Source organism: Microvirga sp. CF3062, assembly GCF_036314045.1.
In the GTDB taxonomy this organism is placed as follows: Bacteria; Pseudomonadota; Alphaproteobacteria; order Rhizobiales; family Beijerinckiaceae; genus Microvirga.
On the sequence record NZ_JAYGGN010000005.1, the window covers coordinates 224,346 to 280,655 of the forward strand.

52 protein-coding genes and 1 tRNA gene (2 of these 53 running past the window's edge) are annotated in these 56,310 nt (G+C 64.5%); 32 read left to right on the forward strand and 21 right to left on the reverse strand.

Going from position 1 to position 56,310, the window contains the following annotated elements:
• The 4 genes from VB618_RS11270 to VB618_RS11285 form a co-directional block, all read left to right on the forward strand.
• Positions 1-112 carry the 3' end of a 2-oxoglutarate dehydrogenase E1 component gene (locus VB618_RS11270; protein WP_329796738.1) on the forward strand. It extends 2,849 nt beyond the left edge of the window, so the window shows 112 of its 2,961 coding nt (coding positions 2,850-2,961); its start codon lies beyond the left edge, outside the window; it ends in the stop codon at positions 110-112.
• 69 nt (positions 113-181) lie between these two features.
• Entirely contained in the window at positions 182-1,411 is a 1,230-nt protein-coding gene (odhB, locus tag VB618_RS11275; protein ID WP_329796739.1) for a 2-oxoglutarate dehydrogenase complex dihydrolipoyllysine-residue succinyltransferase, read from the forward strand.
• Positions 1,412-1,531: 120 nt separating this feature from the next.
• The gene (lpdA, locus tag VB618_RS11280) at positions 1,532-2,929 is read left to right on the forward strand and encodes a dihydrolipoyl dehydrogenase (RefSeq protein ID WP_329796740.1); all 1,398 of its coding nucleotides are present in this window, start codon (positions 1,532-1,534) and stop codon (positions 2,927-2,929) included.
• A 9-nt stretch (positions 2,930-2,938) separates the two neighbouring features.
• A complete protein-coding gene (locus tag VB618_RS11285) occupies positions 2,939-3,562 on the forward strand; it encodes a thymidine kinase (protein ID WP_329796741.1) in 624 nt (207 codons plus the stop codon).
• Positions 3,563-3,684: 122 nt separating this feature from the next.
• On the opposite strand, the gene VB618_RS11290 is transcribed toward VB618_RS11285, so the two are convergent.
• A complete protein-coding gene (locus VB618_RS11290; RefSeq protein ID WP_329796742.1) occupies positions 3,685-4,671 on the reverse strand; it encodes a tyrosine recombinase XerC in 987 nt (328 codons plus the stop codon).
• Positions 4,672-4,718: 47 nt separating this feature from the next.
• On the opposite strand from VB618_RS11290, the gene VB618_RS11295 reads away from it, so the two are divergent.
• The 8 genes from VB618_RS11295 to VB618_RS11330 all read left to right on the forward strand — a co-directional run bounded on the left by VB618_RS11295 (position 4,719) and on the right by VB618_RS11330 (position 13,259).
• Positions 4,719-6,881, forward strand: coding sequence for a primosomal protein N' (locus VB618_RS11295; RefSeq protein ID WP_329796743.1), 2,163 nt, complete (start codon positions 4,719-4,721; stop codon positions 6,879-6,881).
• A gap of 31 nt (positions 6,882-6,912) precedes the next feature.
• On the forward strand, positions 6,913-7,473 hold the full coding sequence (locus VB618_RS11300; RefSeq protein WP_329796744.1) for a histidine phosphatase family protein: 561 nt from the start codon (positions 6,913-6,915) through the stop codon (positions 7,471-7,473).
• A 210-nt stretch (positions 7,474-7,683) separates the two neighbouring features.
• A complete protein-coding gene (locus tag VB618_RS11305; RefSeq protein ID WP_329796745.1) occupies positions 7,684-8,256 on the forward strand; it encodes a F0F1 ATP synthase subunit delta in 573 nt (190 codons plus the stop codon).
• Entirely contained in the window at positions 8,256-9,785 is a 1,530-nt protein-coding gene (gene atpA, locus VB618_RS11310; protein ID WP_329796746.1) for a F0F1 ATP synthase subunit alpha, read from the forward strand. The genes VB618_RS11305 and atpA overlap by 1 nt, the downstream gene beginning before the upstream one ends.
• Positions 9,786-9,855: 70 nt before the next feature.
• Positions 9,856-10,728 carry a F0F1 ATP synthase subunit gamma gene (locus VB618_RS11315; RefSeq protein WP_329796747.1) on the forward strand — a complete coding sequence of 291 codons (873 nt, stop codon included), beginning with the start codon at positions 9,856-9,858 and terminating at the stop codon, positions 10,726-10,728.
• A gap of 23 nt (positions 10,729-10,751) precedes the next feature.
• A complete protein-coding gene (gene atpD / locus VB618_RS11320) occupies positions 10,752-12,194 on the forward strand; it encodes a F0F1 ATP synthase subunit beta (RefSeq protein ID WP_329796748.1) in 1,443 nt (480 codons plus the stop codon).
• A gap of 111 nt (positions 12,195-12,305) precedes the next feature.
• On the forward strand, positions 12,306-12,707 hold the full coding sequence (locus VB618_RS11325; RefSeq protein ID WP_329796749.1) for a F0F1 ATP synthase subunit epsilon: 402 nt from the start codon (positions 12,306-12,308) through the stop codon (positions 12,705-12,707).
• A 39-nt stretch (positions 12,708-12,746) separates the two neighbouring features.
• Complete coding sequence (locus VB618_RS11330) at positions 12,747-13,259, forward strand: 2'-5' RNA ligase family protein (protein WP_329796750.1); 513 nt, start codon at positions 12,747-12,749, stop codon at positions 13,257-13,259.
• 128 nt (positions 13,260-13,387) lie between these two features.
• Here the strand turns inward: VB618_RS11330 and putA are convergent, their stop codons facing one another.
• On the reverse strand, positions 13,388-16,486 hold the full coding sequence (gene putA, locus VB618_RS11335) for a bifunctional proline dehydrogenase/L-glutamate gamma-semialdehyde dehydrogenase PutA (protein ID WP_329796751.1): 3,099 nt from the start codon (positions 16,484-16,486) through the stop codon (positions 13,388-13,390).
• Positions 16,487-16,600: 114 nt separating this feature from the next.
• Between putA and VB618_RS11340 the strand changes: the two genes are divergently transcribed.
• Positions 16,601-17,062 carry an Lrp/AsnC ligand binding domain-containing protein gene (locus tag VB618_RS11340; RefSeq protein ID WP_329796752.1) on the forward strand — a complete coding sequence of 154 codons (462 nt, stop codon included), beginning with the start codon at positions 16,601-16,603 and terminating at the stop codon, positions 17,060-17,062.
• 212 nt (positions 17,063-17,274) lie between these two features.
• Here the strand turns inward: VB618_RS11340 and VB618_RS11345 are convergent, their stop codons facing one another.
• Positions 17,275-18,282, reverse strand: coding sequence for a TerC family protein (locus tag VB618_RS11345; protein WP_329796753.1), 1,008 nt, complete (start codon positions 18,280-18,282; stop codon positions 17,275-17,277).
• Between the two features lie 316 nt (positions 18,283-18,598).
• Between VB618_RS11345 and VB618_RS11350 the strand changes: the two genes are divergently transcribed.
• The 3 genes from VB618_RS11350 (at position 18,599) to VB618_RS11360 (ending at position 21,246) form a co-directional block, all read left to right on the forward strand.
• Entirely contained in the window at positions 18,599-19,618 is a 1,020-nt protein-coding gene (locus tag VB618_RS11350) for an ABC transporter substrate-binding protein (RefSeq protein WP_329796754.1), read from the forward strand.
• 61 nt (positions 19,619-19,679) lie between these two features.
• Positions 19,680-20,471, forward strand: a complete 792-nt coding sequence (locus VB618_RS11355; RefSeq protein WP_329796755.1) for an ABC transporter ATP-binding protein — start codon at positions 19,680-19,682, stop codon at positions 20,469-20,471.
• A gap of 7 nt (positions 20,472-20,478) precedes the next feature.
• Positions 20,479-21,246, forward strand: a complete 768-nt coding sequence (locus VB618_RS11360; RefSeq protein WP_329796756.1) for an ABC transporter permease — start codon at positions 20,479-20,481, stop codon at positions 21,244-21,246.
• Here the strand turns inward: VB618_RS11360 and VB618_RS11365 are convergent.
• The 3 genes from VB618_RS11365 to VB618_RS11375 all read right to left on the reverse strand — a co-directional run bounded on the left by VB618_RS11365 (position 21,243) and on the right by VB618_RS11375 (position 24,821).
• Positions 21,243-22,388, reverse strand: coding sequence for a CobW family GTP-binding protein (locus VB618_RS11365; protein WP_329796757.1), 1,146 nt, complete (start codon positions 22,386-22,388; stop codon positions 21,243-21,245). The two genes, VB618_RS11360 and VB618_RS11365, sit on opposite strands and share 4 nt — an antisense overlap.
• Positions 22,389-22,393: 5 nt before the next feature.
• Positions 22,394-23,299: a DMT family transporter gene (locus tag VB618_RS11370; protein WP_329796758.1), complete on the reverse strand. Its 906-nt coding sequence runs from the start codon at positions 23,297-23,299 to the stop codon at positions 22,394-22,396.
• Positions 23,300-23,420: 121 nt separating this feature from the next.
• Positions 23,421-24,821, reverse strand: coding sequence for a D-alanyl-D-alanine carboxypeptidase family protein (locus VB618_RS11375; protein ID WP_329796759.1), 1,401 nt, complete (start codon positions 24,819-24,821; stop codon positions 23,421-23,423).
• A gap of 188 nt (positions 24,822-25,009) precedes the next feature.
• On the opposite strand from VB618_RS11375, the gene VB618_RS11380 reads away from it, so the two are divergent.
• The gene (locus tag VB618_RS11380; RefSeq protein WP_329796761.1) at positions 25,010-25,912 is read left to right on the forward strand and encodes a DMT family transporter; all 903 of its coding nucleotides are present in this window, start codon (positions 25,010-25,012) and stop codon (positions 25,910-25,912) included.
• 68 nt (positions 25,913-25,980) lie between these two features.
• Complete coding sequence (locus VB618_RS11385) at positions 25,981-27,135, forward strand: 2OG-Fe(II) oxygenase (RefSeq protein ID WP_329796762.1); 1,155 nt, start codon at positions 25,981-25,983, stop codon at positions 27,133-27,135.
• Positions 27,136-27,141: 6 nt separating this feature from the next.
• Here VB618_RS11385 and VB618_RS11390 read toward each other — a convergent pair whose 3' ends face one another.
• Entirely contained in the window at positions 27,142-27,720 is a 579-nt protein-coding gene (locus VB618_RS11390) for a TIGR00730 family Rossman fold protein (RefSeq protein ID WP_329796763.1), read from the reverse strand.
• 138 nt (positions 27,721-27,858) lie between these two features.
• On the opposite strand from VB618_RS11390, the gene VB618_RS11395 reads away from it, so the two are divergent.
• Positions 27,859-29,025 carry an acetyl-CoA acetyltransferase gene (locus tag VB618_RS11395; protein WP_329796764.1) on the forward strand — a complete coding sequence of 389 codons (1,167 nt, stop codon included), beginning with the start codon at positions 27,859-27,861 and terminating at the stop codon, positions 29,023-29,025.
• 36 nt (positions 29,026-29,061) lie between these two features.
• On the opposite strand, the gene VB618_RS11400 is transcribed toward VB618_RS11395, so the two are convergent.
• Positions 29,062-29,328, reverse strand: a complete 267-nt coding sequence (locus tag VB618_RS11400; protein WP_329796765.1) for a BolA family protein — start codon at positions 29,326-29,328, stop codon at positions 29,062-29,064.
• Between the two features lie 90 nt (positions 29,329-29,418).
• On the opposite strand from VB618_RS11400, the gene VB618_RS11405 reads away from it, so the two are divergent.
• From VB618_RS11405 to VB618_RS11420, 4 genes are all read left to right on the forward strand, one after another.
• A complete protein-coding gene (locus VB618_RS11405; RefSeq protein ID WP_329796766.1) occupies positions 29,419-30,048 on the forward strand; it encodes a J domain-containing protein in 630 nt (209 codons plus the stop codon).
• Positions 30,049-30,164: 116 nt separating this feature from the next.
• Entirely contained in the window at positions 30,165-31,154 is a 990-nt protein-coding gene (gene cobS, locus VB618_RS11410) for a cobaltochelatase subunit CobS (RefSeq protein WP_329796767.1), read from the forward strand.
• A 203-nt stretch (positions 31,155-31,357) separates the two neighbouring features.
• Entirely contained in the window at positions 31,358-33,256 is a 1,899-nt protein-coding gene (gene cobT, locus VB618_RS11415) for a cobaltochelatase subunit CobT (protein WP_329796768.1), read from the forward strand.
• The gene (locus VB618_RS11420; protein ID WP_329796770.1) at positions 33,253-34,257 is read left to right on the forward strand and encodes an esterase-like activity of phytase family protein; all 1,005 of its coding nucleotides are present in this window, start codon (positions 33,253-33,255) and stop codon (positions 34,255-34,257) included. The genes cobT and VB618_RS11420 overlap by 4 nt, the downstream gene beginning before the upstream one ends.
• A 1-nt stretch (position 34,258) precedes the next feature.
• Here VB618_RS11420 and VB618_RS11425 read toward each other — a convergent pair whose 3' ends face one another.
• Positions 34,259-34,882 (reverse strand): queuosine precursor transporter, encoded by a 624-nt coding sequence (locus VB618_RS11425; protein ID WP_329796771.1) that lies wholly within the window; start codon positions 34,880-34,882, stop codon positions 34,259-34,261.
• A 93-nt stretch (positions 34,883-34,975) separates the two neighbouring features.
• The gene (gene rpmB, locus VB618_RS11430) at positions 34,976-35,266 is read right to left on the reverse strand and encodes a 50S ribosomal protein L28 (RefSeq protein ID WP_036358230.1); all 291 of its coding nucleotides are present in this window, start codon (positions 35,264-35,266) and stop codon (positions 34,976-34,978) included.
• Between the two features lie 233 nt (positions 35,267-35,499).
• Between rpmB and VB618_RS11435 the strand changes: the two genes are divergently transcribed.
• From VB618_RS11435 to VB618_RS11460, 6 genes are all read left to right on the forward strand, one after another.
• The gene (locus VB618_RS11435; protein WP_329796772.1) at positions 35,500-36,357 is read left to right on the forward strand and encodes a DUF3108 domain-containing protein; all 858 of its coding nucleotides are present in this window, start codon (positions 35,500-35,502) and stop codon (positions 36,355-36,357) included.
• 203 nt (positions 36,358-36,560) lie between these two features.
• Entirely contained in the window at positions 36,561-39,761 is a 3,201-nt protein-coding gene (locus VB618_RS11440; RefSeq protein WP_329796773.1) for a helicase-related protein, read from the forward strand.
• Positions 39,762-39,773: 12 nt separating this feature from the next.
• Positions 39,774-40,076 (forward strand): RNA-binding S4 domain-containing protein, encoded by a 303-nt coding sequence (locus VB618_RS11445; RefSeq protein WP_329796774.1) that lies wholly within the window; start codon positions 39,774-39,776, stop codon positions 40,074-40,076.
• A 158-nt stretch (positions 40,077-40,234) separates the two neighbouring features.
• Entirely contained in the window at positions 40,235-40,573 is a 339-nt protein-coding gene (fdxA, locus tag VB618_RS11450) for a ferredoxin FdxA (protein ID WP_329796775.1), read from the forward strand.
• 360 nt (positions 40,574-40,933) lie between these two features.
• The gene (locus tag VB618_RS11455; RefSeq protein ID WP_329796776.1) at positions 40,934-41,518 is read left to right on the forward strand and encodes a CarD family transcriptional regulator; all 585 of its coding nucleotides are present in this window, start codon (positions 40,934-40,936) and stop codon (positions 41,516-41,518) included.
• 164 nt (positions 41,519-41,682) lie between these two features.
• Complete coding sequence (locus VB618_RS11460) at positions 41,683-42,555, forward strand: RNA polymerase factor sigma-32 (protein WP_329796777.1); 873 nt, start codon at positions 41,683-41,685, stop codon at positions 42,553-42,555.
• An 87-nt stretch (positions 42,556-42,642) separates the two neighbouring features.
• Here the strand turns inward: VB618_RS11460 and VB618_RS11465 are convergent, their stop codons facing one another.
• The 5 genes from VB618_RS11465 to VB618_RS11485 all read right to left on the reverse strand — a co-directional run bounded on the left by VB618_RS11465 (position 42,643) and on the right by VB618_RS11485 (position 45,670).
• Positions 42,643-44,067 carry a M48 family metalloprotease gene (locus VB618_RS11465; RefSeq protein WP_329796778.1) on the reverse strand — a complete coding sequence of 475 codons (1,425 nt, stop codon included), beginning with the start codon at positions 44,065-44,067 and terminating at the stop codon, positions 42,643-42,645.
• A gap of 6 nt (positions 44,068-44,073) precedes the next feature.
• On the reverse strand, positions 44,074-44,901 hold the full coding sequence (locus tag VB618_RS11470; protein WP_329796779.1) for a thermonuclease family protein: 828 nt from the start codon (positions 44,899-44,901) through the stop codon (positions 44,074-44,076).
• Positions 44,902-44,954: 53 nt separating this feature from the next.
• Positions 44,955-45,170 (reverse strand): hypothetical protein, encoded by a 216-nt coding sequence (locus tag VB618_RS11475; protein ID WP_329796780.1) that lies wholly within the window; start codon positions 45,168-45,170, stop codon positions 44,955-44,957.
• On the reverse strand, positions 45,167-45,313 hold the full coding sequence (locus VB618_RS11480) for a hypothetical protein (RefSeq protein WP_329796781.1): 147 nt from the start codon (positions 45,311-45,313) through the stop codon (positions 45,167-45,169). The genes VB618_RS11475 and VB618_RS11480 overlap by 4 nt, the downstream gene beginning before the upstream one ends.
• A 144-nt stretch (positions 45,314-45,457) precedes the next feature.
• Complete coding sequence (locus VB618_RS11485) at positions 45,458-45,670, reverse strand: sugar phosphorylase (RefSeq protein ID WP_329796782.1); 213 nt, start codon at positions 45,668-45,670, stop codon at positions 45,458-45,460.
• A 154-nt stretch (positions 45,671-45,824) separates the two neighbouring features.
• Between VB618_RS11485 and VB618_RS11490 the strand changes: the two genes are divergently transcribed.
• Positions 45,825-45,901 (forward strand) — tRNA-Arg (locus VB618_RS11490).
• A gap of 20 nt (positions 45,902-45,921) precedes the next feature.
• Here VB618_RS11490 and VB618_RS11495 read toward each other — a convergent pair.
• Both VB618_RS11495 and bglX read right to left on the reverse strand, forming a co-directional pair.
• On the reverse strand, positions 45,922-46,764 hold the full coding sequence (locus tag VB618_RS11495; protein WP_329796783.1) for a DUF1206 domain-containing protein: 843 nt from the start codon (positions 46,762-46,764) through the stop codon (positions 45,922-45,924).
• A 137-nt stretch (positions 46,765-46,901) separates the two neighbouring features.
• Positions 46,902-49,157: a beta-glucosidase BglX gene (bglX, locus tag VB618_RS11500; protein ID WP_329796784.1), complete on the reverse strand. Its 2,256-nt coding sequence runs from the start codon at positions 49,155-49,157 to the stop codon at positions 46,902-46,904.
• 135 nt (positions 49,158-49,292) lie between these two features.
• Between bglX and VB618_RS11505 the strand changes: the two genes are divergently transcribed.
• A complete protein-coding gene (locus VB618_RS11505) occupies positions 49,293-50,807 on the forward strand; it encodes a response regulator (RefSeq protein ID WP_329796785.1) in 1,515 nt (504 codons plus the stop codon).
• A gap of 1 nt (position 50,808) precedes the next feature.
• On the opposite strand, the gene VB618_RS11510 is transcribed toward VB618_RS11505, so the two are convergent.
• Together VB618_RS11510 and VB618_RS11515 are read right to left on the reverse strand one after the other, a co-directional pair.
• Positions 50,809-51,510, reverse strand: coding sequence for a gamma-glutamyl-gamma-aminobutyrate hydrolase family protein (locus tag VB618_RS11510; RefSeq protein WP_329796786.1), 702 nt, complete (start codon positions 51,508-51,510; stop codon positions 50,809-50,811).
• Complete coding sequence (locus VB618_RS11515; protein ID WP_329796787.1) at positions 51,507-52,484, reverse strand: amidoligase family protein; 978 nt, start codon at positions 52,482-52,484, stop codon at positions 51,507-51,509. Before VB618_RS11515 ends, VB618_RS11510 begins: the two co-directional genes overlap by 4 nt.
• A 132-nt stretch (positions 52,485-52,616) precedes the next feature.
• Here VB618_RS11515 and VB618_RS11520 point away from each other — a divergent pair, with 132 nt between their 5' ends.
• Entirely contained in the window at positions 52,617-54,038 is a 1,422-nt protein-coding gene (locus tag VB618_RS11520; RefSeq protein WP_329796788.1) for an MATE family efflux transporter, read from the forward strand.
• A gap of 52 nt (positions 54,039-54,090) precedes the next feature.
• Here the strand turns inward: VB618_RS11520 and ispH are convergent, their stop codons facing one another.
• Both ispH and VB618_RS11530 read right to left on the reverse strand, forming a co-directional pair.
• Positions 54,091-55,098 (reverse strand): 4-hydroxy-3-methylbut-2-enyl diphosphate reductase, encoded by a 1,008-nt coding sequence (ispH, locus tag VB618_RS11525; RefSeq protein ID WP_329796789.1) that lies wholly within the window; start codon positions 55,096-55,098, stop codon positions 54,091-54,093.
• A protein-coding gene (locus VB618_RS11530; protein ID WP_329796790.1) for a hydroxysqualene dehydroxylase crosses the window boundary here: on the reverse strand, positions 55,095-56,310 show its 3' portion. 71 nt of this gene lie beyond the right edge of the window; 1,216 of the gene's 1,287 nt are visible here — the last part of the coding sequence; its start codon lies off the right edge, out of view — the gene reads right to left on this strand; it ends in the stop codon at positions 55,095-55,097. Before VB618_RS11530 ends, ispH begins: the two co-directional genes overlap by 4 nt.

A 56,310-nucleotide genomic window follows, 5' to 3' on the forward strand; every position in this document is an offset into this window, starting at 1 on the left:
GGATCGTCCGCGTTACGTGGGCCGTCCTGCCTCCGCCGCCACCGCCACCGGCCTCATGTCCAAGCATCAGGCCCAGCTGCAGGCCTTCCTCGACGAGGCTTTCGCGGCGTAAAACCCGCGGGAGCTCTCACCCGATTCCGAGGGGCTGGGAAACCAGCCCCGCAAAGACCAAAAGACGATCATGGCAACCGAAATCCGCGTACCCACCCTTGGCGAATCCGTGTCAGAGGCCACCATCGGCCGCTGGTTCAAGAAGCCCGGCGATCCCGTGAAGGCCGATGAGCCCGTGCTTGAGCTCGAGACCGACAAGGTCACCCTCGAGGTCAACGCGCCTGCCAGCGGCACGCTGGGCGACATTATCGCCAAGGATGGCGAGACGGTGAGCCCCGGCGCGGTGCTCGGCTCCATCGTCGACGGCGGCGCGGCGGCTCCGGCCGCAGCCCCGAAGGCTGAAGCTCCGAAGGCCGCACCTGCTCCCGCTGCAGCGCCTGCTCCCGCGGCCGCGACTCCCGGGGCAGCCCAGGATCATGGCCCGGCCGTTGCCCGTCTTGCCGCCGAGAGCGGCGTGAGCCCGGCGAACGTCGGCGGCAGTGGCAAGGATGGCCGCGTGACGAAGGGCGACATGCTCGCGGCGATTGCGACCGGCGGCGCCCAGGCTGCCGCTCCCGCTGCCCCGGTTCAGGTGCGCGCGCCTTCCGCGCCGAGCGATGCCGAGCGCGAAGAGCGCGTGAAGATGACGAAGCTGCGCCAGACCATCGCGCGCCGCCTGAAGGAGGCCCAGAACACCGCCGCAATGCTCACCACGTTCAACGACGTGGACATGGGCGCGGTGATGCAGCTGCGCAGCCAGTACAAGGACGTGTTCGAGAAAAAGCACGGCACCAAGCTCGGCTTCATGGGCTTCTTCACCAAGGCGGTGATCCAAGCGCTCAAGGACGTGCCGGCGGTGAACGCCGAGATCGACGGCCAGGACCTTGTCTACAAGAACTACTACCATATCGGCATTGCGGTCGGCACTGAGAAGGGCCTCGTTGTGCCTGTCGTGCGCGACGCGGACGACCTGTCGGTCGCTGGCATCGAGAAGACAATCGCCGATTTCGGCAAGCGGGCGCGTGACGGCAAGCTCTCCATCGACGAGATGCAAGGCGGCACCTTCACCATCACGAACGGCGGCATCTACGGCTCGCTCATGTCGACGCCGATCCTCAACGCGCCGCAATCGGGCATTCTCGGCATGCACCGCATCGAGGACCGCCCTGTGGTGCGCAACGGTCAGGTGGTCGTGCGCCCGATGATGTATCTCGCGCTCTCCTACGATCACCGCATCGTCGACGGCAAGGAAGCCGTGACCTTCCTGGTACGGGTCAAGGAGGCCCTGGAAGATCCGGCGCGCCTCGTGCTCGATCTGTAAGTTTTCAACATTCCTGTCATGGCCGGCCTTGTGCCGGCCATCTCGATCGGAGAGGCACTGCGCTTCACCGTATCGGGATCACCGGCACGAGGCCGGTGATGACGAAGCGAGGGTAAATCAATGTCCTACGATCTCATCGTCATCGGCACCGGCCCCGGCGGTTATGTGTGCGCCATCCGGGCAGCCCAGCTCGGGCTGAAGACCGCCGTGGTGGAAAAGCGCAAGACCCATGGCGGCACCTGCCTGAACATCGGCTGCATTCCATCGAAGGCGCTGCTCCATGCCTCGCACATGTTCCATGATGCGCAGCACTTCGCCGACATGGGCATCGGCGTGAGCGCGCCGACCCTCGATCTCAAGAAGATGCTCGAATTCAAGCAGGAGGGCGTCGACGGCAACACCAAGGGCGTCGAGTTCCTGCTCAAGAAGAACAAGATCGATGCCTTCATCGGCACCGCGCGTATCGCTGCTGCGGGTCAGGTCGAGGTGACAGCCGAGGACGGCTCGAACCAGATGCTCGAGACGAAGAACATCGTCATCGCCACAGGCTCAGACGTCACCCGCCTGCCGGGTATCGAGATCGATGAGACGGTGGTGGTGTCCTCCACCGGAGCGCTCGACCTCGAGAGCGTGCCGAAGCGCCTCGTGGTGATCGGCGCGGGCGTGATCGGCCTGGAGCTCGGCTCCGTGTGGCGCCGCCTGGGCTCCGAGGTGACGGTGGTGGAATATCTCGACCGCATCCTGCCCGGCATGGACGGCGAGGTCGCCAAGAACTTCCAGCGCATCCTCGGCAAGCAGGGTTTTGCGTTCAAGCTCGGCGCCAAGGTCACCAAGGTCGAGAGGACCGGCAACAGCGCGACGCTCACCGTTGAGCCCGCCGCCGGCGGCTCGCCTGAGACCATCGAGGCCGATGTGGTGCTCGTGGCGGTCGGTCGCGTGCCCTACACGCAGGGTCTGGGCCTCGACAAGGTGGGCGTTCAGCTCGACAATCGCGGCCGCATCCAGACGGATGCGCATTTCTCCACCAACGTCACGGGCATCTATGCCATCGGCGACGTGATCGCCGGCCCCATGCTCGCCCACAAGGCCGAGGACGAGGGCGTTGCCGTGGCAGAGATCCTGGCCGGCAAGGCGGGCCACGTGAACTACGACGTGATCCCGAGCGTGGTCTACACGTTCCCCGAGGTCGCCTCCGTGGGCAAGACCGAGGAGGAGTTGAAGGCGGCAGGCATCGCCTACAACGCAGGCAAGTTCCCCTTCACGGCCAATGGCCGCGCCAAGGTCAATCGCACCACGGACGGCTTCGTGAAGATCCTGGCCGATGCCTCCACCGACAAGGTGCTCGGCGTTCATATTGTCGGCGCGGAAGCGGGCAACCTCATCCACGAGGCGGCGATCGCCATGGAGTTCGGCGCCTCGTCCGAAGACATGGCCCGCACCTGCCACGCGCACCCGACACTTGCGGAAGCTGTGAAGGAAGCAGCCCTCGCGGTGGAGAAGCGTGCCATTCACATGTAATATGGATTCATGGCAAAGCTCCACTTCATCTACTCGGTGATGAATGCAGGCAAGACGACCCATCTCCTGCAAGTTCGCTACAATTACATCGAGAACGGCGGCAACGTGCTGCTGTTCACCAGCCTGATCGACGACCGGTTCGGCGTCGGCAAGGTGAAATCGCGCATCGGCCTCGAGGCCGATGCGATCCCCTTGCGAAAGATCGACGACATCGGCGCCATCGTGTCGGCCGAGCATGCCAAGAAGCCGGTCACCGTGGTCCTGGTCGATGAAGTCCAGTTCATGACCGCCGATCAGGTCCGCCAGCTCGCCTGGATCGTCGACGAGCTGAACGTGCCCGTCATGGCCTATGGGCTGAAGAACAACGTCTACGGCACGCTGTTCAGCGACGCGATCATCGCCATGATGGCGCTGGCGCAGGATTTCCAGGAGATCAAGCAGCTCTGCCATTGCGGCCGCAAGGCCACGATGATCCTGAAATACGACCGCAACGGCGAGGCTGTCCGTTCCGGCGAGGTCGTCGAGGTCGGCGGCGAAGGGCGCTACGTCTCCGTCTGCCGCCCGCACTGGACGGCCGGAGACATCGGGCCTGCCGCACGGCAATTGCTCGCTCAGCCGGTCGCGGCGGAATAGTTTATGGCGTCATCCCGGACGGTGAAGCCGATCCCGGGTCGTTGGACAAGAATAGCGCCTTTTCCTGATAGCGATCCCGGATCCTCGCTGCGCTTCGTCCGGGATGACAATCCATCAAATGTCTACTTCACTCTTGCCCTGGGATGCGCGGCGTTGAACGCATCCATCAGCCTAGCCGCATCCACCTTCGTGTAGAGCTGCGTGGTCGAGAGCGAGGCGTGGCCCAGGAGTTCCTGAATGCCGCGCAGGTCGCCTCCCTTGGCGAGCAGATGCGTCGCGAAGGAATGGCGGAGCGCATGGGGCGTGGCGCTGTCGGGGAGGCCGAGCGCGCCGCGCAGCTCCTCCACGGCAAGCTGGATGATCCGGGGCGAGAGCGGTCCGCCGCGGGCTCCGACGAAGAGCGGTCCCTCCGGCGGGATCGCATAGGGGCAGAGCGCCAGATACTCCTCAACCGCGCGCTGGATGGCTGAGATCACCGGCACGCTGCGCATCTTAGCCCCCTTGCCGGTGACGGTGATGGCGTCGATGCCGTTCACGGGCGCATCCCGGCGCTGCAGGCCCAGCGCTTCGGAAATGCGCAGGCCCGCCCCATAGAGCAGTGACAGCACGGCGGCATCCCGTGCCAGGATCCAGGGCTTGCGGTTCTCGGAGACCCTTGTCTCCGCATTCGTCACGGCTACAGCCGAGGAGGCGGAGAGGGGGCGCGGCAGGTTCTTCTCCACCTTCGGGGTGCGAATCGCCGCAAAGGCCGAGGCCGTGCCATGGCCCCCCCGCTCCATGTGGCGGGCGAAGGAGCGCAGCGCCGCGAGCTGGCGCATCAGCGAGCGGCTTCCCACCGAATTCATGCGCCGGGCAGCCAGGAACGCGCGGATGTCGAGGGGCTTCAGGCCGAGGATGGCTTTGACGCTGGGCGGCTCTCCGAGATGATTCGTCAGGAATGCCAGGAACTGCCTCAGATCCCGCGCATAGGCCTCGACGGTCTTTGCCGAGAGCCGCCGCTCTTTGGCCAGCGAGGCGAGCCAGACAAACGCTTCCTGGCGGGTGTCGTCCGCACCGGGGAGGACCAGATCAAGAACATTTTGTGTGGCGCTGCTTGACATGAGTCCCATTTATGCAAGGGCAGAACCCTAACAGTCACAGGTTAACCTCTTATCCCATGACAAGCCGCATCGCCGATGTCCTCATCCCGCTGGCGCTGGACACGGCCTATTCCTATGCCGTGCCGGACGGCCTCGGCCTTGAGGAGGGCGACGTGGTGCAGGTGCCGCTCGCCAACCGCGAGGTGGTGGGCGTCGTCTGGGGTTTGCGGAAGGGTCAGGGCGGCAACCTGAAGAAGGTGACGGGCGTCATCGAGGCGCCGAATCTGTCGGCGAAGATGCGCAAGTTTCTCGACTGGATCGCCTGGTACACGCTCGCGCCTAAGGGCTCGGCGCTGGCCATGGGGCTTAAAGTGCCTGATGCCGACCGGCAGGAGGTGGCGCGCGTCGGCGTGAGGCTGGCGGGCACTCTGCCTAAGCGCATGACGCCTGCGCGGCAGAAGGTGATCGAGATTGCCCAGGACGGGGTCGTGCGCCTCAAGAGCGAGCTCGCCCAAGCGGCGGGGGTCAGTGCCGGGGTCATCAACGGACTGATCGACGAAGGGGCCATGGAGACAGTGGCCTTGCTCGCCGAGCCGGTGGCCGAGATGCCCGACCCCGCCTTCGGCGACACCGCACTCTCGGACGGCCAGGGCGAGGCGGCGGAGAAGCTCGTGGCCGCCATGGGCGAGGCGCATCCGCCCGTGATCCTGCTGGAGGGCGTCACGGGCTCCGGCAAGACGGAGGTGTATTTCGAGGCGGTGGCCGAGGCCGTGCGCAAAGGCCGGCAGGCCCTGATCCTCATGCCGGAAATTGCGCTCACCGCCCAGTTCCTCGACCGCTTCGCTGCCCGTTTCGGCGTGAAGCCCGCCACTTGGCATTCCGGCGTCACGGGCCGCAGGCGCGAGCGGCTCTATTCCGCTATCGCCTCGGGCGAGGTGAAGGTCGTGGCCGGCGCCCGCTCGGCCCTGTTCCTTCCTTACGCGGATCTCGGCCTGATCGTAGTCGATGAGGAGCACGAGACGGCCTACAAGCAGGATGACGGGGTGCATTATCATGCCCGTGACATGGCAGTGGTGCGCGGCAAGATCGAGAACGCCTCTGTGATTTTGGCCTCGGCCACCCCGTCCATCGAGAGCCGGGTCAATGTGGAGCGCGGGCGCTACCGCCATGTGCGCCTGCCTGAGCGATTCGGCGGTCGCTCCATGCCGCAGATCCGGGCCGTGGACCTGCGCAAGGAAGCCATTCCTAGAGGGCGCTGGCTCTCGCCGACGCTTGTAATGTCCGTGGAGGATACGGTCGGGCGTGGTGAGCAGGCGCTGCTCTTCCTCAATCGGCGCGGCTATGCCCCGCTCACCCTGTGCCGCGCCTGCGCCCATCGCTACGAATGCCCGAACTGCTCCTCCTGGCTGGTGGAGCACCGGTTCCGGCGCTCCCTCGTCTGCCACCATTGCGGCCATGTGGAGCGCACGCCCCAGGCTTGCGTCGAATGCGGCAGCGTCGATTCGCTGGTGCCCTGCGGTCCCGGCGTCGAGCGCATTGCCGAGGAGGCCGCGGAGCTGTTCCCGGACAAGCGCTGCATCGTGCTCTCCAGCGATTTTCCCGGCGGGACCGAGCGGCTGCGGACGGAGCTTGCCGCCATCGCGGCGGGCGAGTTCGACATCGTCATCGGTACCCAGCTCGTGGCCAAGGGGCACAACTTCCCGCTCATGACCCTGGTGGGCGTGCTCGACGCCGATATCGGACTCACCTCGGGCGATCCGCGTGCTGCCGAGCGCACCTTCCAGATGCTCCAGCAGGTGACGGGCCGTGCCGGGCGCGGCGAAAAGCCCGGACGCGCCCTGGTCCAGACCTGGCAGCCGGACCATCCGGTGATCGCCGCCCTGATCTCTGGCGATGCGGAGCGGTTCTACGAGGAGGAGACCCGGGTGCGGGAAATGGCCGGTCTGCCGCCCTTCGGCCGTCTGGCCTCCCTCATCGTCTCTGCCGCCGAGCGCGAGGCGGCGGAAGCCCATGCCCGCGCCATGGCCCTCGTGGCCGAGCCCTCGCCTGGGGTCACAGTGCTCGGACCGGCCGAAGCCCCGCTCGCTCTGATCCGCGGCCGCTATCGCTTCCGCCTTCTGGTCAAGACCGAGCGGGAGGTGGATCTCCAGGCTTACCTGCGTGGCTGGATGACCCGCTGTCCGAAGATCCGTGGGAACACCCGCGTGTCCATCGATGTGGACCCGCAGAGCTTTTTGTGATCAGCACACGTTCATCATCAAGACAGGTACCATGCCCAAGATCGTCCATTGCATCCGCCACGGCCAGTCCACCTTCAACGCCCATTGGGTCGAGCACGGCGAGGACCCGGGACATTTCGATGCGCCCCTGACCGAGCTCGGTCGGCAACAGGTGGCCGAGCGGGCGCCGGAACTGCGCCAGCACCCCTATGAGCTCGTCGTGACCTCGCCGCTGACCCGGGCGATCCAGACCACCATGGGTCTGTTCGGGGATCATCCGGCCGCGCCGACGATTCTGGTGGAATGCCTTCACCGGGAGCATCTGGAGAGCAGCTGCGATGTAGGCCGTGCCGTCTCTCATCTGGCCCAGGATTTCCCCCACCTGCACTTCGGCCATCTGGAGGAGGTCTGGTGGCACAACGAGGGTGAGATGAACGAGCGCGGCTTCGTCTACGAGCCGGCCCATGTCTTCGAGGAGCGGCTCGAGCGGTTCCGCGGCTGGCTTGCCGAGCGGCCGGAATCCACGATTGCCGTGGTGGGCCACGGCACCTTCTTCAGCAGGCTTACCGGCCGCTTCCTCGCGAACTGCGAAGTCGCGGCGCTGGAACTTTAGGCCCTGCCTCGGCAGGCGCCCGGTTTTTCCCGGCCCAACAGGGCTCAGCTCGCCTTGCGCCTCGGAAAAACCCATGCTAGTGCACCCTCGCCTGACGGGCGGAGAAGGCTCCCGTCCCAGGCTCATTTCCATACCTGACGGGTCTCCCGGATGCCGCGTTCGCAGGCCTTTCCGGTCCGAGGCCCGTTATGACACGAGAGAGATGGTTACGTGGCGCAAAGCGGTTCGCATGAAGGACCCCTCCTGTCGGGCGTAGCGTTGCGCTATGCTTCGGCGCTGTTCGAAGTCGCTCGCGAAGCGAATGCCGTGGACATCGTGGCCGGCGACCTCGCCCGCTTCGACCAGCTGATCCGCGGCAGCGCCGACTTGCAGCGCCTGATCACCAATCCCATCTTCACGGCTGAAGAGCAGTCGAACGCGATCGGTGCGATCCTCGACAAGGCCGGCATTTCCGGCCTTGCTGGCAATTTCGTCCGTCTCGTGGCGTCCAAGCGCCGGCTCTTCGTCCTGCCGGACATGATCCGCGCCTACCAGAACCTGGTGTCCGACGCCAAGGGCATCGTCCGGGCGCAGGTCACCCTGGCGGAAGCGCCGTCCGACACCGTGCTGAACGAAATCAAGGCGGCGCTGCGCGACGTCGCCAAGGCTGACGTCTCCGTCGACGTCAAAATTGACCCGAGCCTCATCGGCGGTCTCATCGTGAAGATGGGCTCCCGCATGGTGGATGCCTCGGTGCGCACCAAACTCAATTCCATTCGTCTAGCGATGAAAGAGGTCCACTGATGGACATTCGAGCCGCTGAGATCTCCGCGATCCTCAAAGAGCAGATCAAGAACTTCGGTACCGAAGCTGAAGTCACCGAAGTCGGGCAGGTTCTGTCCGTCGGTGACGGTATCGCCCGTTGCTACGGCCTCGACAATGTCCAGGCCGGCGAAATGGTGCAGTTCGAGTCGGGCGTGCAGGGCATGGCCCTCAACCTCGAGACCGACAACGTCGGTATCGTGGTGTTCGGCTCCGACCGCGAGATCGCCGAAGGCCAGACCGTGAAGCGCACGGGCGCCATCGTGGACGTGCCGGTCGGCAAGGGCCTTCTCGGCCGCGTCGTCGACGCGCTCGGCAATCCTATCGACGGCAAGGGCCCGATCGTGGCCACCGAGCGCCGCCGCGTGGACGTGAAGGCTCCCGGCATCATTCCGCGCAAGTCTGTGCACGAGCCGATGGCGACTGGCCTCAAGTCCATCGACGCCCTCATCCCGGTCGGTCGCGGCCAGCGCGAGCTGATCATCGGTGATCGCCAGACCGGCAAGACCGCCATCGCCCTCGACACGATCCTCAACCAGAAGCCGCTGAACCAGGGCAACGACGAGTCGCAGAAGCTCTACTGCGTCTATGTCGCCATCGGCCAGAAGCGCTCCACGGTTGCCCAGTTCGTGAAGGTTCTCGAAGAGAACGGCGCGCTGGAATATTCCATCATCGTTGCGGCCACCGCCTCCGATCCGGCCCCGATGCAGTTCCTGGCGCCCTTCGCCGGCTGCGCCATGGGCGAGTTCTTCCGCGACAACGGCATGCATGCCGTGATCACCTATGACGATCTGTCCAAGCAGGCCGTCGCCTACCGCCAGATGTCCTTGCTGCTCCGCCGTCCGCCGGGCCGCGAGGCTTATCCGGGCGACGTGTTCTACCTGCACTCCCGCCTGCTGGAGCGTGCAGCGAAGCTCAACGAGGACAACGGCTCGGGTTCGCTCACCGCTCTGCCGGTCATCGAGACGCAGGCCAACGACGTGTCGGCCTACATCCCGACCAATGTGATCTCGATCACCGACGGCCAGATCTTCCTTGAGACGGACCTGTTCTACCAGGGCATCCGCCCGGCCGTGAACGTCGGTCTCTCGGTGTCGCGCGTGGGCTCCTCTGCCCAGACGAAGGCGATGAAGAAGGTCGCGGGCAAGATCAAGGGCGAGCTGGCCCAGTACCGCGAGATGGCGGCTTTCGCCCAGTTCGGCTCCGACCTCGACGCCACGACGCAGCGTTTGCTGAACCGCGGCTCGCGTCTCACCGAGCTCCTGAAGCAGCCGCAGTTCTCGCCGCTGAAGATGGAAGAGCAGGTCGCCGTGATCTACGCCGGCGTGAACGGCTATCTCGACGCCTTGCCCCTGAACCGGGTGCGTGCGTTCGAGGACGGGCTGCTCTCGCTCCTGCGTGGCAAGCACACCGATCTCCTCGAAGCCATTCGCGCTTCGAAGGACCTGTCGAGCGACTCGGAAGCGAAGCTCAAGGGCGTCGTCCAGAACTTCGCAAAGTCTTTCTCGTAAAGGTCTTTCTCGTAAAGACTTGCGTTCTCGTAAGATCCAGCCGGATTTCCGGAGAGGGTAGGACCGCTCGATGCCGAGCTTAAAAGACCTTCGAAACCGCATCGCCTCGGTCAAGGCGACGCAGAAGATCACCAAGGCCATGCAGATGGTGGCCGCCGCGAAGCTGCGCCGTGCGCAGAATGCGGCGGAAGCCGCGCGTCCCTACGCGGAGCGCATGGCCGTGGTGCTCGGCAATATTGCGTCCGGCATCGTTGTCGGACCCGAGACGCCGCGTCTGCTCGCCGGCACCGGTTCCGACCGCGTTCACCTGCTGATCGTCTGCACCGCAGAGCGTGGTCTCTGCGGTGCCTTCAACTCCTCGATCGCACGTCTCGCCCGCGACCATGCCAACCGCCTGATGGCGGAGGGTAAGACGGTCAAGATCATCTGCGTTGGCAAGAAGGGCTACGACATCCTGCGTCGCCAGTTCGCCGAACAGATCATCGAGCTCATCGACCTGCGCTCCGTGCGCCAGCTCGGCTTCGAGCAGGGCGACATGATTGCCCAGAAGGTGCTTGCCCGCTTCGAGGCCGGCGAGTTCGACGTAGCGACGTTGTTCTACTCGCGCTTCCGCTCGGTGATCGCCCAGATCCCCACGGCGCAGCAGATCATCCCGGCGCAGATCGAGGCCAGTGCCGGTGCGACCGACGCGGTCTATGACTACGAGCCCGAGGAAGGCGAGATTCTGACGACGCTCCTGCCGCGGAACCTCACCGTCCAGATCTTCCGCGCGCTGCTTGAGAACGCCGCCTCCGAACAGGGCGCCCGCATGAGCGCCATGGATAATGCGACCCGCAATGCGGGCGAAATGATCAAGAAGCAGACGATGACCTACAACCGGTCGCGTCAGGCGATGATCACCAAGGAACTGATCGAAATCATTTCGGGCGCCGAGGCGCTCTGACAAGCATCCGAGAGGAGCCAATCATGGCCAACACCGCCACTACCCCGCGCAAAGCGACCGGTCACATCACTCAGGTCATCGGCGCCGTCGTCGACGTGCAGTTCGAAGGTCACCTGCCGGAGATCCTCAACGCCCTCGAGACCACCAATGGCGGCAACCGCCTGGTGCTCGAAGTGGCGCAGCAGCTCGGCGAGAGCACGGTGCGCTGCATCGCCATGGACACCTCCGAGGGTCTCGTGCGTGGCCAGCCCGTCACCGACACCGGCGCACCAATCTCGGTGCCGGTCGGCGCCGGAACGCTCGGCCGCATCATGAACGTCATCGGAGAGCCGGTTGACGAAGCCGGCCCGATCCCGTCGGAAGGCGTCCGCGCCATCCACCAGCCGGCTCCTTCTTACGCCGAGCAGGCCACCGAGGCTCAGATCCTCGTCACCGGCATCAAGGTCGTCGACCTGCTCGCTCCCTACGCCAAGGGCGGCAAGATCGGCCTGTTCGGCGGCGCAGGCGTCGGCAAGACCGTGCTGATCATGGAACTCATCAACAACGTCGCGAAGGCGCACGGCGGCTATTCCGTGTTCGCCGGCGTCGGCGAGCGGACTCGCGAGGGCAACGACCTCTATCACGAGATGATTGAGTCGGGCGTGAACAAGCATGGCGGCGGCGAGGGCTCCAAGTGCGCGCTCGTGTATGGCCAGATGAACGAGCCCCCGGGTGCCCGCGCCCGCGTCGCGCTCACCGGCCTGACGGTCGCCGAGAACTTCCGCGACCAGGGCCAGGACGTGCTGTTCTTCGTGGACAATATCTTCCGCTTCACGCAAGCCGGCTCCGAAGTGTCGGCGCTTCTCGGCCGTATTCCTTCGGCGGTGGGCTACCAGCCGACGCTGGCTACCGACATGGGCATGCTGCAGGAACGCATCACCACCACCAACAAGGGCTCGATCACCTCGGTGCAGGCCATCTACGTGCCCGCCGACGATCTGACCGACCCGGCTCCGGCCGCCTCGTTCGCCCACCTCGACGCCACGACCGTGCTCTCTCGCTCGATCGCTGAGAAGGGCATCTACCCGGCCGTGGATCCGCTCGACTCGACCTCGCGCATGCTCTCTGCCGCCATCCTCGGCGAAGAGCACTACAACGTGGCGCGTCAAGTCCAGCAGATCCTGCAGCGCTACAAGTCGCTTCAGGACATCATCGCGATCCTGGGCATGGACGAGCTGTCGGAAGAGGACAAGATGACCGTTGCCCGCGCCCGCAAGATCGAGCGCTTCCTGTCGCAGCCCTTCTTCGTGGCCGAAGTCTTCACCGGTTCGCCGGGCAAGCTCGTCGCGCTCGAAGACACCATCAAGGGCTTCAAGGGGCTCGTGGACGGCCAGTACGATCACCTGCCCGAGGCTGCCTTCTACATGGTCGGCAGCATCGAAGAGGCAATCGAGAAGGCTCAGCGCCTCGCGGCCGAAGCGGCTTAATTCAACTCTCGTGCATCCCGGAGCGTGTGATTCACACGCTCCGGGATCACTTTGTTCAAGCGTATCTCCCAAACTACGTCCGATCACTGATCGGGATGACGCGGAGCTCAGATGGCTACCTTCAATTTCGAACTCGTCTCTCCTGAGCGCGTGCTGTTCTCCGGCGACGTCGACGCCGTCGTGCTCCCGGCCACCGAAGGCGACATGACGGTTCTGGCCGGCCACACGCCAGTGATGACGGCTCTCAAGACCGGGTTCCTCGTGATCACCAGCAATCCCGGCAATGGACGCCGGATCCTGGTGCGCGGCGGCTTCGCCGACGTGAGCCAGAATGGCCTCACGGTTCTGGCCGAGCGTGCTTTGCCTGAGGAAGAGTTGACCCAGGACATCCTGGATAAGGAGATCCTGACCGCAGAGATGCATTACGACGCCACCAACGACCCGGCCGCCAAGCACGCGGCGGAATCGGCCGTTGCGCAATTGCGCGAAGCCAAGGCGGCGCTGAACTTTTGAACCTGAAACAACCCGGCCCCGAGCCGGGTTTTTCTTTTGATGGACCAGATCGCACCGCTCATCCTCACGCTCCGGTTCGACGAGCGCTCCTTCGCCTTTTTCGATGAACAACGGCGTCGCTACTTTCCGCCCGAGCGGAACTTCATTCCGGCGCATCTCACGCTGTTCCACCATCTGCCCGGCGAGCATTTTGCGACTATCCAGCGGGACATCGAGATCTGCGCGTCAGATCGAAAACCTTTCAACCTCGACGTAACCGGATTGCGCCCGCTCGGGCGCGGCGTCGCCTATGCGCTTGCGTCCCAAGACCTCACAGCGATGCGCCGACACCTCGCACTGACATGGAACGACTGGCTCAAGCCTCAGGACCGGCAGAACCACAATCCGCACGTGACGGTGCAGAACAAAGTTCATCCCAGCGCCGCGAGAGCCCTTCTGGAAGAGCTGGAGGACAGCTTTCGGCCGTTTCAAGTCACGGGCGCGGCGCTGGACCTGTGGTGGTATCGCGGCGGACCTTGGGAGAAGGCCAGAACCTTCGAATTCAAACTATAGCCTTGCCTGTCATGGCCGGGCTTGTCCCGGCCATCCCGATGCGGAGAAGCGAACTGCTCTCCCAATCGAGATCACCGGTACGAGGCCGGTGATGACAAGCGAGAGGCCAATGGCCCGGTGCAACTCTTCTACTCCCCCATCGCGATCAGGTTCGCATTGCCGCCGGCGGCGGCCGTGTTGATCGTCACCGTCTGCTCGGTGGCAAAACGCAGGAGGTAGTGCGGACCGCCGGCCTTCGGCCCGGTGCCGGACAGCCCATGACCGCCGAAGGGCTGCACGCCGACCACGGCGCCGATCATGTTGCGGTTCACATAGACGTTGCCCACCGACAGGGCCTCGACCACGCGCTCGACCGTGGAGTCGATGCGGGAATGCACGCCGAGCGTCAGACCATAGCCCGTTCCCTCGATTGAACGGAGCACATCCTCCAGGCGATCAGCCTTGTAGCGCACCACGTGGAGCACCGGTCCGAACACCTCCTGGGCGAGGTCGTGCGGCCGGTTGAGCTCGAAGATATGCGGCGCCACATAGGTGCCGTTGGCTGGTGCTTCGCCCGCATAATGCACCTTCGCTTGACCCTTCATGTCGGCGATATGCGCGTCAAGCTTGTCCTTCGCCTCGCGGTCGATCACCGGGCCAACATGGGTCGAGATTTCGCGCGGATCGGCGATCTTCAGCTCGCGGGCGTTGCCTGCAATCATCTCGATCATCCGGTCGGCCACATCCTCCTGCACGCAAAGCAGACGAAGCGCCGAGCAGCGCTGGCCGGCGGAGCGGAACGCCGAAGTCACCACGTCATCGGCGACCTGCTCAGGGAGAGCCGTCGCATCGACGATCATGGCATTGATGCCACCGGTCTCGGCAATCAGCGGCACAATGGCCGCGTCCTTGTTCGCTAGCGTGCGGTTGATGATGCGCGCCACCTCGGTCGAGCCGGTGAACACCACGCCGGCCACATCCTTGTGCTCGACGAGACGGGCACCGACGCGTCCGTCGCCCGGCATGAGGTGAAGGGCTGTTTTCGGCACGCCTGCCTCGTGCAGGATGCGCACGGCGAGATCCGCGATCAGCGGCGTCTGCTCGGCGGGCTTCGCCATCACCGCATTGCCGGCCATCAGCGCGGCGCTCACCTGGCCGAGGAAGATCGCAAGCGGGAAGTTCCAGGGCGAGATTGCCACGAACACGCCGCGGCCGCGCAGGCGCAGCACGTTGCTCTCGCCGGTCGGCCCCGGCATGAGGTCTCCTTCATCGAAGAGGCTGCGTCCTTGAACGGCGTAGTAGCGCAGGAAATCGACAGCCTCGCGCACCTCCGAGAGAGCGTCGTCGAGGGTTTTACCGGCTTCCACCTGCAGCAGGTGAAGCAGCTCCCCGCGGCGCTCTTCCAAGAGATCAGCGGCGCGCTGCAGCGCCTTGGCCCGCGTACTCGCATCCATGCGGCTCCACTTCGCGAAGCCGGCCTGCGCAGCCGCCATGGCGCGGTCCGCCACCTCAGGCGAGGCTTCCGTCACCTGGCCCGCAACCGTGCTGCCATCGATGGGGCTGACGACCGGGCGGGACGTGCCGGACGCTGCCTTGCCGTCGATCAGAGGCTCGGCTTTGAAGCTCTGCTGCCCGCTCTTCTCGATCTCCGCCAGAAGCGCCTCAAGTGAAGCGCGGTGCCCGAACTCCACGCCTCGGGAATTGGCACGCTCCAGCCCATAAAGATCGCGCGGCAGGGGCACCTTGGGATGACGTGCCTTGTCGGCGGACAGGATGATGTCGGCCGGACGCTTCAAGAGTTCCTGCACCGGCACGTTCGGATCCGCCGCCACCGACACAAAAGAGGAGTTCGCACCGTTCTCGAGAAGACGGCGCACGAGATACGCCAAGAGATCGCGGTGGCCGCCGACCGGCGCATAGGCGCGGCAGGCCAGCCCCGGATTGTCTTCGAGCAGACGTGCATAGAGTGCCTCGCCCATGCCGTGCAGGCGCTGGAACTCGTAGCCTTCCGTGCCGCCGGCCCGCTCGATGATGGACGCGACGGTGAGCGCGTTGTGGGTGGCAAATTGCGGGTAGATGCGCGGGCGCAAGGACAGCATCTTCTCGGCGCAGGCTAGGTAATGGAGGTCCGTCATCGCCTTGCGCGTGAAGACCGGGTAATCGTCGAGCCCGCGCTCCTGGGCGCGCTTCACCTCCGTGTCCCAATAGGCGCCCTTCACGAGGCGCACCATGAGCTGCCGGTCATGGCGCTCCGCCATGGCCGCGATGGCATCAATCACCGAGCCGGCGCGCTTCTGGTAGGACTGAATGGCGAGTCCGAACCCCTTCCAGTCGGCGAGCGACGAGTCGGCCAGCACGGCCTCGATCACCTCGAGCGAGAGTTCGAGCCTATCGGCTTCCTCCGCGTCGACGGTGAAGTTGAGATCGTAGAACTTCGCCTTTTGCGCCAGCTCGATCACAAGCGGCACCAATTCACGCAAGACGCGCTCGCGACTCGTGGCCTCGTAGCGTGGATGCAGGGCCGAGAGCTTCACCGATATGCCAGGCCTGTTCGGCAGGGGCTCGTTGCCGGCAGACCGACCGATGGCGTCGATGGCTGAGGCATAGGAATCGAAATAGCGGCGAGCGTCATCGGCCGTGCGGGCTCCTTCGCCCAGCATGTCGAAGGAATAGCGGTACACACGGCCCTTTGAGGTGCCCGCCCGCTTCAACGCTTCCTCGATGGTCTGGCCGAGCACGAAATGATTGCCCATCACCCGCATGGCCTGGCGAGTCGCTGTGCGCACGGCGGGAAGGCCAAGGCGCTTGGTGAGCTGGCCCAAAATGCTTTCCGGCGTTTCGCCCGGTTGAATGACCCGCGCCGTGATGCCGAGCGCCCAGGCCGAAGCCGAGACGAGGAAGGCATCGGACTTGGATTCATGGCCGGCGAAATCGGCCTGTCCCAGCTTGTCCTCGATGAGTCGGTCGGTAGTGGCTGCATCCGGCACCCGCAAAAGCGCCTCGGCTAGAACCATGAGGGCCAGCCCCTCCTTGGTGGAGAGCGCGTATTCCCGCAGCATCTCCTCGACGCCGCCCAGCCCGCTACCCTTGGCGCGGATCGCCTCGATCAGGCGGGTAGCCTGCTCGTCCACGCGCTTCTCCCGCTCCGGCGACAGGCGGGAGCTGGCGAGAAGCCGAGCCGCAAGAGCCTTGTCGTCTTCCGCAAAGGGAGGGTTGAAGGGCAGGGCGGCGCTGGGGGCGGGGGTCATCGGGCTGTCCTCTGGGTGATTCCCGGAATATAGGTGGGCGGCGACCGTGCTTCGATGGCAAAATCACCTGATCTACCTTAGTAAAAGCGGGCATCATCCTGAAAGACCGTGAAAATGCCGGATCTGGACCGTACTGATCGCAAGATCCTCAATGCTCTCCAGACCGATGGCCGCATCGCCACCGTGGACCTCGCGGAAAAGGTTGGCCTGTCGCCCACCTCGACCAGCGACCGCGTGAAGCGCCTACAGCGGGAGGGCTTCATCGCCGGCTATGGGGCGAGGCTCGACCCGCATCAGCTCGGGCTTGGCCTCCTGGTCTTCGTCGAGGTCTCCCTCGACAAGACGACGCCCGATGTCTTCGAGAAATTCGCCGAGGCTGTGAAGCGGGCACCCGAGGTTCTGGAATGCCACATGGTGGCCGGCGGGTTCGATTATCTGGTGAAGACCCGCGTGGCCGACATGGCCGCCTACCGCCGCTTCCTCGGCGATATTCTTCTCGCCCTGCCGGGCGTGAAGGAAACCCGCACCTATGCGGTGATGGAGGAGGTCAAAAGCGACGGGATGCTGCCGGTGTGAGGCAAACCATTAGATATCTCGCTGTCATTCCGGGGCGCCGCAGGCGAGCCCGGAATCCATAGCCGCTAACATTGCAGAAAGAGGCTGAGCGCTGCTCGCCCATTCCTGAGCTGTCGTGTTTATGGATTCCGGGCTCGGCTCTGACGAGCCGCCCCGGAATGACAGTGGCAGACGGGTAGAAAGAGGGAGAGCGTTGGCCCTCCCTCTGAGCTTTAGCTGGAAATCGCCGCCTGCTCGTTCTTCGTCTTCCACAGGGAGAAGACGACGCCACCCGCGATCAGGGCGAGAGTCACGCCGAGCGAGATGGTGGGGTCGAGCTTGCCCACGAGCTGGTTCCAGAAGATCTTGCCGCCGATGAACACGAGCACCAGCGCCAGGGCGTATTTCAGGTAGTGGAACCGGTGCACCATGGCGGCCAGGGCGAAGTAGAGGGCGCGCAAGCCCAGGATCGCCATGATGTTGGCCGTGTAGACCACGAAGGTATCGGTCGTGATGGCGAAGATCGCCGGCACCGAATCCACCGCGAAGATCAGATCGGCGACGTTGATCACCACGAGAGCCAGGAAGAGCGGCGTCGCCCAGGTGACGATCTTGCCCGTCTTCGGATCAGGTTCACGCACGAAGAAGTGCTGATCGTGAAGCCGGTTCGTCACCCGCATGTGCTTGCGCAGGAAGCGGACCAGCGGGTTCTTCTCGATGTTAGGCTCGCTCTCGGGAACGAGCAGCATCTTGATGCCGGTCGCGATCAGGAAAGCGCCGAAGAGATAAAGCATCCAGGCGTATTCCTGCACAAGCGCAGCGCCCACGGCGATCATGATGCCGCGCAGGACGATGACGCCGACGATGCCCCACACGAGGGCTCGGTACTGGTACTTCCGAGGGATCGCGAAGTAGCTGAAGATCAGCGAGATCACAAAGACGTTGTCGATGGACAGGGACTTCTCGATGAAGAAGCCTGTGAAGTAGGAGATGCCCGCGTGAGTGCCGTCTTCGGTTACCAGGAGGCCGGTTTCGAATGACCACCAGATATAGGCGCCGAAAGCGGCCGCGATACCGATGTAGAAGGCGGACAGGAGAAGGCTCTCCTTCACGCCGAGTTCTTTGTCCTTCCTGTTCAGGACACCGAGATCGAAGGCGAGGAGAAGAACGACAAGACTCAGGAAAGCCGTCCACATCCAGACGGGCTTCCCCAGCCATTCCATGAGCAGGAATTCTGGCATAACCGGACCTTTGTTTGCTTCTGTTCAAGCATCGGCTCCGACATCGCAGGCGTTTGCACACGTCCTGCCAGAGGGGCCCGGTCACCGATGGGACCAAGGTGGGGAGCGCTCTCAAGCCCGTCAAGAGTCTTCACGTTGAGAATTTCTGCTCAATTTTCTGCCAAATGCCCGTCCCGGAGGCAGGAATGCCCTGGCAAGAGACTTGACCCGAAGCACCGATCTGATTGCATGGTCAAGAACAAGGCAGCTGGCCAGATGGGAGCCATAAGGCTCCCGACCATAAAAAGAGGTGACGGTAATGTTTGCGGATCGTTCGATGAAGGCAAGGTGGATCAGAGGCATGCTGGCGGGCGCTGCCGTGCTTATCGGATCTGCTGGTGCCCAGGCCCAGACCCCGGTGCGGTTCTCCCTGGACTGGCGCTGGGAGGGCCCTGCGGCTCCCTTCGCCGTTGCGCTCGACAAGGGCTACTTCAAGGCCGAGGGCCTCGACGTCACGATCGACCCGGCGGCGGGATCCCGCGAGCCGATCTCCCGCGTGGCGTCGGGCACCTATGACGTGGGCTTCGGCGACGTGAACTCCCTCGTGCGCTTCCGCGACGAGAACCCCGGCACCGATATCAAGGCCGTGATGGTGATCTACGACCGGCCGCCCTTCGCGCTCATCGGACGCAAGAGCCGCGGCATCAGCAAGGAGGTGTCGAGCCTCGCGGCTAAGAAGTTCGGCGCGCCGGCCGCCGATGGCGCCTACGCGCAATGGCCGATCTTCAAGGCCGTCAACAAGATCGACGATTCCACCATGAAGTTCGAGAACGTGGGCTTCCCGGTCCGCGAGCCCATGCTGGCTCAAGGCGAGGTCGATGCGGTGTTCGGCTTCTCCATGTCGTCCTTCATCAACCTGAAGTCCCGCGGCGTGCCGGCGGACGACATCGTCGTGCTGCTCATGAGCGATTACGGCGTGGACCTCTACGGCAACACCATCATCGTCTCGCAGAAATTCGCCCAGGAGAAGCCCGAGGCCGTGAAGGGTCTGCTGCGCGCCATCATGAAGGGCGTGCAGGACACGGTGAAGGACCCGTCGAGCGCTGTCGATTCCGTGATCAAGCGCAACGACGTGGCCAAGAAAGATGTGGAGCTCGAGCGCCTTAAGATGGTGCTGGAGCAGAACATGATCACCCCGTGGGTGAAGGAGAACGGCTTCGGGGGCATTGACAAGGCCCGCTTCGCCAAGGCCCTCGACCAGATCGGCCTGACCTTCACCTACAAGGCCAAGCCCAATGTGGAGGACGTGTTCACGGAGCAGTTCCTCCCTGCCGCCGATCAGCGCAAAGTGAACTGATTTTCTCCAGCCCGGCTATCGATTCAGCCGGGCTTTTCTTTTGGCTCAACGGCTTCGTTTCATGAAACCCTTTGTCGATATCCACGACGTGACCCACGTCTATGCGCGGGCCGAGGATGGCCTGCCGGCCGTCCAGAACCTGAATCTGAAAGTGAACGAAGGTGAGTTTGCCGCCATCGTCGGCCCCTCGGGCTGCGGCAAGTCCACCCTGATGAAGCTCGCTACTGGCCTGCAGTTTCCCGTCGAGGGAACCGTGATCGTGGACGGCAAGCAGGTTGGCGCGCCGGTGAAGCTCGCCGGCATGGCATTTCAGAACCCTACCATGCTGCCCTGGCGCACCACCCTCGACAACATCCTGCTGCCGCTCGAGATCGTGGAGCCGCACCGCTCGCGCCTGCGCCGGCACAAGGCGGAGTATGTGGCCAAGGCCGAGAGCCTGCTGGCCCAGGTCGGCCTGAAGGGGCAGGGGGATAAGTTTCCCTGGCAATTATCGGGCGGCATGCAGCAGCGCGTGTCTCTCTGCCGGGCGCTCATCCACGAGCCCAAGCTCCTGATGCTCGACGAGCCCTTCGGTGCCCTCGACAGCTTCACCCGCGAGGAATTGTGGTGCGTGATGCGCGACCTGCACGCGGCGCAGAAGGTCACGATCATCCTGGTGACGCACGACCTGCGTGAGGCGGCGTTCCTGGCGGACCGCATCTTCTGCATGAGCGCGCGGCCCGGCCGTATCGTGGCCGAGCGGGAGGTGGAGTTTCCGCGGCCGCGCGATCTCGAGATCACCTACACGCCGGAATTCTCCGCCCTCGTTCACGAGTTGCGCGGCCACATCGCGCAGGCGCGCCAAGCGGCGTGAGGGACCCATGAAAGCCAAGAACAAGCTTGCCCTCGCGCCGTGGGTCTTCACCGTCGGGTTCTTCGCCCTGTGGGAGATTCTCTGCCATACCTTGAGGATCTCGAGCTTCATCCTGCCGGCGCCCTCCACCATCCTCTGGGCCGTTTGGGAATACCGCAACCAGCTCACCTACCACGCCATGCATACCCTCTGGATGACGCTGGCGGGGTTCGGTCTTGCGGTCGGTTTCGGTCTCCTGCTCGGGATGGTGCTCGGATCTTCGCGGCTCATCAATGCGGGCACCTATCCGCTTCTGGTGGGCTTCAACTCGATCCCGAAAGTGGCCGTGGTGCCGATCCTGGTGTTCTGGTTCGGCGTCGGCTGGGTGCCGCCGGTGATGACCGCCTTTCTGATCTCGTTCTTCCCCATTGTGGTGAATGTCGCGACAGGCATCGCCACGGTGGAGCCCGAGATGGAGGACGTGCTGCGGGCGCTCGGCGCCTCGAAGCGCGACATCGTGTTCAAGGTCGGCGTACCGCGCGCGATGCCGTATTTCTTCGGCTCGTTGAAGGTCGCGATTACGCTCGCCTATGTGGGCTCCGTGATCGGCGAGCAGAACGCGTCGAATGTGGGCATCGGCAATCTGCTCACGCGGGCTTCGGCCGCCTTCGAGGTGCCCCTCGTCTGGGCCGCTCTCGTGGTGCTCGCGGTGCTCGGCGTGATCATGTACGCGATCACGGCCTATGCCGAGCGCTCCATGACCGGCTGGGCGCAGCGGTCGCAGATGGCGGCTTAGCGTCGGAGAGAGAGCGGATTATCCGACAAAGCCGCCGCATCGGCCTGATCGACGGCGGGTTTGCCGAGGAAGGCGTTCCACAGCTTCTCAACCGTCTCGCGTTCGAGATCGTCGACGATGAACACGATGCGGCTGCGCCTGTCATCGCTCGGCCAGCGCGGCAGCACGGCCGGTACGTGGATCACGTGCTGCACGCCGTGGATGACGACCGGATGCTCCGGATCCTCGGCCAGCGCCACGAGGCCCTTCACGCGCAGCAGTTTCGCGCCTTGCGACGAACGCAGGAGGTCGAGGAACATGTCGAGCGTGCCCTGACGGATCGGCTGGTCGCTCGTGAGGCAGAAGGCACGGATCTTTTCATCGTGCCGGTTCACGTCATGATGATGGTGCGAATGATCATGTCCATGATGGTGATGATGTCCGTGCTGGTGCACGTGGCTTTCGCGCTCGGCCGCTTCGACTGCCTCCGTCTTCAGCCACTGGGCCACATCGGCGATCTTGCCGTCGAGATCGAAGAGGCCGCCGGCAATGACAGCCTCCGCAGGCGCATCCGCCTCCAGGAGCGCTGCGCCGGGATTGAGCTGATGCAGCCTCTCCCTCAGCTCCGAGAGTCTTGACTCATCGGTCATGAGGTCGGCTTTCGAGAGGACGATGCGCTCGGCAACGGCCGCCTGTTTCACGGCCTCACGATGGTTGTCGAGGGTCGCGGCGCCGTTGACTGCATCCACCACCGTCACCACGCCTTCCACGGCGTAGCGCATGGACAGATACGGATGGTAGAGCACCGCGTGCAGGATCGGCGCCGGATCGGCAAGACCCGTGGTCTCGATGATCACCCGCTTGAACGGCGTGATGCGGCCGTTGTCGCGCTTGCGTAAGAGATCCTCCAGCGTCGCGATGAGGTCGCCGCGCACGGTGCAGCAGAGGCAGCCTGCGGAGAGCAGCACCATGCCCTCGTCGACCTTTTCCACTAGCAGATGGTCGAGGCCGATTTCGCCGAACTCGTTGATGATCACCACGCTGTCCTGCAGCGCAGGATCTTTCAGCAGCCGGTTGAGCAGGGTGGTTTTGCCCGAGCCGAGAAAGCCCGTGAGAATGGTGAGCGGGAGGGGAGCGGGTGGGGTCATCGGGCTGTTCGTCATCGTGTTCAATCCGCAATCGGCACCAAGGGTGCATCCTTCAGACGGCGCTGCTCCAGCACTACGTTGGCCATGATGGCTCCCAGCACAAGGGCGCCGCCGGCAATCTGCAGGGGCGACAGGACCTCGTCGAGAATGAGAGCCGACGAGATGGCGGCCACCACGGGCTCGGTGCAGTAGATGATTCCGGCTGCGACCGCCGTGATGCGCCCGAGCGCCAGGAACTGCAGCACGAAGCCGAAAAGATATCCGCCGATCGTCATGGCAACCGCGAAAGGGGCGGCTGCCAGAGAGGAAGGTGGCGCAAGCTGCCCGGACGCCAGGCTGATGAGCGCCGCGGTGGGCAGGACGAGCACATGGATCCAGAAGGTCTTGGCCATGACGCCGGTCCTGCGGCAGCGCGCGGCGGCGAAGAACTGGATCGCCGTTGCGATGCTCGCCCCGAAGGCAAGGGCAAGGCCCCGCCAGTCGAGATCGCCGAAGGCCGGACCGACGACCAGAGCCACGCCGAGAGTGGCCACGGCCACGACGCCGAGCAACGTCGGCGTGAGCCTCGTGCCCTCCACGAAGGGGCTCGCAAGCACGATCAGGATCGGGAAGGTGTAGAACACCACGGCCGCCACGGTGACCGGGATATAGGCGACGGACGAGAGATAGCAGATGCCCACGAAGGCCGTGGAGACCCCGAGCAGGAGCAGGGTGCTGCGCTCCTCTCTTGCCGCCTTCAGTGATTTCCCCATGATCGCAGCCACGATGCCCACCAGGACGAGCATCAGGAACACTCGGTACACCACGATCGCCGAGCCGCTCGCCCCTGCGAAAGAGGCCATGCGGGCATAGACGATGTTGAAGCCGTAAAGGCTCGCCGAGATGAGAGCGAAGAGCATGCCGCTGGCGGGGGAGGTGTGATTCATGTCGGGGACTTGCTGGCGAGGCCCGAAGCGTTCGCCCGGAAGCGCCGGAATTGCAAGCCTTAAGAAAAACGCCCGATCGATGACCGGGCGTTGCGAGAACGAGTCTCTGATTCCTGTCGGATCAATTCGCGACGGATTTCGGCTTTCCGGCCGCATCCGCCTTTTGCGGCGTCTTGGCCTTGGTGTCCGTTGAAGGCTTGGCTGCCGGCTTCGCGCCTGTCACCGGCTTGACGGTGACGCTGACCCGCGGCTGGGTCTTGCCTTTATCTGTGCTCTTGGCCGTGGCCTTTGCAGGCTCCTTCTCGGCAGCCTTAGTGTCATCCTGAGCAGGGGCATCATCCTGCTTGGCCGCCGCTTTGTCTTTTTTAGGAGTCGCCGCCTTCTTGGTCTTGGCTCTGCGAGCCTGCTCGGCTGCAGCTTCGGCCGCCGCCTGTGCGGCGATCTCGGCCTCAGAGGGAGGATTCAACCCCACCCAGACCCGCTCCGGCTGCACAGCGGTACGGGGTCCGAGCACGGTGCGCACCGGCTTGTCGGCGGCAGTGCCGGCGAAAGCCATAATCTCGGTGGAGAAGAGGTTCGGAATGTTGCTGTCGGTCTCGGCAACAGCCGGGGTGTCTTCTTCCTGCGGCATCGGTCCGCGGCGGTCGCAGATGACCGGGCGCATGTCCGGCGGGGTGACGTTGGCCGAGGCCGGCAGCGCCGCAAGCTCCGGATTGGTGAAGTTCACCTTGCTGTTGAAGCCGCGGTCGAACAGCTCGGCGGCCTTGATGGTGCGCTCGTTGGACGAGGGGGCGCCGAGCACAACCGTGATCAGGTGGCGGCCGTCGCGGTGGGCGCTCGCCACCACGTTGAAGCCGGACGAGCAGATGAAGCCAGTCTTCATGCCGTCCGCGCCCGGATAGCGGCCAATGAGACTGTTGGTGTTGCGCATGATGCGGCGCCCGAACTGAACGGCGCCGATGTCGAAGAAGTCCCGGTGATCCGGGAACTCCGTCAGCAGCGCACGGGCGAGCAACGCCATGTCGCGGGCCGTGGTCTGGTTGCGCTCATCGGGCAGGCCATGGGGATTGGCGAAGCGGCTGCTCACCATGCCAAGGCGTCGGGCATGGGCGTTCATCAGGTCCGAGAAGCCGTCGATCGAGCCGCCGATGTTCTCCGCAATGGTAGCGGCGACGTCGTTTGCCGACTTCACCATCATGATCTTGAGGGCATTGTCGAGCCGGATCTCCGTGCCTGGCTTGAACCCCATCTTCGACGGGGGCAGGGCGGCGGCGCCCTCTGACACGAGGAGAAGCGTATCCATGCTCATCTGGCCAGAGCGGATCTTGTCGAGGGCCACATAGGCCGTCATCAGCTTGGTGATGGAGGCCGGAAACCAGGGATCGGTCGCTCGCTCGGCGTGGAGAACGCGGCCGGATTCGAGTTCAACGACAAGCGCAGGGCCGCCGGAGGCCAGAGCCGAACCGCTCGTCAGGGCGGCAAGGGCAAAGGCTGTCACGCGGAGGGCTCGGCTAACGTTCATGCGGAACGACTCCTTGGCTTCGTTCGACGATAGGAGAGGATCAATCAGCCCCGCCTGTCAGCTGGGCTATTTCTAGTGCCAAACCTTGGCCTTGGCTAGGTCGGACCGTTTGTTGATTGCTTAAACTCCCCTTCTTAACGAATTCCATGGCAAGAGAGTGGCAAGAGCCGCGCAGATTGAAGATCGATATGAGCGCATCCCTTCTCTGGATTCCCGTGACCTTGGCGGCCGCAGCCGCCCAGACGGGCCGCAACGCCACCCAGCGTCGCCTCACCGAGACCATCGGAACCGTGGGGGCGACCCAGGTCCGGTTCCTTTACGGTTTTCCCTTCGCGCTCCTTGCCTTGACGGCGATGTGGCTCGCCACCGGTGAAACGCCGCCTGCGCCCCATGCCACCTTCTTAGGCTATGCGCTTATGGGTGCCTTGACCCAGATTTTCGCCACCGCGCTGATGCTCTCGGCCATGCGGGAGCGGGCTTTTTCCGTGGTCACGGCCTATACCAAGACCGAGCCGGTGCAGGTGGCCCTCTTTGGATTGGTGCTTTTAGGCGACCCGCTCACCCCGGCCATGGCTCTGGCCATCGCGGTTGCCACGGGCGGCGTGCTGCTCATGTCGGTGAAACCGGGCACGAGCCTGACCTCGTCCGGCCTCAGGCCCATTCTCTTCGGCCTCGCCTCGGGAGCCTTCTTCGCTTTGGCCGCTATCGGCTTTCGCGGCGCGATCCTGTCCCTCGACGGAGGCTCCCCGCTCATCCGGGCTTCCACGACCCTGGTCTGGGGGCTCGGCCTGCAGACCGCCGTTCTGCTCGTCTGGCTCGGTCTCTATGATCGCAAGGCGCTGGTGGCGAGCTTCGCGGCGTGGCGTCCATCCCTGGGAGCAGGCTTTCTCGGGGCGCTGGCATCCCAGTTCTGGTTCATCGGCTTTGCGCTCACGTCAGCTGCCAATGTGCGCACCCTCGCCCTGGTGGAGGTGCTGATGGCGCAGGCCGTGTCCCATCACTTCCTGGCGCAGGCGACCACGAGGCGTGAGCTGGCCGGGATGCTGCTGATTCTCGGAGGGGTTGCCCTGCTCCTCATGTCCCAAGGTTAGCTTGTCGCTGCGGCAGTCGCATGATAACGAACAACGTTACATAACCTTGAACGTATTTCGGATCATTGATGATAGACGCTGCTGCTCCTGAAACCCTGCAACCCGCCTACCGCGTGCTCCAAGTGGGCGATCCTGTTCCGTGGTTCAAACAGAATTCGACCAGCAACCCAAACTTTAGCTTTGACACGGTGGCCGGCCGCTACATCGTTCTGTGCTTCTACGGCATGGGCTCGGACGAGGTCGGGCGCGCGACCCTGGCGTCATTTCAGGACCAGCACCGCTCCCTATTCGACGACGACAAGATCGCCCTCTTCGGCGTGAGCGTCGATCCGTCGGATCAGTCCGAGGATCGCGCCAGGCAGATCGTTCCGGGCATCCGCCACTTCTGGGATTTCGACGGAACGGTCGGGCGCCTCTATGGCGCCTTGCCGCGCAACGTCCAGCCGGGGCAGGGGGCTGTTCCGATCCGCCGCTTCTGGATGGTGCTCAACCCGTCCTTACGCGTCCGCGCCATCTTTCCCTTCGAGGAGGATGGCAGCGACCGGGAGAAGGTGATGGCCTACCTGCGCGATCTGCCGCCAGTCAGCCATTATGCCGGTTTCGAGCTGCCGGCGCCCGTCCTGGTGATTCCGGACGTGTTCGAGCCCGAGTTCTGCCAGCACCTGATTGGTCTTTACGAGGAACATGGTGGTGAGGAATCGGGCTTCATGCGCGAGGTCAACGGCAAGACCGTTGCGGCTCATGACCCAAACCACAAGCGGCGCAAGGATTACACCATTGCCGATCCCAACCTGATCCGGCAGGTGCAGCACCGTATCATCCGCCGCATCAACCCCGAGATCGAGCGCGTGCATTTCTTCAAGCCTTCACGCATGGAGCGCTACATCGTCTCGTGCTATGCGGCAGAGGACGGAGGGCATTTCCGTGCCCACCGGGATAATACCACGAGCGGCACGGCTCATCGCCGCTTCGCGGTCTCGATCAACCTCAATCACGAGTTCGAGGGTGGCGAGGTGAGCTTCCCGGAATACGGGCCGCGCAGCTACAAGGCACCGCCGGGCGGTGCCGTGGTGTTCTCGTGCCCACTTCTCCACGCTGTATCCAAAGTCACGAAAGGCCGCCGGTTCGCCTTCCTGCCTTTCCTCTATGACGAGGAAGCGGCGAAGGTGCGCGAAGCCAACAACGCCAAACTCGGCGAGGGTGTGGGCGCTTACAGAGCGTAACCTGGACTATCGCTCGCCGGCCTTGATCCACTTGTCGACCTTCGGCGGTTCATAGGCGCGGATCGCTTGGATTAGGGCGGCGGGCTCGTTCTCGACGATCAGCATGGCGCGGTGGATAGGCTTCACGAAGCCGCGTTCCACCACGTCGTCCAGGAAATCGGTCAGCTTGTCGTAGAAGCCGCCGGCATTCAGGAGCGCGCAGGGCTTGCGGTGATAGCCGAGCTGCGCCCAAGTCCATACCTCGAACAACTCCTCAAAGGTGCCCAGGCCTCCAGGGAGCGCGATGAAGCCGTCCGCGAGCTCCGCCATAAGCGCTTTGCGCTCGTGCATGGAGCCCACGACCCGAAGGTCAGTCAGGCCCTTGTGGGCGATTTCCTTGTCGACTAGCGCCTGCGGCATCACCCCGATCACATGACCGCCCTTGGCCAAGTTTGAATCGGCGACCGCGCCCATGAGGCCGACGGAAGCGCCGCCATAAACCAGTTCGATCCCGTTGACGGCCAGAGCCTCTCCTAGCGCTTGCGCGGTTTTGAGATAGACGGGATCCTGCCCAGCATTGGAGCCGCAGAAGACGCACAGGCGCATGGGGCTGTCCTTCGTGATTCGCTTCGCTCAACGATCAACGACAGCTTGGCGGCAATCTCAAGATGGCATCTGACTTGCTGAACGCCACAAAGAGCGCCACTTTGTGCATCAACAGCGAAAATCCTTGAGGAGACCTCCATGACCGCCTGCATCGTCGGCTGGGCCCATACCCCCTTCGGCAAGCTCGACGCCGAGACTGTCGAGAGCCTGATCGTCCGCGTCGCCACCGAGGCGCTGGAGCATGCCGGACTCGCCGCCGAGGATGTGGACGAGGTGGTGCTCGGCCATTTCAACGGCGGTTTCTCTGCCCAGGACTTCACGGCCTCCCTGGTGTTCCAGGCCAATGACCGGTTCCGCTTCAAGCCGGCGACCCGCGTCGAGAATGCCTGCGCCACGGGCTCGGCCGCCGTGCACCAGGCGATCAAGACCATCGAGGCCAAGCGCGCCAAGACCGTGCTCGTGGTCGGCGTCGAGCAGATGACCCGCATGCCGGGGCCGGAAATCGGCAACATCCTGCTGCGCTGCTCTTATGTGTCGGAGGATGGCGAGACGCCCGGCGGCTTTGCCGGCGTTTTCGGCAAGATCGCGGGGACCTATTTCCAGCGCTACGGCGACCAGTCCGATGCGCTCGCGATGATCGCCGCCAAAAATCACAAGAACGGCGTCGACAATCCCTATGCCCAGATGCGCAAGGATCTAGGCTTCGACTTCTGCCGGGCCGAGAGCGAGAAGAACCCGTTCGTGGCGGGTCCCTTGAAGCGCACCGATTGCTCGCTGGTTTCCGATGGCGCCGCAGCCCTGGTGCTTGCCGATACGGAGACGGCGCTGCGGATGAAGCGCGCGGTCGCCTTCCGGGCCACGGCCCATGCGCAGGATTTTCTGCCCATGTCGAAGCGCGACATCGTCCAGTTCGAGGGATGCACCGAAGCCTGGCGGCGGGCCCTGTCCCAGGCCGGCATCCAGCTCTCCGACCTGTCCTTCGTGGAAACCCACGACTGCTTCACCATCGCCGAACTCATCGAGTACGAGGCCATGGGCCTGACCCCAGCCGGCCAAGGCGCAATCGCCATCAAGGAAGGCTGGACAAACCGTGACGGCAAGCTGCCCGTGAATCCGTCCGGCGGCCTCAAGGCCAAGGGCCACCCGATCGGGGCTACGGGCGTGTCCATGCATGCGCTCTCCGCCATGCAGCTCTGCGAGGAGGCCGGCGGCATCCAGGTCAAGAACCCGGTGCTCGGCGGCATCTTCAACATGGGCGGCGCGGCGGTGGCGAACTACGTCAGCGTGCTTGAACGGATCAAGTAACCAAGCCCTAGAGCCTGGTCATCCACGGCGAGCGGCCTACTCCCCTGGCGCCTTGGCCTGAATGGCCAAGGCGTGCAGCCCCCTGTCGAAGGCGCCTTTCAACGTGCCGTTCACGAGGCGGTGACGCTCCACCCGGCTCTTGCCGGAGAAGGCCTCAGACACGATATAAACGTGGAAGTGAGTTTCACCGCCCTCCCGCCATCCCGCATGGCCGTTATGCTTCTCTGATTCGTCGGTGACGGTCAGTTCGGTCGGCTGCAGGTTCTCCTGCAAAACCTGTGTGATCCAGTGGGTGAGGGTCATGCTGATAGATCAATCCTTTTTGAACGGGTGTGCGGCCAAAAGCGCTCAGGCCTTGGCTCAGGGCCTGAACACACTCATAATCGCTGAATCATGGATCTCAACTCGCCTCTATTCGACCGCATCCGCATCAAGTCTTCCGGTGACGAACCGCAGGAGACCAAGGGGCCTGTCTGCGAGCATCCCGCCTGCAAGGCCGCGGGCGAATACCGCGCGCCCAAGGGGCGTGACCGGGAGGGCCAGTACTGGCGCTTCTGCCTCCAGCATGTGCGCGAGTACAACGCGTCGTACAACTATTTCTCCGGCATGTCCGACACTGCGGTGGCCGCATTCCAGAAGGATGCCATAATCGGTCACCGGCCGACCTGGGCCATGGGGGTGAACGCCTCTGGGCAGGCCGAGGGGCAAGGCGGCAAGGCCGAGCCCCGCGAGTGGGAATATGTCGATCCGCTGGGGGTTCTCCGAGGAGAAGACTTCACCCAGGCTCGATCCCGCCGGGCGGCTCCTGAGCCGAAGCGCCCGCGTTATACGGGGGCGGTGCGCCGAGCTCTCGATATCCTCGGCCTCGACGAGACCGCCGACGGACCGGCCATCAAGGCCCAGTACAAGTCCCTGGTGAAGCGCTTCCACCCGGATGCCAATGGCGGTGACCGCTCCTTCGAGGAGCGCCTGCGCGATATCATCAAGGCGCACGACACCCTCAAAAGTGCCGGCCTCTGCTAAAAACAATATCCTTTCAGGCAGTCCCAGTAGGCTTATTAGGAAATTGCACCATCCGGTTATGGGGTTTAAGAAACCCATAACACCTTCACGACATCTATCCGAACAAGAGGCCCCTTATGACGGCACAAACCGAGACAGCGACCTTGACGCCTGACATGAAGGTGTCCGTGCGACAGGTCTTCGGCATCGACTCGGATCTGGAAGTCCCGGCTTTTTCGCAATCCGAGCAGCATGTGCCCGATCTCGATCCCGACTATCTCTTCGACCGGGACACGACGCTGGCCATCCTGGCGGGTTTCGCGCGCAACCGCCGCGTGATGATCACGGGCTACCACGGCACCGGCAAGTCGACCCATATCGAGCAGGTGGCTGCCCGCCTGAACTGGCCCTGCGTGCGCGTGAACCTGGACAGCCACGTGTCCCGTATCGACCTCGTCGGCAAGGACGCCATCGTGCTCCAGGAGGGCAAGCAGGTCACGGCCTTCCAGGACGGAATCCTGCCCTGGGCCCTGCAGAACAACGTTGCCCTCGTATTCGACGAATATGATGCCGGCCGGCCTGACGTGATGTTCGTGATTCAGCGCGTACTGGAGCAGTCGGGCAAGCTCACCCTGCTCGACCAGAAACGCGTGATCCGGCCTCACCCGGCCTTTCGGCTGTTCGCCACCGCCAACACGGTGGGCCTCGGCGATACGTCGGGCCTCTATCACGGCACGCAGCAGATCAACCAGGGCCAGATGGATCGCTGGTCCATCGTCACGACCCTGAACTACCTGCCGCACGACAAGGAGGTGGACATCGTCCTCTCCAAGGCGAAGCACTACCAGGACGACCCCGCCGGCCGCGACATCGTCAACAAGATGGTGCGCGTGGCGGATCTCACCCGTAGCGCTTTCATGAACGGCGATCTCTCCACCGTCATGAGCCCGCGCACGGTGATCACCTGGGCCGAGAACGCCGAGATCTTCGGCGACACGGGCTTTTCCTTCCGGGTCACCTTCCTCAACAAGTGCGACGAGCTGGAGCGCACCCTGGTGGCCGAGTTCTACCAGCGCTCCTTCGGCAAGGAACTGCCGGAGAGCGCCGTGAACATGGTGCTTTCATAAGGCGTCATCCCGGACGCGCCATGGGCGCGATCCTGGATCGTTTGGGAGTTTCGCTGGTTTAAGCGATCCCGGCTCTTCGCCAGCGTATCGTGCGGAAAAGTGGTCCCGGTTTTCCGCACTGGACGATGCGCCAGCTGAGGGAGTGAGCATCGGATTGATCCGATGCTCTAAGCTCCGGCCGGGATGACGGATGAAGGAATTCGATGTCCATCTCGAACCGCAAGCCAGGTGACAAGAAGGAAGCGCCGGCGGAGCCGCTGAAGCGCTCCATCGCCGGTACCATGAAGGCGATTGCCCGCAAGCCCGATCTCGAGGTGGCGTTTGCGTCCGACCGGCCGGTGCTCATGGGCCAGGACAAGGCCCGCCTGCCGGAGCCGCCGCGGCGGCTGACCGCCCAGGACGTGGCGATCCTGCGCGGCAATGCCGATGCCATGGCGCTGCGGCTGGCCTGCCACGACACTACCCTTCATCGCAAGCTCGCCCCCGAGGGTCAGGCCGCCCGCGCCGTATTCGACGCGGTCGAGCAGGCGCGCGTGGAATCCATCGGCTCCCGGCGCATGGCCGGCATCTCGTCCAACATCACGGCGATGCTTGAGGACCGCTACCATCGCGGCGGCAAGTACGAGGAGATCACGGACCGGGCCGATGCACCGCTCGAGGACGCTGTGGCCCTCATGGTGCGCGAGCGCCTGACCGGGCAGAAGCCTCCTGCATCGGCGGCCAAGATCGTCGATCTATGGCGCGACTTCATTGAGGATCGGGCCGGGCGCGACCTCGACGGCCTGCTCAAGAACATCGAAAATCAGCGCAGCTTCGCCCGCAATATCCGCGACCTGCTCTCCTCCCTCGACATGGCCGACGAGGCGTCTCTCGATTCCGAGGACGAGGAGAACGAGGACGAGAACGAATCCGAGCAGCAGGAACAGCAGGGCGAGGGTGAATCCGAGCAGGAGAGCCAAGGCGACCGTGCCGAGGTGGAGGTCAGCGAGGATTCCAGCGACGAGATGGAGGATGGTGCCACGGAAGAGGCCGACGGCCCTTCCGGCGAGATGCCCGAAGAATCCGAGGAAGCGAATTCGGAGGATGCCGGCGAATCCTGGCGCCCGCCGTCCCGTTCCAACGAGGCACGTGGGCCTGACTACAAGGCCTATACCAACAAGTTCGACGAGATCATCCACGCCGAGGATCTCTGCGATGCGGATGAGTTGACACGCCTTCGTGCCTATCTCGACAAGCAGCTCGCCCATCTTCAGGGCGTGGTCGGGCGTTTGGCGAACCGCCTGCAGCGCCGCCTCATGGCGCAGCAGAACCGGTCCTGGGAGTTCGACCTCGAGGAGGGAACGCTCGATCCCGTGCGCCTGCCGCGCATCATCATGGACCCATTCCAATCGCTCTCCTTCAAGCAGGAGCAGGACACGAACTTCCGCGACACGGTGGTAACGCTGCTCCTCGACAATTCCGGCTCCATGCGCGGACGCCCCATCACCGTGGCGGCCACCTGCGCGGACATTCTGGCGCGCACGCTTGAGCGCTGCGGCGTGAAGGTCGAGATTCTCGGATTCACCACCCGCGCCTGGAAGGGTGGACAGGCGCGGGAGACGTGGCTGCAGGCCAGCAAGCCGGCCAGTCCGGGCCGCCTCAACGACCTGCGCCACATCATCTACAAGTCGGCGGACGCACCCTGGCGGCGCGCGCGCAAGAACTTGGGCCTCATGATGCGCGAAGGTCTGCTGAAGGAGAACATCGACGGTGAGGCCCTCGACTGGGCGCACAAGCGCCTGCTCGGACGGCCTGAGCAGCGGCGCATTCTGATGGTGATCTCGGATGGTGCGCCGGTGGACGACTCGACCTTGTCGGTCAATCCCGGCAACTACCTCGAGCGGCATCTGCGCTACATCATCGAGGAGATCGAGACCCGCTCGCCCGTGGAGCTCATCGCCATCGGCATCGGCCACGACGTGACGCGCTATTACCGCCGCGCCGTGACCATCGTCGATGCGGAGGAACTCGGCGGCGTCATGACCGAAAAGCTTGCGGAGCTGTTCGAGGAGAATGCCGGCCCGCCGGCCCGTGGCGCTCCGCGCCGCAAGGCCGTCGCTTGAGGCTCACCCGTCGCAGCTTCCTGATTGGCAGCGGTGCCGCCGCCGCAACGCTCGCCTGCACAGGCGTTGCCCTGGCGCAGCGCCCGCAGGCCTTCAAGGGCGCGACCGCGATCCGCGTGGAGGCGCAGCCGATCAGCCGCCTCTCGACCACCGATCCCGACCGCAGCCGCTTCGGCGCGCTGATGTTCCGCTCCGGGGCCGTCCTGCGCTCCGATGTGTCGGCCTTCGGCGGCTTTTCCGGCCTGTGGCGCTCAGGCAACGGCCAGGAGATCATCGCCCTTGCGGACAATGCGCAGATCCTGAAAGCCCGGATCGAAACTGCGGACGGACGTCTCTCGGGGTTTTCCAGCCCAGTCCTGTCTCCCTTGATCCTCGGCAACGGCGTTTCGATGCGGCGGTCGCGCTACTACGACACGGAGAGCTTTGCGCTCTCCGGCAACGCCGTATTCATTGGCACCGAGCGCAACCACGCTGTCATCCGTTTCGAGCGCAATGCTGCGGGCAGCATCATCCGGGGTGTCCCGATACCCGTTCCGCAGGTCCTGAGAGACCTGCCGAGCAATGGCGGTCTGGAGGCGGTCGCGGTCGCGCCGCAACGCTCAGCTCTAGGTGGCGCTCTCGTCGGCATCGCCGAGGGCGGCAGCGGCTTCATTCTCACAGGATCCAGGCAGGGGATCTTTCAGGTGGCCCTCTCCGGCGGCTATGACGTCACCGACATGGCCTTCCTGCCCGAGGGCGACGCCGTGATCCTGGAGCGCCGGTTCTCGCTCTTCGGCGGCTTCGCGTGTCGCCTGCGCCGGGTCGAGGCGGCGGTGATCCGAGCGGGAGCACGCATCGACGGGGATGTGCTCTACGAGAGCGAGCCCTCGCATCAGGTCGACAACATGGAGGGGCTGGCGGTTCACCGGGAAGGCGGCGATACGGTTCTCTCGCTGATCTCCGACGACAATTTCAGCTCGCTGCAGAAAACCGTGCTGCTCGAATTCACCCTGATCGCCTAAATCAGGCGGCCCGCTGCAAGCGCGGGCGCATGAGCGCCAGGATGGCCCCGTAGGGGGCAATCGCGATGGCGGCCAGCGCGAGCTTCACCCCATAATCCGCGACGGCGAGGCTGACCCACGGCAGGGCGATGCACTCGTCCACGATCCCCGTCTGGCCCAGCATCTCGCTGATCGTGAGGCCGAAGCCCGGCACGACCCCGCAATAGAAGGCAAACGAGAAGAAGATCGCCGTGTCGAGCCCCGAGGAGATCACCGAGGAGATGAAGGGCGGCATCCACCAGGCCTTGTCGCGCAGGCGGGCGAAGATGCTGATGTCGAGAAGCTGGGCCACGAGGAAGGCGGAACCCGACGCGATGGCAATGCGCGGCGTTGCCAGGACGACGGAGAGCACCACGGCCAGCACGAAGCCCACATAGACCACGCGACGGGCGCCTTGCGTGCCGAAGCGGCGGTTCGACAGGTCGGTGACCAGGAACGAGAACGGATAGCTGAAGGCACCCCAGGTCAGGTAGTCGCCCATGCCCCAATGGGTGAAGGGATGCTGGACCAGGATGTTCGAAGAGAGGACGACCAGGGTCATTGCGGTGAACGCAATGAGGAAGTCGCGGCGATCAATCTGGGTCATGAACAGTCTCTTCCAGGCAGTGCTTAAACACCAACGCAAAACGGGCGGCACCAGGGCCGCCCGCAAAGCATATTTCTCAGCGGCGATCCGAGATCAGCTCGCAGCGGCGAGCTTCTTCTCGAGCTCGCGTTTCACCGCCAGGGCGGTGGTGGAGAGCTCCTCAGCCTTGGCCTTGGCCAGGAAGGCATCGAGGCCGCCGCGGTGCTCGACCGAGCGGAGCGCGTTGGCGGTGACGCGCAGGCGGAAGGAGCGCTGCAGAGCGTCAGATTGGAGCGTGACGTTGCAGAGGTTCGGCAGGAACTTCCGCTTCGTCTTGCGGTTCGAGTGGCTCACCAGGTGGCCACTCAGCACGGCCTTGCCGGTCAGTTCGCAACGGCGCGACATGGGTTCAATCCTATTCGTCATGTGAGGGTCGCGACCACAATTCGCGGGTTTGCTTGATCGCAGATCCCACGCGGCCGGACACCAGAAGTCCTTGGAAGGTGCGAGCCTATAAGCCGAAACAGGGGTGTGGGTCAAGAATAGCGCGACGTCGCACCCTCTTTTTTTCGGCGCCGTGGTCACGATTTATTCCGAATCTCGTGCGATGCAACAGAATAGACTATCGGGAAAGCCCTATGCGCCTCATCGCCTCAGCTCTCGTAACCTTGGCCTTTGCAGGCGTGCCTGCGCTCGTGCAAGCCCAAACCCTCAAGGTGACGTACGATCTCTCTCTCGCGGGCCTGCCCCTTGGGAAAGCGGACCTGGTCTCGTCCTTCAAGGGAAGGAAGTACGAGATGCAGGGCAATGCGAAGCTGACCGGCCTCGCCATGATCCTGACCGGCGGCAAGGGTGAGGCTTCGGCCTCGGGCACGCTCACTGAGGCCAACCCGCGCTCGACGAACTTCGCCGTGATGTCCAAGACCTCCGACAACCAGCGCAGCGTCCGCATGGGCCTGAAGGGCGGCCGGGTGGCCGAGGTCGAGATCGACCCGCCTCTCGAGCCCAAGGAAGACCGAATCCCGGTCAAGCCGGCCGACAAGAAGGGGGTCGTCGATCCCATGAGCGCGCTGCTCATGCCGGCTCTGGCGTCGAAGAGCCTGACCGACCCGGACAACTGCAACCGGACGCTTCCCGTTTTTGATGGGGCCTCCCGCATGAACGTGGTCCTCACCTATGCCGAGACGAAAACGGTCGAGGTCGGGGGCTATTCAGGTCCGGTGCTCGTCTGCAACGCCCGCTATGTGCCGGTCTCCGGCCATCGGCCCGAGCGGCCGGCCACCAAGTTCATGCAGGAGAACCGGGACATGTCCGTCTGGCTTGCTCCCGTCGAAGGCCCGCGCCTGCTCTTCCCTCTGAAGGTCTCCGTGCGCACCATGATTGGCGTCGGCGAGATGCAGGCTTCGCTCTGGTCGCTGGAGGGGGACGACAAGGCGTCCGCGCCGACGCGCCGGGCCGTGCGGGCAGATGAGGCCGTCAAGGCCGGTGCCCTCTAATAAGCCTCAAATTAAGCCCTGAGAATCCTTGGTGAAAGCACCCGCTGCGGGTAGCGAAAGCGGCGTTCGCGCCCATATAAGAGCATAGCCCGCAGCCGGCCGCGAGGGCCGGGCTGCCTTTAAGAGAAGGCTTCCGGCTCCGGCGTCGGCCCGTACAGCCTCTCGTTTATCCGGGACCTTCAAGCATTACCCGACATACAGGCATGGCCCGTCGTTCCCTTCCCCCGCAGGTGCGTTCGCGCGGCGTCACGGCCGTGCTCGGCCCCACCAATACCGGCAAGACCCATCTGGCCATCGAGCGCATGCTCGGCCATGACAGCGGCATGATCGGCCTGCCCCTGCGCCTGCTCGCCCGGGAGGTCTACAACCGGGTGGTGGAGAAGGCGGGGGCCCACAACGTTGCCCTCGTCACCGGTGAAGAGAAGATCAAGCCGGACCGACCGCGCTACTGGATCTCCACCGTCGAGGCGATGCCCAGGGATCTCGACGTTTCCTTCGTGGCCGTGGATGAGATCCAGCTCGCCTCCGATCTCGACCGAGGCCACGTCTTCACCGACCGCCTGCTGAACCAGCGCGGACGCGAGGAGACGCTGCTCATCGGCTCGGCCACCATGCGCCCGCTGATCGAAGCGTTGATTCCCGGCGTGCACGTGGTCACCCGGCCGCGCCTGTCGAATCTCTCGTTTGCCGGCGAGAAGAAGGTTTCGCGCCTGCCCCGGCGCTCGGCCATCGTGGCCTTCTCGGCCGAGGAGGTCTATGGCATCGCCGAGCTCATCCGCCGCCAGAGCGGCGGCGCTGCCGTGGTGCTCGGCGCCCTTTCGCCCCGCACCCGCAATGCCCAGGTCGAGCTCTTCCAGAACGGCGACGTGGACTATCTCATCGCCACCGACGCCATCGGCATGGGCCTCAACCTCGACGTGAACCACGTGGCCTTCGCGTCCGACAAGAAGTTTGACGGGTTCCAGTTCCGCAAGCTGAACAACTCCGAGCTGGCCCAGATCGCCGGCCGTGCCGGCCGATACATGCGCGACGGGACCTTCGGCACCTCCGGCCGCTGCCCGCCTTTCGATGCGGAGACGGTCCAGGCGCTCGAAAACCACAGCTTCGATCCGGTGCGCATCCTGCAATGGCGCAATCCCGATCTCGATTTCTCCTCGCTGGCCCGCTTGCGCGATTCGCTTGGAGTACAGCCGCGGGAGCATGGGCTCGTGCGGGCTCCCACGGGTGAGGACGTCACGGCGCTCGAGGTTCTGGTTCGGGAAGACGACATCCAGGCCATGGCCCGCTCGCAATATGCCGTGGAGCGGCTCTGGCAGATCTGCCAGGTGCCGGATTATCGGAAGGTTTCGCCCCAGACCCATGCGGATCTTGTCGGTCAGCTCTACCGTTTTCTCATGAAGGACGGTGCCATCCCGGCCGACTGGTTTGCCCGCCATCTGTCCGCTATGGATCGGACCGATGGGGATATCGACACCCTCTCCAACCGCATCGCTCAGGTCCGGACCTGGTCCTTCATTGCCAATCGCCCCGATTGGTTGAAGGATCCGGAGCATTGGCAGGATGTTGCGCGTCAGGTAGAGGACAAGCTATCGGATGCGCTCCATGAACGCCTCGCCCAAAGGTTCATCGACCGGCGGACGAGCGTTCTCATGCGGCGCTTGAGAGAGAACAAGATGCTCGAAGCGGAAATTACGACCACCGGCGACGTCACCGTCGAGGGTCAGCACATCGGTCACCTGCACGGCTTCCATTTCGTGCCTGATCCCCAGGCCGACACCACGGAGGTCAAGACCCTGCGCAACGCCGCCAGCAAGGCGCTGGCCGGCGAGATCGAGGCGCGGGCGGACCGGTTCGCCGAAACCCCCGACACGATGCTCGTGCTGTCCAACGACGGCACCATCCGCTGGATGGGCGACCCGGTGGCCAAATTGGAGCCCGGCGACAAGCTTTTCGATCCCAAGCTTCGCATCCTCTCGGACGAGCATCTCACGGGCCCGGCCCGGGACAAGGTGGACACCCGCCTGCGCGCCTGGCTCAAGGCCTATGTGGTGCGCCTGCTTGGGCCCCTGCTGCAGCTCGAGGACAGTCAGGAGCTCACGGGCCTGGCCCGCGGCATCGGCTTCCAGATCGGTGAGGCGCTCGGCGTGCTGGAGCGCTCCAAGGTCCTCAACGAGGTCCGCAGCCTCGACCAGGAGGCTCGGAGCGCCCTCCGCAAGGCGGGTGTGCGCTTCGGCGCCTATCATCTTTACCTGCCGGCCCTGCTGAAGCCGGCCCCCCGCGTGCTCGCAACCCAGCTCTGGGCATTGCAGAACGGCGGCCTCGACCAGAAGGGCATCGACGAGATCGCCCATCTCGCCCAGTCCGGCCGCACCTCGATCCCGGTTGATCCGGAGATCGGCCACGGGCTCTACCGGGCTGCGGGCTTCCGCGTGCTCGGCGGCCGCGCCGTGCGCGTCGACATCCTGGAGCGCTTGGCCGACCTCATCCGTCCGGCGATCTCCTACCGTCCCGGCATCACCCCCGGCGAGCCGCCGGCAGGCGCTGCCGACGGCGAGGGCTTCGTGCCGACGGTTGCCATGACGTCTCTCGTGGGCTGCGCCGGCGAGGATTTCGCCACGATCCTGAAGTCGCTCGGCTACGTGATGGATCGCCGTCCCGGCCCCGCCATCACGGTGCCGCTCGTGGAGGCCCCGCGGGCCATTGAGCCCCAGACCGCGCCTCCCGAGGGCGAGTCTGCCGCTCCGGCTGAGGAGACTCCAGCTGAGGAGACCCCGGCTGAGGCTGCGGTCGGCACTGAAGAAATCGGTGCCGTTGCCGTCGAGGCTCCTGAGGCGTCCGTTTCCGAGAATGAGGTCGAGGCCAGCGCCGCCGAGGCTGTGGCTTCGCCTGAGGGCGAGGCGATGGCTCCGACGGCCGAAGCTGCCCCTGCGGAGACGGCTCCTGTCGAGCCCGAGATAATCGAGGTCTGGCGCCAGGGTCGTCGCCATCATGAAGGTGCGCAGGCCCGCCAGGGTCGCGAAGCCCGTGGTGGCCGTCACGAACGGGGCGAGCGTTCGGATCGCACGGAGCCGCGGCAGGATCGCGGCGACCGTCGCCCGCGCCACGGTGCAGGCCAGGGCGATCAGACAGGTGAGCGCCGGCCGCGTCCCGAGCGCCGCGAAGCGCAAGGGGAAGGCGGCCGTCCGCAGAACCGTCCGCCACGCGGCCCAGGTCATGGGGCAGGTCATGGGGCAGGTCATGGGGAAGGCCGCCGTGGCGAGGAGCGTCGCGGTCCGCGGCCCGACAAGCGTGCCGACAACCGTCAGGACGGCGGCCGCGAGCGGCGCGAGAAGCAGCCGGACCCGAACTCGCCCTTCGCCAAGCTCATGGCTCTCAAGGCCCAACTCGAGGACAACAAGAAGTGAGGCCATGACGCCATGCGTGAGGAGCGGCAGCGGCTTGACAAGTGGCTGTGGTTCGCGCGCTTCGCGAAAACCCGGACGCTGGCCGCCAAGATGGTGACCAGCGGCTATGTCCGCCTTAACGGACAGCGCACCGACAACGCCGCCAAGGCGGTAGCTGTCGGTGACGTGGTGACCATCGCGCTCCCCCGGGCTACCCTCGTGGTCCGGATCGATGGACTTGGGCAGCGCCGAGGCCCTGCAACGGAAGCAAGGCTGCTCTACCTGGATCTCAGCCAGGACAACGGAGCGCTTGTCAGCGACCCTGACAACCGCTAGAGCATCGGACCCAAAAGTGGACACCACTTTTGGGTCCGATGCTCCATTCTTTGAAGAGCGCATTGTGTGGACCGGAAAACCGGGTCCACTTTTCCGCACGATGCGCTAGAGCGGCAGCACACCTCTCTCGATTGGAACAGACTCTCTAAGGACCGTTCATGACCTACGTCGTCACTGAAAATTGCATCAAGTGCAAATACATGGACTGCGTGGAGGTGTGCCCGGTCGATTGTTTCTACGAGGGCGAGAACATGCTCGTCATCCACCCGGATGAGTGCATCGATTGCGGCGTCTGCGAACCGGAATGTCCGGCCGAGGCCATCAAGCCCGATGCCGAGCCTGGGCTCGAGCAATGGCTGAAGCTCAATGCCGATATGGCCAAGAGCTGGCCCAACATCACTCTCAAGAAGGATGCGCCCGGCGACGCGAAGGAATTCGACGGTGTGGTGGGCAAGTTCGAGGCGTTCTTCTCGCCCAATCCCGGCGAAGGCGACTGAACTCGAGGCTCAGGTCTGAGCGGCCTTCTTTAACGCTGTGCTTTGAAATATTTTTGCTTTTTCGGCCGGACTGTGATAGGGTCCGTGAATGCCGTCGCTTGCGCTCAAGCCGTGCACCGTCCCCGCAGACCGGCGGTTCACATAATGAAGCAAAGATTCGCGTCCTTTGACTTAAGGGAGCGTTGCTGCCTTGGTCAAGGGCATGAGCGTTTGTAGCCGCTGGCTTACATCAGGGAGACGAGCGGAATAGTCAAGTTCCGTGACACTCACATCCTATCCTCGTTCCATTGGGGCCCTGCCCAGTGAGACAACAGCTCCCTCGCCGCCCAGGCGAGGGCCATGCAAGGAGGCCTCTCTCGCATGACAACCGCCAAGAAGTCCGCCCAGCGCCTTGGGTTCAAGTCCGGTGAAGCGATCGTCTATCCCGCTCACGGTGTCGGCCGCATCACGGCCATCGAAGAGCAGGAAATCGCGGGGTTCAAACTGGAGCTGTACGTCGTCTCCTTCGACAAGGACAAAATGGTCCTCCGTGTCCCGACGGGTAAAGCTTCCAGCGTTGGCATGCGCAAGCTTGCCGAACCGGCTCTGGTCCAAAAGGCTCTGGACGTTTTGACGGGTCGTGCCCGCGTGAAGCGCACCATGTGGTCGCGCCGGGCCCAGGAATATGAGGCCAAGATCAATTCCGGCGACCTGATCGCCGTCACCGAGGTCGTGCGCGACCTCCACCGCTCCGAGGCCCAGCCCGAGCAATCCTACAGCGAGCGTCAGCTTTACGAATCCGCTCTCGATCGGATCGTGCGCGAGATCGCCGCCGTGAACAAGATCACGGATACGGAAGCTCTCAAGCTTATCGAGCAGAGCCTCGCCAAGTCTCCACGCCGCGTCAAGGGCGCCGAGGGAGAAGGCGATGCGGAAGGCGACGATCTGCAGGAAGAGGCCGCCTGATCGGACGCCTGTCTCAAAGTATCAAAAGCCCGGCCCTCGGCCGGGCTTTTTTGTGTCTGAAGCCTTGTTTTTCGAAGGCCGGAATCTATTTTGTCGAACTTGGCTGTTGGAACTGAACTTTTTGCGGCCTCGCTCGTTGTGTCTCTGCCAAGGGAGAGCACACAATGGGAGAAATCTCAGGGGTTCGCCGCCGGTTCGTCCGCGCTGCCATGAATGCACCTTTTCTCGAGAGAGAAGAGGAGCATCTTCTTGCCGTGCGCTGGAAAGAGAACCGCGATGAAGCGGCGCTTCATCAACTGACCGCTGCTCATATGCGCCTCGTCATCGCGCTGGCAGCCCGTTTCCGTCACTATGGCCTGCCCATGGCCGATCTGGTCCAGGAAGGCCATGTTGGTCTTCTCGAAGCCGCAGCCCGGTTCGAACCCGAACGGGAGGTCCGCTTCTCGACCTATGCGACTTGGTGGATCCGCGCCTCCGTGCAAGATTACATCCTTCGTAACTGGTCAATCGTCCGCGGCGGAACGAGTTCCGCTCAAAAAGCCCTTTTCTTCAATCTGCGCCGCCTGCGCGCCCGTCTCACTCGTGGCGGAGAAGAGCGCATTTCCTCGGAAGTGCATGCGAAGATCGCGGAGGCGATCGGTGTGTCGAAGGCCGATGTGGCGCTGATGGATGCCCGCCTGTCGGGGCCGGACACGTCTCTCAACGCGCCAGTGATGGATGCCGACTCGTCGAATTCCGCCGAACGCGTCGAGTTCCTCGTCGACAACAGCCCTCTGCCCGACGAAACCGTGACTGACTCGATCGATACCGAGCGTCGCGTGCGCTGGCTGCAGCAGGCGCTTGAGGTCCTCAACGAACGCGAACTGCGCATTCTGCGCGCCCGCCGCCTCGACGACGAGCAGGTGACCCTGGAATTCCTCGGTGACAGGCTTGGGATCTCGAAGGAACGCGTCCGTCAGATCGAGAACCGCGCCTTGGAAAAGCTCAAGCGCGCTCTGGTGGAGCGCTACCCTCAGGCCTCCGGCGCCTTTGTGTAAGGCGCACAAGCTCTCTTAGAAGATTCGGATCGGCGAGGCGGGCGACTGCTTCGCCGATCTGTTTTTGGGAGCATCGATGAAGGGCCCTTACTCCACCACGATCTTGTAGCGCTCGCCCACCTTCAAGGGAGCGTTCCTGTCGAGCCCGTTGATCAGCAGGAAACGTTCGAGAGGCCGGTCGATCGGCATGCGAGCCGCAAGCGCCTGCGCGGTGTCGCCCCGCTGAGCGGTGACGACCTGCAGCTTCAGTGGCCTGATCCGTCTTGCCTCCTCGGGCTGCACCTGCCGGACGCTGTTGAGGGTCTGCTGGAAGATCGATTCCAGATCGCCCCTGTTGCCGCGAGTCGCCATGATGAGCCGGTAGGTGGTGCTGCCGATCCGGATGGCCGAGAGGCGGAAGGTCCATTCCTTGCCGTTGGACAGGGCCGTCACCACAGGAAGGCCGTTCACAGTCCCGGTGGTGAGGGTTCCGGGCTCGACGGTATCTGTCCAGGTGGAGCGCAGAACGTCTTCCAGGCTCTGCCCCTCCGGCGTATCGGCGGCATCGAAGAGCAGACGACGATCGCCGTCGCCGGAGGACCCGAGTACGGCCTGCGAGGTGTTCTCAAGGCTGAAGCCATCGGGGGCCTCGAAGGCGACGCCGAGCCTGGAATGGATAAAGCGGCGGCCCTTCACGACACCGTCTGCCGGGTCGTCGCCATAGGCGAGCCCTTCGAGGGCGGTGAGGTAGGCAAGCCGCCCGGTCTCGCCCGTGTCGGCCAACTCCGTCCGGCGCGCCGCCTGCAAGGCCCGTGAGACACGGTCGTTGGTGCTTGGATGCGAGGCTGATCGATCCCCGGTCTGGCTGTCGGAGCTCGTGCCCGAGCGCCCGAGGGACGTCAGGAAGCGCGGCGCCCCAAAGGGATCGAAGCCGGCACGGGCCAGAACCTTCACGCCGGTCTGGTCCGCCTCGAGCTCCTGCGCCCGCGAGAAGCTCGCCAAGGTCGAGCGTGCTTGGTTCTGCGCCATGGCCGCTTCCTCGGCATCGTTCAGCACGTTCTCGGCCACGCGCTCGATTAGGGCCGAGCGGGCCTGCAGCTCGCTGCGCTGGGAGGCGTGGCGCAACGTGACGTGAGCGATCTCGTGGGAGAGGACAGCGGCCACTTCGGAGGTGTCGCTGGCAAGCGCCAGCAGCCCGCGGGTCACGTAGAGACGCCCGTTCGGCAGGGCGAAGGCATTGACCACAGGCGAGTTGAGGATCGTGATCTGGAAGGCCTCGTCCGGACGGTCGGTGGCCATGACGAGCCGGTTCGTCACATCGGTCAGAAGTTGCTGAAGCTGCGGCGCGCGGCCTTCGCCGCCGAAGGCCCTGACGAGGCGCACATGATCCCGGTCGCGATCCGGGCCGATCACCCGCGGGGCGTTTGCCGGCAGAGAGACGTCCCCGCCAAAGCCGGAGCAGCCCGCCAAAAAGGCTGCGAGCATGAGGCTGCCGAGAATTCCGGTACTACCTGGTCGACGTGTTCTGATCATGCTCGTTCATCGTGGCAGATGATCGCCCTCGAGACGTTCGATCATATCCGGTATGACAATCGAAAAAGCCGTGCCTTGCCAAGACTGCAAAATGCCTCGGGCCCTGATCCGCCGGCCTTTGAGCGCATCGAGGCCCAGGCCGCGATCCGACATCTGTTTCCAGGTTGTCTTAGGAATGATGATCGTGAAGTCTTCTGCCCAAAGCCCCCCGAAGTTCAAATAGGTGCGCTGCTTGCGCTCGCCGATGCTCCTGATGCGGCCTTCGACCAGCACGAAGCTGCCGATCCGCTCGCGCAGGCGCTCAGGTTGATTCACATCAAGGGGCTTATAGCGGTCATCGGCCCAAATACCAAGGCGTCGTTCACGGGCCGTGGCCTCGAGGACGAGGAGTTCGGGCTGGCAGAAGACGCCCTCCGTCCCCGCATCCACCAGGGCGAGGCCGGCCTCGACCAACCCGTGCGCCCAGTCGAGCGCTGGGGTTTGACCGGACGACCGGACACGGACGGAAAGCCGGTCCCAACGATCCCGTTTGTCCGAGCCCTGCACGATGATGGAATGAACGGTCCACGCCTGCAGCCAGGCGATACTCTGCTCGCGATAGGGCGAGGTGTCGGGAAGACGGATGCCCGCAAGGCGAGCCGGTCCGCCCGACAACAGGATAAGGTCTCCTTCCGGTGTGAGGCCCTGAAGCCGGTCCGCCCGAGCCTCACCGATGCACTCAGCAGCCCGACGTATCAAAGGCAATGTCTGCTGTGCGAAAGCCTCCTGGATGCCCATGTCCAGGGCAGGTCCGAGGCACAGAGCCAGCAGCACCCGTAGAGTCGATCCCGTCATGGGACGGGATCATACCCACTCAGGATGAAACGGCTACGCTTAGAGTGATAGGATCAGTGCTTTTCCTGCTCCGGCCTGTGCTGCTGCGGCTTGTGCCCGCTCTGCCCTGAATTGTTATGCTTGTTGTGGTCGCGGCTCTCCTGATGGGTCGCGCCGCCCTGCCGGCCGATATCGGGCTTGCCGCTGGCATTGACGTTGGGCTCATCCTGCCCCTGGTGTCCGGCGATACGGGTATGGTTCGGATTGCTGCGGTTGCCGGTGCTGCTCATGACTTCTTCTCCTGCTGCCGCTTCTGGGCACCGTTGCCGTCCTTGCCCTGCTTGGCTTGCGTGCCGCGCGTGTTCGAGCCGCCATGGCCCTCCTGCGGGATGCCCTCGGGATTCGTGCGGGAGCCTGGGATGTTCTTCGTCATGGTGAAATCCTGACCGATGTTCGTTGCGTCCTGGAGCGGCAGTCCGGCGTCCGGATGCCGTCTCGGGAAGTCAATCGAACATCGTCCGAATTGTTGCGGCCAAGATCGGCAGGTTTTCGCGAAGGACGTCCGCTTCCTCCGGGCCTACCAGCGGATCACGACAACCCGTTCCTTGCCGTTCCCGAGTTCTACCGCTTCGATGCCTTCCGCCTTGCGGTTCTGAGGCTTCGCATCCTCGATGATCTCGACCTCCGCCACATGGGCAGCGAAGGCCTCGTCCACTTCAGCGACGCAGAGCAAGGTGTCGGGGGGGAGATTCTCGACCTGTTTCAGAAAATCGCGAAGCGTCTGCGCCATGATGTACCTCCAGTTGCCTTCACCAACCGGCTTGGCCGTGGGGAGTTCCTTCAGTTCGCCGCCGCAATCGTTCGGGAGAATACCGGAGCCTGATCTCGCGGCTTCTACCCACTGGAATGCCCCTGCCGACCGTGCTAAATCCCCGGTCTTAAGCGGTCCCGTAGCTCAGCAGGACAGAGCAGCGGTTTCCTAAACCGAAGGTCGGAAGTTCGAGTCTTCCCGGGATCGCCAGTTTTCCAGCAACAACCTGCTTATCGGCTCACCCGTGCGACGGCGGCTTTGGCGTCGTCGAGATCCGGCGCGTCGATGTGGCGGTAGCGGGCCTGGATGAGGCCGAAGAGGCCGAAGGCGAACAGGCCGATAGCCGTGAGCGCCAGCAGCACCCAGCCATAGGGCTGCTGCTCCAGGGCCTGGAGGGCGCCGCCGAGGCCGTGCACCTGCGACGAGGAGGCGTGCCAGGCGGCGAGCCCCAGGAAGCCGCCGATCATCAGGAACACGACGCCGCGGGCGGCAAAGCCCATGCGGCCGATGCTGACGAACCAGCCCCGCTTGTCGGACGGCAGGGAGAGGCGGTCGGCCACCCGGCCGCGCCAAGCCTTCATGATGAAGGCAAGGCCCGTCCCGGCGATGATGAGCCCGACGAGGGCCACCAGCCACTGGCCGAAGGGCTGGCTCATGAGCCAGGCCGTCCAATCCTGGGCGGCGCTATCCTCACCGCCGCCTTCCGAGCCGCGCCCGAGGGCAAGGTTCAGGGTGGAGAGGGCAAGACCCGCATAGACGATGCCGCTGACGAGATGCGCTCCCCGGATAGCCCAGCCCTTCATGTCGGAGCCTCGATTGTCGGCATCGGTGAGCGCCTCCAGGATCCGCCAGGCGCAGAACCCGAACAACCCGGCCGCAATCAGGACGAGCCAGACCTTGCCGAAGGGCTGGGAGACGAGCGTCTGAAGGGCAGAGCGGCTGCCGCCGGTCTGACCGCCGGACCCGATCGCGGCGAGCAGCGCCAGAACGCCGACGAGGCCATAGACCACGCCCCTTGCGCCATAGCCGAACCGGGCCAGGGTCTCGACGGGGTTGCGGCTGAGATCGGGCATGGGTGACAACTCCACTCTGTCATGAGTGAACCGCCAAGCCTGCATTGATGTTCCGCTCGATGAAAGAGCTTCCGACGCAAACCTCGTGGCATCGAAAGGCTGCCCGAACATCATTCTCGGGCAGCCTGCGTTTTGGGCTATTGCGCGACGCTGGTCGACGCGGAGGCGCGCCGCTCCATGGGCGGGATGCGGAAGGTTTTCACGATCTCGGCCTCTCCGACCCGTTCGGCGAGCGACGAGCCACCTACGAACGTTTCGATGGTGCCGGCTTCGACTAGATTGGTGCCGTCGTCGAGATGGAAGCCGAGCGACTCCACGGGCACCCGCAGGGTCACGCGCTTCGTCTCGCCGGTCTTCAGGGCAACTTTCTCGAAGGCCTTCAGCTCGCGCAAGGGACGGCTGCGGCTTGCCACGGGGTCGCGGGTGTAGAGCTGCACGACCTCCTGGCCTTCTCGCGTGCCTGTGTTCTTCACGTTCACCGACACTTCCAGCACTTGGCCCTGGTCGATCTTTTGTCGCGCCATCGCGGCATCGGAATAGGCGAACTGGGTGTAGCTCAGGCCCCAGCCGAACGGATAGAGCGGCGTGATCACCTCGTCGATGTATTGCAGGGTGAAGCGGTTGTCCGACTTCGTCGGCCGGCCGGTGGGCAGCCGGTTGTAATAGAGCGGCAGCTGCCCCGTAGCCCGCGGCCAGGTGACAGGGAGCTTGCCGCTCGGGCTCACGTCGCCGAACAGCACGTCGGCAACCGCAGGTCCCGCCTCCGTGCCCGGATACCAGGCCATCAGGATCGCAGGAATACGCTCCGCCACCGGACCGAGTACCTGTGGCCGTCCACCCAGAAGGACGAGCGCCACCGGCTTGCCGGTCTTGGCGAGTTCCTCCAGCACCGCGATCTGCCGGCCGTTGAGTTCGAGATGGGCACGGGAGGCGGCCTCGCCGGACAACTCCTGTGGCTCTCCAAAGACGGCGATCACGAAATCGGATTGCTTCGCGGCGTCGAGGGCTACCTGGAGCTCGCTGGTGTCGCGGCAGAACAGGTCACAGGCGGGAGCATGGCGAATTGTGATGCCGGCGCCCTGAGCCCGGCGGCGGATGCCTTCGAGAATCGTGACGCTGTCCTCCTTATGACCGCGGGCGGCATGCGGCCCCATCTGGTCGTGCGGCGCATTGGCGAGCGGCCCGATCACCGCGATGGAACGGGCGCTTACCGGCACCGGCAGCACGTCGCCGCGGTTCTGCAGCAGCACGAAGGTCTCGCGCGCCACTTCGCGCGCCGCCTGACGTGATTCCGTGGATGGGAAGGCCAAATCGGAGCGCGACGGGTCCATGTCCGGCTTATCGAAGAGCCCCATGCGGAACTTGGTGCGCAGCACCCGGCGCACGGATTCGTCGATCACGCTCTCCGGCACCCGGCCGGCGCGCACCTCGTCGGGCAGGTGCTTGATGTAGAGCAGCCCCATCATGTCCATGTCGACGCCGGCGAGAATCGCCTTGCGGGCGGCCTCCGCGCCATCCGCCGCGATGCCGTGGTTGATCAACTCGCCGATGCCGACCCAGTCGGAGGTGACGAAGCCGTCAAAACCCCATTGCTTGCGCAGCACATCCGTCAGCAGCCAGGGATTGGCCGTCGAGGGTTCGCCGTTGAGCGCGTTGAAGGCGGCCATGAAGCTTGCCGAACCCGCCTCCACCGCGGCCCGGAACGGCGGCAGGTAGGTGTCGTACATCTCCGCGCGCGGGATGTAGGTGGTGTCGTAGTCGCGCCCGCCCTGCGGCGCGCCGTAGCCTGCGAAATGCTTCGTTGAGGCGGCAAGGCCTCCGTTGCGGAAGCCTTCCACACGGGCAGCTGTCAGAATGGAGCCAAGATACGGATCTTCGCCAAAACCTTCGACGATGCGGCCCCAGCGGCTGTCGCGGGAGAGGTCGGCCATCGGCGCAAAGGTCCAGTTCACGCCCACATAGGCCGCTTCCTTGGCGGCCCACTCGGACGCGAGCCGCGAGACGCGCGGGCTGAAGGCCGCGGCCTCTCCCAAGGGAAGCGGAAACTGGGTGCGGAAGCCGTGCAGCACGTCGAGGCCGAAGAGCGGCGGGATCTTGAGGCGGCTCTGGCGTGCCAGAGCCTGGGCGCGGGCCACGTCCGGGGCGCTGTTGAAGTTGAGCAGGGCACCGGCCTTGCCTTCAGAAATGTCCTCCCAGCGCAGGGGCGGTCCATGGGAGACGAGATTGAGCTGGCCGACCTTCTCCTCCAGGGTCATCTGCCCGAGGAGCTCGTTGACGCGGCGCTCGATGGATCGGTCAGGTGTCTCCTGAGCTCTGACCTGCGGGACAAACGAAGTCGTCAAAACCACCGCGAGCACTAGGCGCGCCAATCCATGGACATCAGAAAGCCGCACAATCATCTCCTTTGTCAGGCAGTAACACTTTATCGCGAGGCGACCGCGCTTGCCCTCGGTTCGTGCTACACAAGATAGCGGTTGGAAGTGGCGTCTGAGGGGCGCCGGGTCAATCCATATTTTCGGGAAGCTTGAGTGCCATTGCCGCCTGCCCTGTTGAAGCTGTCTCTGCTGGCCCTGTCCTGCGCCCTGATCCTGTCGGGGTTCGCGCTGGCCGGCGCTGCCTTCTCCAGGGATACCGTGCTGATCGCCGCGGCGGCAGGGCTTTTTCTGCTGATGGCCGCCGGGGCTCCGCTGCTGATCGGACGGCAGATCCGGCAGGTTCTCGGCGAAGAGGAGGCCAATGCATCCGACGAATTCTCCGTGTTCGAGGACGTCACGGCCGGCCTGATCGAAGAACCCGCTCTCCCGTTCGCTTTCGCTGAGGACGCGTTTCCTGAAGCGCCGTCAGCGTCTGGTGAGGACGAAGCCCTGCGCCGCCTCCAGAAGGCTCAGGCCGTTGATCGGCTGCGCGACGGCATCACCCATGATCTCAACAACCGCCTCATGGTCATCAGCGCCAATATCGATTCTGCGGCACGCCAGCTGAAGGAGCAGCCGATCCTGCAACGCAAGCTGCTGTCGGCTCTCGTGGCCGCCGATCAGGCGGCCAAGCTCATCGCCCGGTCGACGGCCTTTGCTCGCCAAGGCGAGGCAAAGGTCCAGTATGTGAGCATCGCCGAGCAGGTGAGTTCGGTCGCCGATCTGCTGAGCCGTTCGCTGCTGCGCGATACCGTCGACATGCGGCTGTCCCTCGCAGAGGATCTCTGGTCCGTGGAGGCCGATCCGGATGCTATCCAGACGGCGATCGTGACGCTAAGCGGACATGCCAGGGATGCTCTCCCTCAGGGGGGCACCATCACGCTCGAGGCCCGTAACGTTTTGGTTGAGAAGGGAGCGCTGCCGGACCTGACGCGCGAGGGCGATTTCGTGCAGCTGACCATCCGCAGCTCAGGACCCGATGACGGGCGCCACCCCCCGGAGGTCGATCTCGAGCAGGCCTTTGCCCTGCGGGACCTTGACCTCTCGTCCTGGCTGTCCCTGAGGCAGAGCCTGCATTTCCTGGAGGGCCTCGGCGGCGCCTCCGAGGTGCGTCGGGACGCAGCGGGCACTGCAATCATTCTCTATCTCCCACGGGCTGAGGCCGCGACCCTGTTGCCGCCGGGTCTGCCGAGCGAGGACGAGGCGCCTGAGGAGCCGGTGCCGAACCACACCGAGGTTCTCGTGGTGGACGACGAACTCGAAGTGGCGCTCGCTCTTCAGTCGAGCCTGGAGGAGTTCGGCTACGTAACCAGCATCGCCACCGATGCTGCGCAGGCAATCAAGTCCCTGAATGCCCGCAGGCCTGCGCTGGTGCTGGCGGATATCGCGATGCCCGGAACGATGAACGGTGTCATGCTGGCACGTGAGGTGCGACAGATCGCACCCGCTCTGCCGGTTCTGTTGATCACCGGCAACCCGGTCGCGGCCGATGAGAACAGCGAGTTCCCGCTGCTGCAGAAGCCGATTATCAGCCGAGACTTGCATGCCGCGATCCAGCGGCACATGAATCCGCCTAGAGACAGCAAGGTCATTCCGCTCTTTCCGCGCACATCCAGGCGCGCTCGCTGATCTAAAGTGCGAGTGCCGCTGCTGAGAGCGGCTGCACCGCCTCGCGGGCCGCCTCGGCGAGCGCTGCAAACAGCCGCTGGTGCGGCTTCTTCCAGACCAGCAGTTCCGGATGCCACTGCACGCCCAGCAGGAACGGCGCGCTCCGGCTCTCGATGGCCTGCACGATACCGCTCTCGTCATGGGCCGCAATGGCGAGACCCTGCCCGAGCCGGTCAACAGATTGGTGATGCAGGGCATTCACCAGGCATGGATTGCAGCGCAGGATGCCGTTGAGGCGCGATCCCGGCTCGATGGAGACGGTCTTGCGCGGCAGCACCGTGCGCATCTTCGGCGCCTGCACATAGACCTCGTAGATATCCATGTGCAGCGTCCCGCCGAGCGCCACGTTGATCATCTGTGATCCGCGGCAGATGCCGAGCACCGGCAAACCGACTGGCAGAGCCGCCTTGAGAAGACTGAGTTCCAGCTTGTCGCGCTCGGGATCGATGCGCACGTCGGGCAGGACCTGCCCGCCATAGATCTCCGCCCCGATATCGTCGCCGCCGCCGATGATGAGACCGTGGAGCGGCTCCGCCGGCAGAGGATTGCCCGGCACGAGCCGGATGGAGCGCGCGCCTGCGCGATACAGCGCCAGCCGGTGCATGAGGTAGCTGCGCCATCCGCCGCGGCGAGACGTGGTGACGCCGATGAGAGGCCTGGTCATGAGCGTACGATCTGCTCCACCACGTTGGCCCAGCTCTTGTCCTCCCCCTCGAAGCCGAGATAGGCGGATCCGACCGCATCGAGCTTCTCGCGGTCGGCAGCCAGGCGCTCGACGCAGACCCAGCGGTTCCAATCCGGCGCGATGCTCCAGCCGGGATCGCTCACCCGCGCATCGGGCAGACGATAATGAAAAGTGGGACGGCCGTTGATCTTCTCGGTCGGCAGCACGGCGCGCACGCGCTTGGCATCGAAGTGATGCAGGAGCGGCAGGAGGTCGAGGTCGCGGTTCCGCGTTGGATTGAAAGCAAGATAGTCGTCGATGAAAGTCTCGATGTCCGGTCCGTAATCCGGCTGGACGATCCTGCGCACATACTCGGCCGGGAACGGATCCGCGAAGCCGAGGAGGTTGCGGGTGGTGTCCGGGGAAGCCTCGCGCCGGAGCCATGAGTTGAGCAGCGCGAAGCTCCTCATGAATGCCGTGACAGTCGCCGCATCCCGGCGCGGGATCTCCGGATTGAAATGCAGCCCGAAGGCATAGAAGGGCGCATCCTGCGTGCCCTTGGCGCCGAGCCTGCGCAGGATTGTCAGGATGCGGTTAAGCTCTTCCAGGCGGTCAATGGGGGTGGGAGCGGTGACGAGTTCGCAGGGCACGAGATAGCGTGCTGCAAAGCCGAAAAGCGCAGCGATCTTGGGCAGCATGCCGCGCTGCGTGCCGGCCTGCTTGCCGGGATGCAGGATTCGGATATCGAGCTCGACCGTCAGGTCCCCGACGGCAGAGTCCTTCAGCGCGAAGGAGTGCGGGTCTTCCTCCATGATCCTTCCACCGAAAGCCTCCTGGAAGGCCTGTATGGTCTTCTCGGCGGAGGGGCCGACGAACTCGATCTCGACTCCGACCGTGCGCACTTCGCCCCGCTCGTTGTGCAGGATTGGCGGCAGGGCGAAGTCGATTGCGGTGGAGAGCGCCTGCTGCGCCATGGAGAACTCCGGGGAAACAACACAAGAATGTGAGCGAAGAGGTGAACGGACGCGGTTGAGCTCAGGTTCCTTGCCGCTACGAGAGTTCCGGCTGTGGCTTTCCGGCGGCAGGTTGGTTACAAGCCCGGCACCATGATTCATCGCACCTCCCTGACCGAACGCACCGCCTGGCTGGCGGAGCTCCGGGCTACTCTGGCTCTCGGCTGGCCGCTCGTGCTCGCCACCCTGGCGCAGAACGCCTTGATGACCACCGACGTGATTTTGATGGGCTGGATGGGGTCAGAGTCTCTCGCGGCGGGTGCGCTCGGCACTAATCTTTACTTCGCCTTTCTCATCTTCGGCATCGGCCTCGTGAACGCCACCTCGCCGATCATCGCCGAGGAGCTTGGCCGCAAGCGCCATTCGGTGCGTGAGGTGCGGCGCACGGTCCGCCAGGGCCTGTGGGCCTCGGTGACGGTCGCAATCCCGATCTGGATCGTGGCCTGGAACGGAGAGGCGATTCTGCTTGCCATCGGCCAAGAGCCCAGGCTCGCCCAGAATGCAGGCGAGTACATGCGCGCGCTGCAGTGGAGCCTTCTGCCGTTCCTGTTCTTCCTGGTGCTGCGCTCCTTCCTGGCGGCGCTGGAGCGTCCGGGCTGGGCGCTGTTCATCGGGCTGCTGGCCATTCCGGTGAATTTCGGCGCGGCCTATGCCCTGATGGTCGGCGCGTTCGGCCTGCCGGCTCTGGGGCTGGTGGGCGTGGGCTTAGGTACGGTGCTCTCGAGCACGTTCATGTTTCTCGGGCTTGCCCTCGTGATCGTCCTCGATCCGAAGCTGAGGCGATATCACGTCTTCGGACGCTTCTGGCGCGCCGACTGGCCACGCTATCGCACCCTGTGGCGGCTTGGCGTCCCCATCGGCCTGACGCTGATGTTTGAGGTAACAATCTTCAACGCGGCGGCGATGCTGATGGGCCGACTCGGCGCGAGCGAGCTGGCGGCGCATGCGGTGGCCCTGCAGATTGCCTCCTTCTGCTTCTCCGTTCCCCTCGGCATCGGGCAGGCCGTCACGGTGCGCGTGGGCCGTGCCTATGGCGCGCAGGATGCGCCAGGGGTTACCCGCGCCGGCTGGACGTCCTTCGCGCTTGGCACGGGCTTCATGGTCCTCACGGCCTCGCTCATGATGTTCGCGCCGCACCTGCTGCTGGGCGCCTTCCTCGACCTAAGCGATCCCAAGAACGCGCTCGTGGTCGATCTGGCACGCTCGTTCCTGGTTGTGGCGGCCATCTTCCAGCTGGTGGACGGCGCGCAGGCGGTTGGCGCCGGCATGCTGCGCGGTCTGCAGGATACGCGGGTGCCGATGATCTATGCGGCTTTGGGCTATTGGGGTGTCGGCCTGCCGCTCGGTATCATCCTGGCCTTCAACACGCCGCTGCGCGGCATCGGAATCTGGATCGGGCTCGCCAGCGGGCTTGCCGTGGTGGCTGCGCTCATGCTGTGGCGCTGGCTGCGCCGCGACCGGCTCGGGCTGGTCACGGCCATCCCGCAGGACGTTCAGGAAGCGTTTGCGAGCTAGCGCATCGTGCGGAAAAGTGGACCCTGTTTCCCGGTCCACACGATGCGCCAACTCAGGAGATGAGCATCGGATTAATCCCAAAAGTGGAAACCACTTTTGGGTCCGATGCATCGGAGACGAGACGTGAGAGATCCACGGGGGCGAACTGCGCATCCTCGTGGGTGACACGCACCTCTTCCACCGTGAGGCGCCGCCACTGCGCGAGCCGGGCCAGAGCCTCCTGCACCAGATCCTCGGGCGCGGAGGCTCCGGCGGTCAGGCCGATCACGGCAGCACCATCGATGAAGGACAGCGTCAGATCCTTCGGGTCCTGCAGCAGAAGCGCCTGGCGTCCCTCGTTAGCGGCAACCTCGCACAGGCGATTTGTGTTCGAGGAATTGCGCGCGCCGCACACGATGATCCGCTCCGCCCGCCGGGCGATGACGCGCACGGCCATCTGCCGGTTTTGCGTCGCGTAGCAGATCGTCTTGACGTCGGGGCCCTGGATTGTCGGAAAACGTGATTTCAGGACGGCGATGATCTCGCGCGTGTCGTCCACAGAGAGCGTGGTCTGGGTAATGTAGGCGATGCGCTCCGGGTTCAGGACTGGAACGGTCAACGCCTCCTCGGCGCTCTCGACCACATACACGCTGCCGTCGATCTGCCCCGTCGTGCCCTCGATTTCCACATGGCCCCGATGGCCGATGACGATGACCTCGCGGCCTGCCTTGGCATGGCGCTGCCCTTCGAGATGAACGCGGCGCACGAGCGGGCAGGTGGCATCGAGCACGGAGAGTCCGCGACCCGTAGCCTCGCGCTCCACCGCGCGCGACACACCATGGGCGCTGAAGATCGCGACGGCACCATCGGGGATTTCCGCGATGTCGTCGACGAAGATTGCCCCTTTGCGCTTGAGGTCGTCCACCACGCGGTTGTTGTGCACGATCTCGTGGCGCACATAGACGGGCTTTCCCGTCCGCTCCAGGGCGTCCTCGACGGCCTGTATGGCGCGCTCGACTCCGGCACAGAAGCCGCGCGGCGCGGCGAGCAGAACGGTGAGCGGCGGATGGTCCTGAATCATGCCGCGTTCTCCGTCTTCAAGGCTCGGTCTTTAGCGAGAGTGGCCCGGGTGCCGCGGGCATGGTGCAGAATGGATGCGGCGTGTTCGCCCGCCATCACGGCGCTCTCGATGGTGGCGGGAAGCGTGCCGATCCAATCGCCGGCGAGCGCCAAATTCGCAAGCGGCCGCAGGGGCGGCTGCGGCAGCGCCTCGGCTGCCTGGCGAATCGTGGCGCGCTTTTCCTTCACGACGCGCGTTTCAGGCTGCCGGTCGGGCTGCGCGTCGAGGCCGAGGGAGCGCAAAGCGGGCGCGATCTCGCGCCAGATCTTTGCCGCTACGTCGGATGCGTTCTGATCGACCACCGCATCGGCTGCCGAAACGGCGACGCTCACATGGCTTTCGCGGATCAGCGCCCATTGGGCGAGCGTGCCGGTGAAGCCGATGAAGCGTGGACGCTCCAGACCCTTCATGCGGTAATGCACGTTGAGGATCGGTTCGAACTGTGTCGGTACGGGAAGATCGGGCAAGAGCCGCTCAACTTCATAAGGCGGGAGCGCTAGGATCACGCGGTCGTCGGGACCAAGCATGATCGTGCGGTCGCTTAGCGCCAGGCCGATGACGCGTCCGTTGGCCGTGAGAAGGGTGCGCAGACGCTGTCCGGTGAGAACGGGCGCGCCCCTGGCCTGCAGCGCCGCGACGGCGGGCTCGATGAGGTCCTGGCTCAGGCCGTTCTTCGCCACCAGGAGTCGACCGGCGCCGGGGCGGATGAGTTGGCGCAGCGCACAGGCAAGGCGCTGCGCGGAAGCATGCTCGGGCGGCGTGTTGAGGACCGCTACGGTGAGCGGCTCGATCAGGCTGTCCATGATTGGTCGCTTCCCGATGATGGAGGCAACCGGGCAGTCCTTCGAGGCGAAGACGAGGCGCATGATGCGCAGGAGATCGGGCAGGGTCAGCCCCTGCGGGCGGCGCGATGGCAGCAGCCAGGACCAGGGCGAGAGGCCGACCCTGCGCATCTCGCCGGTGCGGCCGTCATAGAGCGGAAGGCCTTTGGGCTCGGGCTCACACCAGCGCTCGCGGGCGCCCACGGTCTTCAAGAGATCAATGGCGCGTCCGTTGGCCGTAAACAGCACATGAGTGCCGTTGTCATGGTCGAACCCATCGGCGGGATGCAGCGTGCGGCAGCGCCCGCCCGGATGGGGAGCCGCCTCGTAGAGCACGGCCTCACCGCCATCG

Excerpts from the sequence above, each read along its gene's own strand:
- odhB (WP_329796739.1), top strand. The coding sequence starts at position 182 with ATGGCAACCGAAATCCGCGTACCCACCCTTGGCGAATCCGTGTCAGAG.
- lpdA (WP_329796740.1), top strand. The coding sequence starts at position 1,532 with ATGTCCTACGATCTCATCGTCATCGGCACCGGCCCCGGCGGTTATGTG.
- VB618_RS11285 (WP_329796741.1), top strand. The coding sequence starts at position 2,939 with ATGGCAAAGCTCCACTTCATCTACTCGGTGATGAATGCAGGCAAGACG.
- VB618_RS11290 (WP_329796742.1), bottom strand. The coding sequence starts at position 4,671 with ATGGGACTCATGTCAAGCAGCGCCACACAAAATGTTCTTGATCTGGTC.
- VB618_RS11295 (WP_329796743.1), top strand. The coding sequence starts at position 4,719 with ATGACAAGCCGCATCGCCGATGTCCTCATCCCGCTGGCGCTGGACACG.
- VB618_RS11300 (WP_329796744.1), top strand. The coding sequence starts at position 6,913 with ATGCCCAAGATCGTCCATTGCATCCGCCACGGCCAGTCCACCTTCAAC.
- atpA (WP_329796746.1), top strand. The coding sequence starts at position 8,256 with ATGGACATTCGAGCCGCTGAGATCTCCGCGATCCTCAAAGAGCAGATC.
- VB618_RS11315 (WP_329796747.1), top strand. The coding sequence starts at position 9,856 with ATGCCGAGCTTAAAAGACCTTCGAAACCGCATCGCCTCGGTCAAGGCG.
- atpD (WP_329796748.1), top strand. The coding sequence starts at position 10,752 with ATGGCCAACACCGCCACTACCCCGCGCAAAGCGACCGGTCACATCACT.
- VB618_RS11325 (WP_329796749.1), top strand. The coding sequence starts at position 12,306 with ATGGCTACCTTCAATTTCGAACTCGTCTCTCCTGAGCGCGTGCTGTTC.
- VB618_RS11330 (WP_329796750.1), top strand. The coding sequence starts at position 12,747 with ATGGACCAGATCGCACCGCTCATCCTCACGCTCCGGTTCGACGAGCGC.
- putA (WP_329796751.1), bottom strand. The coding sequence starts at position 16,486 with ATGACCCCCGCCCCCAGCGCCGCCCTGCCCTTCAACCCTCCCTTTGCG.
- VB618_RS11340 (WP_329796752.1), top strand. The coding sequence starts at position 16,601 with ATGCCGGATCTGGACCGTACTGATCGCAAGATCCTCAATGCTCTCCAG.
- VB618_RS11345 (WP_329796753.1), bottom strand. The coding sequence starts at position 18,282 with ATGCCAGAATTCCTGCTCATGGAATGGCTGGGGAAGCCCGTCTGGATG.
- VB618_RS11350 (WP_329796754.1), top strand. The coding sequence starts at position 18,599 with ATGAAGGCAAGGTGGATCAGAGGCATGCTGGCGGGCGCTGCCGTGCTT.
- VB618_RS11355 (WP_329796755.1), top strand. The coding sequence starts at position 19,680 with ATGAAACCCTTTGTCGATATCCACGACGTGACCCACGTCTATGCGCGG.
- VB618_RS11360 (WP_329796756.1), top strand. The coding sequence starts at position 20,479 with ATGAAAGCCAAGAACAAGCTTGCCCTCGCGCCGTGGGTCTTCACCGTC.
- VB618_RS11365 (WP_329796757.1), bottom strand. The coding sequence starts at position 22,388 with ATGACGAACAGCCCGATGACCCCACCCGCTCCCCTCCCGCTCACCATT.
- VB618_RS11370 (WP_329796758.1), bottom strand. The coding sequence starts at position 23,299 with ATGAATCACACCTCCCCCGCCAGCGGCATGCTCTTCGCTCTCATCTCG.
- VB618_RS11375 (WP_329796759.1), bottom strand. The coding sequence starts at position 24,821 with ATGAACGTTAGCCGAGCCCTCCGCGTGACAGCCTTTGCCCTTGCCGCC.
- VB618_RS11380 (WP_329796761.1), top strand. The coding sequence starts at position 25,010 with ATGAGCGCATCCCTTCTCTGGATTCCCGTGACCTTGGCGGCCGCAGCC.
- VB618_RS11385 (WP_329796762.1), top strand. The coding sequence starts at position 25,981 with ATGATAGACGCTGCTGCTCCTGAAACCCTGCAACCCGCCTACCGCGTG.
- VB618_RS11390 (WP_329796763.1), bottom strand. The coding sequence starts at position 27,720 with ATGCGCCTGTGCGTCTTCTGCGGCTCCAATGCTGGGCAGGATCCCGTC.
- VB618_RS11395 (WP_329796764.1), top strand. The coding sequence starts at position 27,859 with ATGACCGCCTGCATCGTCGGCTGGGCCCATACCCCCTTCGGCAAGCTC.
- VB618_RS11400 (WP_329796765.1), bottom strand. The coding sequence starts at position 29,328 with ATGACCCTCACCCACTGGATCACACAGGTTTTGCAGGAGAACCTGCAG.
- VB618_RS11405 (WP_329796766.1), top strand. The coding sequence starts at position 29,419 with ATGGATCTCAACTCGCCTCTATTCGACCGCATCCGCATCAAGTCTTCC.
- cobS (WP_329796767.1), top strand. The coding sequence starts at position 30,165 with ATGACGGCACAAACCGAGACAGCGACCTTGACGCCTGACATGAAGGTG.
- cobT (WP_329796768.1), top strand. The coding sequence starts at position 31,358 with ATGTCCATCTCGAACCGCAAGCCAGGTGACAAGAAGGAAGCGCCGGCG.
- VB618_RS11425 (WP_329796771.1), bottom strand. The coding sequence starts at position 34,882 with ATGACCCAGATTGATCGCCGCGACTTCCTCATTGCGTTCACCGCAATG.
- rpmB (WP_036358230.1), bottom strand. The coding sequence starts at position 35,266 with ATGTCGCGCCGTTGCGAACTGACCGGCAAGGCCGTGCTGAGTGGCCAC.
- VB618_RS11435 (WP_329796772.1), top strand. The coding sequence starts at position 35,500 with ATGCGCCTCATCGCCTCAGCTCTCGTAACCTTGGCCTTTGCAGGCGTG.
- VB618_RS11440 (WP_329796773.1), top strand. The coding sequence starts at position 36,561 with ATGGCCCGTCGTTCCCTTCCCCCGCAGGTGCGTTCGCGCGGCGTCACG.
- VB618_RS11445 (WP_329796774.1), top strand. The coding sequence starts at position 39,774 with ATGCGTGAGGAGCGGCAGCGGCTTGACAAGTGGCTGTGGTTCGCGCGC.
- fdxA (WP_329796775.1), top strand. The coding sequence starts at position 40,235 with ATGACCTACGTCGTCACTGAAAATTGCATCAAGTGCAAATACATGGAC.
- VB618_RS11455 (WP_329796776.1), top strand. The coding sequence starts at position 40,934 with ATGACAACCGCCAAGAAGTCCGCCCAGCGCCTTGGGTTCAAGTCCGGT.
- VB618_RS11460 (WP_329796777.1), top strand. The coding sequence starts at position 41,683 with ATGGGAGAAATCTCAGGGGTTCGCCGCCGGTTCGTCCGCGCTGCCATG.
- VB618_RS11465 (WP_329796778.1), bottom strand. The coding sequence starts at position 44,067 with ATGATCAGAACACGTCGACCAGGTAGTACCGGAATTCTCGGCAGCCTC.
- VB618_RS11470 (WP_329796779.1), bottom strand. The coding sequence starts at position 44,901 with ATGACGGGATCGACTCTACGGGTGCTGCTGGCTCTGTGCCTCGGACCT.
- VB618_RS11475 (WP_329796780.1), bottom strand. The coding sequence starts at position 45,170 with ATGAGCAGCACCGGCAACCGCAGCAATCCGAACCATACCCGTATCGCC.
- VB618_RS11480 (WP_329796781.1), bottom strand. The coding sequence starts at position 45,313 with ATGACGAAGAACATCCCAGGCTCCCGCACGAATCCCGAGGGCATCCCG.
- VB618_RS11485 (WP_329796782.1), bottom strand. The coding sequence starts at position 45,670 with ATGGCGCAGACGCTTCGCGATTTTCTGAAACAGGTCGAGAATCTCCCC.
- VB618_RS11495 (WP_329796783.1), bottom strand. The coding sequence starts at position 46,764 with ATGCCCGATCTCAGCCGCAACCCCGTCGAGACCCTGGCCCGGTTCGGC.
- VB618_RS11510 (WP_329796786.1), bottom strand. The coding sequence starts at position 51,510 with ATGACCAGGCCTCTCATCGGCGTCACCACGTCTCGCCGCGGCGGATGG.
- VB618_RS11515 (WP_329796787.1), bottom strand. The coding sequence starts at position 52,484 with ATGGCGCAGCAGGCGCTCTCCACCGCAATCGACTTCGCCCTGCCGCCA.
- VB618_RS11520 (WP_329796788.1), top strand. The coding sequence starts at position 52,617 with ATGATTCATCGCACCTCCCTGACCGAACGCACCGCCTGGCTGGCGGAG.
- ispH (WP_329796789.1), bottom strand. The coding sequence starts at position 55,098 with ATGATTCAGGACCATCCGCCGCTCACCGTTCTGCTCGCCGCGCCGCGC.